The sequence below is a fragment of the Silicimonas algicola genome (assembly GCF_003148765.1).
GTDB classification, from domain to species: domain Bacteria; phylum Pseudomonadota; class Alphaproteobacteria; order Rhodobacterales; family Rhodobacteraceae; genus Silicimonas; species Silicimonas algicola.
This window is the reverse complement of the sequence record NZ_QGGV01000001.1, coordinates 115,344-170,023: the sequence shown is the minus strand read 5'-3', so window position 1 is coordinate 170,023 and position 54,680 is coordinate 115,344. Positions and strand designations below refer to the sequence as shown.

General features: G+C 66.0%; 57 protein-coding genes and 1 pseudogene (1 of these 58 only partly in view). 29 read left to right on the top strand and 29 right to left on the bottom strand.

Features of this window, described 5'->3' with window-relative positions; all coding sequences use genetic code 11:
* Window positions 1-182: 182 nt before the first annotated feature.
* Complete coding sequence (locus tag C8D95_RS00790) at window positions 183-545, bottom strand: hypothetical protein (protein WP_109757253.1); 363 nt, start codon at window positions 543-545, stop codon at window positions 183-185.
* Between the two features lie 104 nt (window positions 546-649).
* Here C8D95_RS00790 and C8D95_RS00785 point away from each other — a divergent pair, with 104 nt between their 5' ends.
* The 4 genes from C8D95_RS00785 (at window position 650) to C8D95_RS00770 (ending at window position 3,897) form a co-directional block, all read left to right on the top strand.
* Window positions 650-1,177, top strand: coding sequence for a GNAT family N-acetyltransferase (locus tag C8D95_RS00785; protein WP_346243132.1), 528 nt, complete (start codon window positions 650-652; stop codon window positions 1,175-1,177).
* Window positions 1,178-1,265: 88 nt separating this feature from the next.
* On the top strand, window positions 1,266-1,856 hold the full coding sequence (locus C8D95_RS00780) for an ATP-dependent Clp protease proteolytic subunit (protein WP_109757251.1): 591 nt from the start codon (window positions 1,266-1,268) through the stop codon (window positions 1,854-1,856).
* Window positions 1,856-2,572 (top strand): NYN domain-containing protein, encoded by a 717-nt coding sequence (locus tag C8D95_RS00775; RefSeq protein WP_109757250.1) that lies wholly within the window; start codon window positions 1,856-1,858, stop codon window positions 2,570-2,572. Before C8D95_RS00780 ends, C8D95_RS00775 begins: the two co-directional genes overlap by 1 nt.
* Window positions 2,573-2,616: 44 nt before the next feature.
* Window positions 2,617-3,897: a tetratricopeptide repeat protein gene (locus C8D95_RS00770; RefSeq protein ID WP_109757249.1), complete on the top strand. Its 1,281-nt coding sequence runs from the start codon at window positions 2,617-2,619 to the stop codon at window positions 3,895-3,897.
* A gap of 11 nt (window positions 3,898-3,908) precedes the next feature.
* Here the strand turns inward: C8D95_RS00770 and C8D95_RS00765 are convergent, their stop codons facing one another.
* Window positions 3,909-4,538: a TetR/AcrR family transcriptional regulator gene (locus C8D95_RS00765; protein ID WP_109757248.1), complete on the bottom strand. Its 630-nt coding sequence runs from the start codon at window positions 4,536-4,538 to the stop codon at window positions 3,909-3,911.
* Window positions 4,539-4,675: 137 nt separating this feature from the next.
* Between C8D95_RS00765 and mbfA the strand changes: the two genes are divergently transcribed.
* A complete protein-coding gene (gene mbfA, locus C8D95_RS00760; protein WP_109757247.1) occupies window positions 4,676-5,653 on the top strand; it encodes an iron exporter MbfA in 978 nt (325 codons plus the stop codon).
* Here mbfA and C8D95_RS00755 read toward each other — a convergent pair whose 3' ends face one another.
* The gene (locus C8D95_RS00755; protein WP_126918472.1) at window positions 5,654-6,010 is read right to left on the bottom strand and encodes a hypothetical protein; all 357 of its coding nucleotides are present in this window, start codon (window positions 6,008-6,010) and stop codon (window positions 5,654-5,656) included.
* A gap of 222 nt (window positions 6,011-6,232) precedes the next feature.
* On the opposite strand from C8D95_RS00755, the gene C8D95_RS00750 reads away from it, so the two are divergent.
* Window positions 6,233-6,832, top strand: coding sequence for a pentapeptide repeat-containing protein (locus C8D95_RS00750; protein ID WP_109757245.1), 600 nt, complete (start codon window positions 6,233-6,235; stop codon window positions 6,830-6,832).
* Between the two features lie 3 nt (window positions 6,833-6,835).
* Here C8D95_RS00750 and C8D95_RS00745 read toward each other — a convergent pair whose 3' ends face one another.
* From C8D95_RS00745 to miaB, 3 genes are all read right to left on the bottom strand, one after another.
* Window positions 6,836-7,858, bottom strand: a complete 1,023-nt coding sequence (locus C8D95_RS00745; protein ID WP_420902651.1) for a PhoH family protein — start codon at window positions 7,856-7,858, stop codon at window positions 6,836-6,838.
* A 160-nt stretch (window positions 7,859-8,018) separates the two neighbouring features.
* A complete protein-coding gene (locus tag C8D95_RS00740) occupies window positions 8,019-8,228 on the bottom strand; it encodes a hypothetical protein (RefSeq protein ID WP_126918471.1) in 210 nt (69 codons plus the stop codon).
* Between the two features lie 109 nt (window positions 8,229-8,337).
* Window positions 8,338-9,642 (bottom strand): tRNA (N6-isopentenyl adenosine(37)-C2)-methylthiotransferase MiaB, encoded by a 1,305-nt coding sequence (gene miaB / locus C8D95_RS00735; RefSeq protein ID WP_109757242.1) that lies wholly within the window; start codon window positions 9,640-9,642, stop codon window positions 8,338-8,340.
* 117 nt (window positions 9,643-9,759) lie between these two features.
* Between miaB and C8D95_RS00730 the strand changes: the two genes are divergently transcribed.
* On the top strand, window positions 9,760-10,623 hold the full coding sequence (locus C8D95_RS00730; protein WP_109757241.1) for a hypothetical protein: 864 nt from the start codon (window positions 9,760-9,762) through the stop codon (window positions 10,621-10,623).
* Between the two features lie 42 nt (window positions 10,624-10,665).
* Here C8D95_RS00730 and C8D95_RS00725 read toward each other — a convergent pair whose 3' ends face one another.
* Both C8D95_RS00725 and C8D95_RS00720 read right to left on the bottom strand, forming a co-directional pair.
* A complete protein-coding gene (locus C8D95_RS00725; protein WP_126918470.1) occupies window positions 10,666-11,277 on the bottom strand; it encodes a hypothetical protein in 612 nt (203 codons plus the stop codon).
* A 44-nt stretch (window positions 11,278-11,321) separates the two neighbouring features.
* The gene (locus C8D95_RS00720) at window positions 11,322-12,308 is read right to left on the bottom strand and encodes a 2-hydroxyacid dehydrogenase (protein WP_109757239.1); all 987 of its coding nucleotides are present in this window, start codon (window positions 12,306-12,308) and stop codon (window positions 11,322-11,324) included.
* A gap of 114 nt (window positions 12,309-12,422) precedes the next feature.
* Here C8D95_RS00720 and C8D95_RS00715 point away from each other — a divergent pair, with 114 nt between their 5' ends.
* The 3 genes from C8D95_RS00715 (at window position 12,423) to C8D95_RS00705 (ending at window position 14,783) form a co-directional block, all read left to right on the top strand.
* Window positions 12,423-12,911: an SH3 domain-containing protein gene (locus tag C8D95_RS00715; protein WP_241239873.1), complete on the top strand. Its 489-nt coding sequence runs from the start codon at window positions 12,423-12,425 to the stop codon at window positions 12,909-12,911.
* 71 nt (window positions 12,912-12,982) lie between these two features.
* Window positions 12,983-13,369, top strand: a complete 387-nt coding sequence (locus C8D95_RS00710) for a VOC family protein (protein WP_109757237.1) — start codon at window positions 12,983-12,985, stop codon at window positions 13,367-13,369.
* A gap of 46 nt (window positions 13,370-13,415) precedes the next feature.
* A complete protein-coding gene (locus C8D95_RS00705) occupies window positions 13,416-14,783 on the top strand; it encodes an MATE family efflux transporter (protein ID WP_109757236.1) in 1,368 nt (455 codons plus the stop codon).
* Here the strand turns inward: C8D95_RS00705 and ptsP are convergent.
* The 3 genes from ptsP to choW all read right to left on the bottom strand — a co-directional run bounded on the left by ptsP (window position 14,780) and on the right by choW (window position 19,029).
* On the bottom strand, window positions 14,780-17,038 hold the full coding sequence (gene ptsP, locus C8D95_RS00700; RefSeq protein WP_109757235.1) for a phosphoenolpyruvate--protein phosphotransferase: 2,259 nt from the start codon (window positions 17,036-17,038) through the stop codon (window positions 14,780-14,782). The two genes, C8D95_RS00705 and ptsP, sit on opposite strands and share 4 nt — an antisense overlap.
* A 129-nt stretch (window positions 17,039-17,167) precedes the next feature.
* A complete protein-coding gene (gene choV / locus C8D95_RS00695; RefSeq protein WP_109757234.1) occupies window positions 17,168-18,199 on the bottom strand; it encodes a choline ABC transporter ATP-binding protein in 1,032 nt (343 codons plus the stop codon).
* Entirely contained in the window at window positions 18,196-19,029 is an 834-nt protein-coding gene (gene choW, locus C8D95_RS00690) for a choline ABC transporter permease subunit (RefSeq protein WP_109757233.1), read from the bottom strand. Before choW ends, choV begins: the two co-directional genes overlap by 4 nt.
* 176 nt (window positions 19,030-19,205) lie before the next feature.
* Here choW and C8D95_RS00685 point away from each other — a divergent pair, with 176 nt between their 5' ends.
* Both C8D95_RS00685 and C8D95_RS00680 read left to right on the top strand, forming a co-directional pair.
* Complete coding sequence (locus C8D95_RS00685) at window positions 19,206-20,324, top strand: heme-binding protein (protein WP_206508405.1); 1,119 nt, start codon at window positions 19,206-19,208, stop codon at window positions 20,322-20,324.
* A 104-nt stretch (window positions 20,325-20,428) separates the two neighbouring features.
* Window positions 20,429-21,058, top strand: coding sequence for a glutathione S-transferase family protein (locus C8D95_RS00680; protein ID WP_109757231.1), 630 nt, complete (start codon window positions 20,429-20,431; stop codon window positions 21,056-21,058).
* 64 nt (window positions 21,059-21,122) lie between these two features.
* Here the strand turns inward: C8D95_RS00680 and C8D95_RS00675 are convergent, their stop codons facing one another.
* Complete coding sequence (locus C8D95_RS00675) at window positions 21,123-22,046, bottom strand: choline ABC transporter substrate-binding protein (protein ID WP_109757230.1); 924 nt, start codon at window positions 22,044-22,046, stop codon at window positions 21,123-21,125.
* A gap of 80 nt (window positions 22,047-22,126) precedes the next feature.
* Here C8D95_RS00675 and betI point away from each other — a divergent pair, with 80 nt between their 5' ends.
* Genes betI through betA form a run of 3 tightly spaced genes read left to right on the top strand, consistent with a single transcriptional unit; the run spans window position 22,127 to window position 25,880 of the window.
* Entirely contained in the window at window positions 22,127-22,705 is a 579-nt protein-coding gene (gene betI / locus C8D95_RS00670) for a choline-binding transcriptional repressor BetI (RefSeq protein ID WP_109757229.1), read from the top strand.
* A complete protein-coding gene (gene betC, locus C8D95_RS00665; RefSeq protein WP_109757228.1) occupies window positions 22,702-24,210 on the top strand; it encodes a choline-sulfatase in 1,509 nt (502 codons plus the stop codon). Before betI ends, betC begins: the two co-directional genes overlap by 4 nt.
* A gap of 26 nt (window positions 24,211-24,236) precedes the next feature.
* Window positions 24,237-25,880: a choline dehydrogenase gene (gene betA / locus C8D95_RS00660; protein WP_109757912.1), complete on the top strand. Its 1,644-nt coding sequence runs from the start codon at window positions 24,237-24,239 to the stop codon at window positions 25,878-25,880.
* Between the two features lie 90 nt (window positions 25,881-25,970).
* Here the strand turns inward: betA and C8D95_RS00655 are convergent, their stop codons facing one another.
* Window positions 25,971-27,209: an aspartate kinase gene (locus tag C8D95_RS00655; protein WP_109757227.1), complete on the bottom strand. Its 1,239-nt coding sequence runs from the start codon at window positions 27,207-27,209 to the stop codon at window positions 25,971-25,973.
* 295 nt (window positions 27,210-27,504) lie between these two features.
* Between C8D95_RS00655 and C8D95_RS00650 the strand changes: the two genes are divergently transcribed.
* On the top strand, window positions 27,505-28,173 hold the full coding sequence (locus C8D95_RS00650; RefSeq protein ID WP_126918469.1) for a hypothetical protein: 669 nt from the start codon (window positions 27,505-27,507) through the stop codon (window positions 28,171-28,173).
* Between the two features lie 71 nt (window positions 28,174-28,244).
* On the opposite strand, the pseudogene C8D95_RS00645 reads toward C8D95_RS00650, so the two are convergent.
* The 3 genes and pseudogenes from C8D95_RS00645 to C8D95_RS00635 form a co-directional block, all read right to left on the bottom strand.
* A pseudogene (locus tag C8D95_RS00645) lies at window positions 28,245-28,574 on the bottom strand (GSU2403 family nucleotidyltransferase fold protein); the annotation flags it as partial.
* Window positions 28,575-28,721: 147 nt separating this feature from the next.
* Window positions 28,722-29,414 carry an NAD-dependent deacylase gene (locus C8D95_RS00640; protein ID WP_109757225.1) on the bottom strand — a complete coding sequence of 231 codons (693 nt, stop codon included), beginning with the start codon at window positions 29,412-29,414 and terminating at the stop codon, window positions 28,722-28,724.
* A gap of 7 nt (window positions 29,415-29,421) precedes the next feature.
* Window positions 29,422-29,727 carry a hypothetical protein gene (locus C8D95_RS00635; RefSeq protein WP_109757224.1) on the bottom strand — a complete coding sequence of 102 codons (306 nt, stop codon included), beginning with the start codon at window positions 29,725-29,727 and terminating at the stop codon, window positions 29,422-29,424.
* A gap of 140 nt (window positions 29,728-29,867) precedes the next feature.
* Between C8D95_RS00635 and C8D95_RS00630 the strand changes: the two genes are divergently transcribed.
* From C8D95_RS00630 to C8D95_RS00615, 4 genes are all read left to right on the top strand, one after another.
* Window positions 29,868-30,473 (top strand): DUF6778 family protein, encoded by a 606-nt coding sequence (locus C8D95_RS00630; RefSeq protein WP_109757223.1) that lies wholly within the window; start codon window positions 29,868-29,870, stop codon window positions 30,471-30,473.
* A 62-nt stretch (window positions 30,474-30,535) separates the two neighbouring features.
* Window positions 30,536-31,225 (top strand): aminoacyl-tRNA hydrolase, encoded by a 690-nt coding sequence (gene pth / locus C8D95_RS00625; protein ID WP_109757222.1) that lies wholly within the window; start codon window positions 30,536-30,538, stop codon window positions 31,223-31,225.
* Entirely contained in the window at window positions 31,222-32,232 is a 1,011-nt protein-coding gene (locus C8D95_RS00620) for a DUF2332 domain-containing protein (RefSeq protein WP_109757221.1), read from the top strand. Before pth ends, C8D95_RS00620 begins: the two co-directional genes overlap by 4 nt.
* Window positions 32,233-32,277: 45 nt before the next feature.
* Entirely contained in the window at window positions 32,278-32,652 is a 375-nt protein-coding gene (locus C8D95_RS00615; RefSeq protein WP_109757220.1) for a DUF2237 family protein, read from the top strand.
* Here the strand turns inward: C8D95_RS00615 and C8D95_RS00610 are convergent.
* The 8 genes from C8D95_RS00610 to C8D95_RS00570 all read right to left on the bottom strand — a co-directional run bounded on the left by C8D95_RS00610 (window position 32,634) and on the right by C8D95_RS00570 (window position 36,981).
* Complete coding sequence (locus C8D95_RS00610) at window positions 32,634-33,137, bottom strand: helix-turn-helix transcriptional regulator (protein ID WP_109757911.1); 504 nt, start codon at window positions 33,135-33,137, stop codon at window positions 32,634-32,636. The two genes, C8D95_RS00615 and C8D95_RS00610, sit on opposite strands and share 19 nt — an antisense overlap.
* A gap of 27 nt (window positions 33,138-33,164) precedes the next feature.
* Entirely contained in the window at window positions 33,165-33,623 is a 459-nt protein-coding gene (locus C8D95_RS21875) for a hypothetical protein (RefSeq protein WP_109757219.1), read from the bottom strand.
* Between the two features lie 82 nt (window positions 33,624-33,705).
* Window positions 33,706-34,170, bottom strand: coding sequence for a PepSY domain-containing protein (locus C8D95_RS21870; RefSeq protein ID WP_164721553.1), 465 nt, complete (start codon window positions 34,168-34,170; stop codon window positions 33,706-33,708).
* 228 nt (window positions 34,171-34,398) lie between these two features.
* Window positions 34,399-34,971 (bottom strand): F0F1 ATP synthase subunit B, encoded by a 573-nt coding sequence (locus tag C8D95_RS00590; protein ID WP_109757216.1) that lies wholly within the window; start codon window positions 34,969-34,971, stop codon window positions 34,399-34,401.
* 4 nt (window positions 34,972-34,975) lie between these two features.
* A complete protein-coding gene (locus tag C8D95_RS00585; protein ID WP_109757215.1) occupies window positions 34,976-35,530 on the bottom strand; it encodes a F0F1 ATP synthase subunit B' in 555 nt (184 codons plus the stop codon).
* Window positions 35,531-35,605: 75 nt separating this feature from the next.
* The gene (locus tag C8D95_RS00580) at window positions 35,606-35,842 is read right to left on the bottom strand and encodes a F0F1 ATP synthase subunit C (RefSeq protein ID WP_109757214.1); all 237 of its coding nucleotides are present in this window, start codon (window positions 35,840-35,842) and stop codon (window positions 35,606-35,608) included.
* A 52-nt stretch (window positions 35,843-35,894) separates the two neighbouring features.
* Entirely contained in the window at window positions 35,895-36,656 is a 762-nt protein-coding gene (locus C8D95_RS00575) for a F0F1 ATP synthase subunit A (protein WP_282957619.1), read from the bottom strand.
* 1 nt (window position 36,657) lies between these two features.
* The gene (locus tag C8D95_RS00570) at window positions 36,658-36,981 is read right to left on the bottom strand and encodes an AtpZ/AtpI family protein (RefSeq protein WP_109757213.1); all 324 of its coding nucleotides are present in this window, start codon (window positions 36,979-36,981) and stop codon (window positions 36,658-36,660) included.
* 234 nt (window positions 36,982-37,215) lie between these two features.
* Here C8D95_RS00570 and C8D95_RS00565 point away from each other — a divergent pair, with 234 nt between their 5' ends.
* Window positions 37,216-37,578, top strand: coding sequence for an ArsR/SmtB family transcription factor (locus tag C8D95_RS00565; RefSeq protein ID WP_109757212.1), 363 nt, complete (start codon window positions 37,216-37,218; stop codon window positions 37,576-37,578).
* Here C8D95_RS00565 and C8D95_RS00560 read toward each other — a convergent pair.
* On the bottom strand, window positions 37,553-38,431 hold the full coding sequence (locus C8D95_RS00560) for a LysR family transcriptional regulator (RefSeq protein WP_109757909.1): 879 nt from the start codon (window positions 38,429-38,431) through the stop codon (window positions 37,553-37,555). The genes C8D95_RS00565 and C8D95_RS00560 overlap by 26 nt on opposite strands.
* A 145-nt stretch (window positions 38,432-38,576) precedes the next feature.
* Between C8D95_RS00560 and C8D95_RS00555 the strand changes: the two genes are divergently transcribed.
* Window positions 38,577-39,416 (top strand): universal stress protein, encoded by an 840-nt coding sequence (locus C8D95_RS00555; RefSeq protein WP_109757211.1) that lies wholly within the window; start codon window positions 38,577-38,579, stop codon window positions 39,414-39,416.
* On the opposite strand, the gene C8D95_RS21865 is transcribed toward C8D95_RS00555, so the two are convergent.
* Window positions 39,410-40,102, bottom strand: a complete 693-nt coding sequence (locus C8D95_RS21865) for an SIMPL domain-containing protein (protein WP_164721552.1) — start codon at window positions 40,100-40,102, stop codon at window positions 39,410-39,412. The genes C8D95_RS00555 and C8D95_RS21865 overlap by 7 nt on opposite strands.
* 90 nt (window positions 40,103-40,192) lie before the next feature.
* On the opposite strand from C8D95_RS21865, the gene C8D95_RS21860 reads away from it, so the two are divergent.
* Window positions 40,193-43,129 (top strand): hypothetical protein, encoded by a 2,937-nt coding sequence (locus tag C8D95_RS21860; protein WP_170121465.1) that lies wholly within the window; start codon window positions 40,193-40,195, stop codon window positions 43,127-43,129.
* A 153-nt stretch (window positions 43,130-43,282) separates the two neighbouring features.
* Here C8D95_RS21860 and hppD read toward each other — a convergent pair whose 3' ends face one another.
* A complete protein-coding gene (hppD, locus tag C8D95_RS00540) occupies window positions 43,283-44,386 on the bottom strand; it encodes a 4-hydroxyphenylpyruvate dioxygenase (RefSeq protein ID WP_109757208.1) in 1,104 nt (367 codons plus the stop codon).
* A gap of 132 nt (window positions 44,387-44,518) precedes the next feature.
* Between hppD and C8D95_RS00535 the strand changes: the two genes are divergently transcribed.
* From C8D95_RS00535 to rlmH, 6 genes are all read left to right on the top strand, one after another.
* Complete coding sequence (locus C8D95_RS00535; protein ID WP_109757207.1) at window positions 44,519-44,980, top strand: Lrp/AsnC family transcriptional regulator; 462 nt, start codon at window positions 44,519-44,521, stop codon at window positions 44,978-44,980.
* Window positions 44,981-44,990: 10 nt separating this feature from the next.
* A complete protein-coding gene (locus C8D95_RS00530; protein ID WP_109757206.1) occupies window positions 44,991-46,991 on the top strand; it encodes a cation:proton antiporter domain-containing protein in 2,001 nt (666 codons plus the stop codon).
* A 107-nt stretch (window positions 46,992-47,098) separates the two neighbouring features.
* Window positions 47,099-48,877, top strand: a complete 1,779-nt coding sequence (locus C8D95_RS00525; protein ID WP_109757205.1) for an autotransporter assembly complex protein TamA — start codon at window positions 47,099-47,101, stop codon at window positions 48,875-48,877.
* Entirely contained in the window at window positions 48,877-53,028 is a 4,152-nt protein-coding gene (locus tag C8D95_RS00520; RefSeq protein WP_109757204.1) for a translocation/assembly module TamB domain-containing protein, read from the top strand. Before C8D95_RS00525 ends, C8D95_RS00520 begins: the two co-directional genes overlap by 1 nt.
* Window positions 53,029-53,285: 257 nt before the next feature.
* The gene (rsfS, locus tag C8D95_RS00515; RefSeq protein WP_109757908.1) at window positions 53,286-53,648 is read left to right on the top strand and encodes a ribosome silencing factor; all 363 of its coding nucleotides are present in this window, start codon (window positions 53,286-53,288) and stop codon (window positions 53,646-53,648) included.
* A gap of 10 nt (window positions 53,649-53,658) precedes the next feature.
* Window positions 53,659-54,126, top strand: a complete 468-nt coding sequence (rlmH, locus tag C8D95_RS00510) for a 23S rRNA (pseudouridine(1915)-N(3))-methyltransferase RlmH (protein WP_109757203.1) — start codon at window positions 53,659-53,661, stop codon at window positions 54,124-54,126.
* Window positions 54,127-54,129: 3 nt separating this feature from the next.
* Here rlmH and C8D95_RS00505 read toward each other — a convergent pair whose 3' ends face one another.
* Together C8D95_RS00505 and C8D95_RS00500 are read right to left on the bottom strand one after the other, a co-directional pair.
* A complete protein-coding gene (locus C8D95_RS00505; protein ID WP_109757202.1) occupies window positions 54,130-54,525 on the bottom strand; it encodes a response regulator in 396 nt (131 codons plus the stop codon).
* A gap of 122 nt (window positions 54,526-54,647) precedes the next feature.
* A protein-coding gene (locus C8D95_RS00500; protein WP_109757201.1) for an alpha-D-glucose phosphate-specific phosphoglucomutase crosses the window boundary here: on the bottom strand, window positions 54,648-54,680 show its 3' portion. The gene runs 1,599 nt beyond the window's last position; only the last 33 of its 1,632 coding nucleotides appear in the window; the start codon falls outside the window, past its right edge; its stop codon occupies window positions 54,648-54,650.

Below are 54,680 nucleotides of genomic sequence, written 5' to 3'. Positions count from 1 at the left end.
GCGCCCCTCCGCACAGAAGCGGTGGAACCGCAGGCCGAAAGCCGCGCTCGGCGGTGAACCGCGCGAATTCGACTGGGTCCCGGACTGGCAAAGCGAATGCGGATGCCTCAAGTCGAACCCGTGCGACGGGTCCGGAGGGTTCGAAAAATCCCCCTCCCCGGCCTTCCGGGCCCCGAGCACCTTCAGCCGCAGAACACCCTGAGGATCGTCCCGCTCCGGGCACCGAAAACGACGTTCGTTCGATCCGGAAGGTATTCCTGCGTCACCACGTCGGTGTCGGAATAGACCCGGAACTTCGGTCCCGTCGGAAAGGTGGTCGCCGCGACAGGCTGGCCGACATAAGGGCGGTACTCAGGCGCATCGCACAACTCGACGCCCCCGAGGCTGCCCAGGGGATCGTTCGCTCCGCCTCCCGCACCCGGAAGGTTTCCCCCGCCGCTCGAGAATCCCCCGTCATCGCCGGGACCGTTGTCATAGGCTGGAGTGCCGGCGCAGGCAGTCAGGAGGAGGGCGAAGAAAAGGCCGGTAACGGCATGTCGGGTCATCTGGGGTATCCTCGAACGGGTCGTGTTGATTTCGCCTTTCCGGTCGCGCAGGGTCAAGCGGAGTCCAATGACCGCACGGAAATGCGAACGAATGCGCGCAGCCCATGACGCAAGGCGCCGAAACCCGAAGCGACGAGACATGCTTCTTGGCTGATCTAACGCTACGCCCGGCAAGGCCAAGTGATCGCGATGCGATCTGGTCGATGCTCGAGCCGGTGTTCCGCGCGGGAGACACCTATGCCATCGACCGCGACATTCCCCGGGAGGAGGCGCTGGCCTACTGGCTGTCCGAACACGCTTTTGTCGCCGAGGCGGACGGCATTGCCATCGGCACATATTACATCCGTCGAAATTATAAGGGCGGCGGAAGCCATGTGTGCAACTGCGGCTACATCACTGCGCGACACGCCGAGGGTCGAGGCGTCGCACGGGCGATGCTGACGCATTCTCTTGACGAGGCCCGGCGGATCGGCTTCGAGGCGATGCAATTCAACTTCGTCCTCGCCTCCAACATCCGCGCCGTCGAGACTTGGACCAAGGCCGGTTTCCAGACAATTGGACGCGTCCCGCACGCCTTCCTGATGCCAGAGGGCGAGAAGGTCGACGCCCTCATCCTCCACCGCTTCCTCTGAAGTTACGTATTCTCAATGTACCCTTGCCATTCCGGAGCCGAGATCCGACATTCCCCACAACCCGAAACAACGAGCGGAGCCAGCCCCGATGGCCAACGACGACAAGAAAAAGAACGACGACAAGCCCGAGCTCGGCGGCAAGGCAGCGGATCTGTTCTTCAAGTCCAGAAACGTCCTCATCACGGGTGAGATCAACGACAAGCTGGCTCACAAGATCACCACGCAGCTCATCGCTCTGTCCGAGGATTCCGACGCGCCGATCAACCTCTTCATCTCGTCGCCCGGCGGCCACGTCGAATCCGGCGACATGGTCCACGACATGATCCAGTTCATCAAGCCGACGGTCCGCACCGTCGGTTCGGGTTGGGTCGCTTCGGCAGGCGCTCTGATCTTTGTCGGCGCCAAGAAAGAGAACCGCTTCTGCCTGCCGAACACGCGCTTCCTTCTGCACGAACCGCGCGGCGGGATCGGCGGGACGGCGTCCGACATGTGGATCCAGGCCGAACAGATCCGCATCATGCGGGAACGCTTCCACAAGATCTTTGCCGAAGCGACCGGTCAAACGGCCGAGAAGATTGCCAACGATACCGAACGCGACTTCTGGCTGAACACCGACGAGGCGATCGCCTATGGGCTTCTGGGCAAGGTCATCCGGACCGCCGCCGAATTGCCCAAGTAATGGTCGACCGCGACCGCCCTCTCTACGCCGTCCTGATCGATGCGGACAACATTCCGGCAAGGTTTGCGGGGGCGATCCTGAAGGAAATAACCTCCTTCGGCGAACCTGCGCTGCGCCGGGTGTACGGGGACTGGTCCTCCGGGCGCCTGAACAACTGGACGAAGGCCGTGCGTGATCTCGGCCTCGTCGCCCACCAGGAAACCGCGAATACCGTGGGCAAGAACGCGTCCGACATCGGTCTCGTGATCGACGCGATGGACATTCTTCACACCGGGCGCTTCGATGGAATCGTTCTGGTCTCTTCGGACAGCGACTTCACCGCGCTCGCCAACCGCGCGCGTGAGCAAGGGATCGATGTCATCGGCATCGGAGAGGCGAAGGCTCCGGAAAGCCTGCGTAATGTCTGCAACCGGTTCATCCTGCTCGAAAACATCATCGATGAGCCAGCGCCGGTCGAAAAGGGCACCGATGCAAGCGTGTCCACGAAGCAGAACCCCACGCAGGCCATTCCGCTGATCCTGAAGGCGATGGACAAGATCAACGCCGACGACGAGTGGTACGCACTCGGCCAACTCGGCCAGTACGTCACACGCGACAACCCCGACTTCGACCCACGCACCTACGGCAAGCGCAAACTGTCGGACCTGGTCGAAGGGCTTGCGCGCTTCGAGACACGGAAGATCGGCAACCAGCTCCACGTCCGACGGGTGGACTGAAGGCGGCGCCATGACCGGCGAGGCGTCGCGGAAATGGACTGACGATGAGCCTCGCGGATGGATACGGAAACACCCTGACGACCCGGTCGGCTGAGGCACGCGATCACTACGAGTCCGCGGTCACCCTCTTTCTCGGCGCAAACCGCGAAGGTCTCGCCGCTTTCTCGCACTGTGTCGCTGCCGACCCGCAATTCGCCCTTGGCCACGTTGGTCTGGCGAGGGCGCTGATGTCGGCGGGGCGCACGTCCGACGCCAAAGACGCACTGAAGACGGCCGAGTCTCTGGCCTTCGACGTCACGAGCCGGGAACGCGACCATATCGCGGCGACCGGGCTTGTCTTCTCGGGCCAGTCCGCGAAGGCGCGTCAGGCGATCCGTGCTCATCTTTCCGATCATCCCCGAGACGTTCTGCTGGCCCAGATGTGCGCCAGCGTCTTCGGCCTGATCGCCTTTTCCGGCGAGGCCGGACACGAAGCGTCGCTTCTGGCCTTCACCGAGTCCCTGCTGCCTCATTACGGCGAAGACTGGTGGATGATGGCAACCCACGCGGTCTCGCTCTGCGAGACAGGTCAAATCGCCGCGTCTGAAGTTCTGATGGCAAGGTCCCTCGCCCTGAACCCTCGCAATGCAAACGGCGCGCATTTCAAGTCGCACGCGCTCTACGAGCGCGGCGAGACGACGGCGGGGCGGCAATACCTCACCACCTGGGTCCAAGACTACGACGACCGGGGCGTTCTTCATGGCCACCTCAATTGGCACCTCGCTCTTTGGGCCCTGCATGACGGAGACGAGGGCGCCATGTGGGCCATCCTGGACGGAAGCGTCGGTCCGGGTGCCTCCAAGGGTCTGCCTATCAACATCCTGACCGATACCGTCGCGATCCTTCACCGCGCCGAGATCGCAGGCTACGCTGTCGATCCCCGGCGGTGGACTGCTGCCAGCGAATACGCCGCGCAGTATTTCCCGAACCCTGGCCAAAGCTTCGCCGACCTCCACGCTGCCATCGCTCACGCGATGTCCGGCAAGGGCGACCGCCTCGCGCGCCTGGCCGAAAGCTCCAGCGGCTATGCGGGCGACCTCCTTGCGCCCGTCTCGCTGGCGTTCGGTCACATTGCTCGTGGCCGGTGGAGCGACGCTCTCGACGCGCTTGTTCCGGTTCTGCCCGTGGCAGAGCGCTTCGGGGGCAGTCGCGCGCAGCGGGACCTGGTCGAACTGGCTTACGTTAACGTCCTGATGAAACTGGGTCTGGTCGAGGAGGCGCGCCGGACCCTGAAAACCCGCCGCCCTGTCCTCTCCGATGCCCCGCCCGTCTCAGGGCTCACATAGCTCTTCGACGCTTATCCGCGCGGCGCCACGCCATACTTGCAGAGGAACATGTCAACGGCGCTGAGCACCACGCGGTCGATCTCTTCGTCCGTCGGACGCTCACGCAGACCCAGAACCATCGGCAAGTGAAGGCCGGCCTTGCAAAGCTCGGCGAACTGGTCGGCCGCAAGGTCGAGATCGTCGATCCGCAACGTGCCGGCCTCTACGCCCTTGCGCAGGAAATCCTTGAGGATCTCGCGTACCTGCGCCGGACCCGACGCATAGAAATCGCGACCGATCTCGGGAAACCGCTGGCTTTCGCCAACCACGATGCGGTGAACCTGAAGACCCACGTCCGACACGAAGAATCGCACCATGCGACCCGCGGCGTCGGCCAGCCCCTCGGCGAAATCGCCGCTGCAACAGATCCGTGCGGCAGCATCCTCGGATTGCGCCTTGCATTCGCACTTTGCGACTTCGAGGAATAGCAGCCGCTTGTCAGGGAAATAGCTGTAAAGCGTCGCCTTCGATACGCCGGCCTCGCGGACGATATCGTCGACGCTGGCGCCTTCGAATCCGTCACGCAAGAAAACCGTCCGCGCGCCGCCCAGGACCTGATCCCACTTGCGGCCCTGTTTCAAAGTCGTGTCGGGAGCGTTCATGGCGTCCTCATCCTGCCTTCCCGAAATATAAACTGTCCGGTTCAGTTTTTACAAGTTCCGCACACGCAGGCGTCATCGCGCTCTTGCCCATCGCCACAGCTTCTCTACATTGGAACCATTCTAAGAAAGACATCATCATGATCCCGGGCATCGCCAGCCGCCGCCGCTTCTCCGACCTCTCAGAGCAGGAAGTGCTGGCCCTCGCCATTTCGTCCGAAGAGGACGACTCGCGGATCTACCGCACCTATGCCGAACGCCTTCGCGCAGAGTTTCCGGCCTCGGCGGCGATCTTCGACGGCATGGCGGTCGAAGAGGACACGCACCGCCAGCGCCTGATCGAGTTGCATCGCAAGCGCTTCGGTGAAACGATTCCCCTTATACGGCGTGAGCATGTCTCGGGTTACTACGCCCGCAGACCCGTCTGGCTGATCGAGAACCTCGGCATAGAGCGCATCCGCGAAGAGGCCGAAACGATGGAGCGCGACGCCGAGCGCTTCTATCGCACGGCCGCCGCCCGCACGACGGATGCGGAAACGCGAAAGCTCCTCGGCGACCTCGCGGCCGCCGAAGCCGGCCACTCCGCCAAGGCCGACGCGTTGGTGGAAACCCATCTCGACGAGGGCGCACGCGAGGATGAAGGCCGGGCGGCGCATCGTCAATTCGTGCTGACCTGGGTGCAGCCCGGGCTCGCGGGTCTTATGGATGGCTCGGTCTCGACCCTCGCGCCGATCTTTGCGACCGCCTTCGCCACGCAGGATCCCTGGACGACCTTTCTCGTGGGTCTGGCGGCGAGTGTGGGGGCGGGCATCTCCATGGGGTTCACCGAGGCCGCTTCCGACGACGGCGCAATTTCGGGCCGCGGGTCGCCGGTCAAGCGCGGGATAGCGTCCGGGGTAATGACCGCTCTCGGCGGGCTCGGCCACGCGTTGCCTTACCTCATCCCGCATTTCTGGACCGCAACGATGATTGCGTTCGTCGTCGTCTTCATCGAGCTTTGGGCCATCGCCTGGATCCAGAACCGTTACATGGAAACACCGTTCTTCCGCGCCGCCTTTCAGGTGGTGCTCGGCGGCGCGCTGGTGCTGGCGGCGGGCATTCTCATTGGATCCGGTTGATCACTCCACGACGACCCTGCCGAAGGCCTCCTTCGGCGGCACGGCCTGATCGCGGACATAGATTTCGTAGACGCCCGTCCGCATCGGGTGGAAGCTGAAGCGCGCCGAACCAGCGTCGTCGCACTCGATGGCGCGGAAGCTCAGGCCCTGAGTGTAGAATTCGATATCGACGCCACCGACAGACAGCACCCGGATGTGTGCGTTCTCTAGAAGCTTGGTTGCTTCGAAGTGGAGGCCGGTTTCGGACGTCAGCTTTTCGGGGCAGACGACGTTGAAGCGATAGTAGCCGCCGTTCGCGAGCGTGAACTCCTCGGGCGAGAGCACTGGCGTTCCGTCCTCGCCATGGGTGATCTCCATGAATATGTCCTCTGGGGCACCTGATCCAACGCGGCCCGATTCCTGCTGCGCCGTCGCGGCGGATGCCGCCAGACAGAGAATCGCAGCCGCTGTCCTGAAGGTGAAAGCCATGCGTGATCTCCTCCATTTGCGTAGTTCAAACTGTCCGGTTCCGGCGGCCGACTGACAATTGGGACCAAAGTGGCGGCAGACGGAGGACCCGACCGTGGACATAGTCGGTGCATGAGACGTCTGCTTCCGGTCGCATGCCTGCTCTTCGCCCTTCCGGTACTTGCAGCCGAGACGGGGGCGGTCGAACGCCTCCTTGCCGAAAACCAGTGCCGCGACTGCGACCTGCGCGAGGCCGATCTAGCAGGCGCGAACCTGAAAGACGCCTATCTGACCTATGCCGTCTTCGACGGAGCCGATCTGACCGGCGCGGACATGAGCGACACCTTCATGCCCTTCGTCCGGTTCGAAGGGGCCGACATGACGGGAATCATCTTTGACGGAGCCAACGCACGGCAGGCAATCCTGACCGGTGCGACGTTGCGAGGTGCCTCGTTGAAGGCGGCGGCCCTGCCGCAAGCCTCCTTGACAGAAGCGGACCTGACGGAGGCTGATTTGACCTCCGCCGTCCTGTCAGGCGCCAACCTGGGTCGCGCCAACCTGACAGGCGCGGTCTTGCGCGGTGCCGATCTGTCCGGCGCGGTGTTGTCGGGAGCCGACCTGACAGACGCCGATCTGACAGACGCGGCTATGCGGGCAGCCGGTCTGAAGGATGTGACGTTCTGCCGGACAATCATGCCGGACGCTTCGACCCGCAGCGACGGCTGTCCCTGAGCCTCAGCCGACAGGGGCCTCGCGGTCGTAGGCCTCGATGATCTTCGCCACCAGCGGATGCCGCACCACGTCCTTCGCCGTGAAGTAATTGAAGGAAATCCGCTCGATGCCGGTCAACAGCCTTTCGGCGTCGGACAGTCCCGAGGTTACGCCGCGAGGCAGATCGACCTGCGTGCGGTCACCGGTGATGACCATTCGGCTGCCTTCCCCGAGACGGGTCAGGAACATCTTCATCTGCATCTGCGTCGCGTTCTGCGCCTCGTCGAGGACGACGAAGGCGTTGGACAGCGTGCGTCCGCGCATGAAGGCCAGGGGTGCGATCTCGATCCGCTTCTCCTCGATCAGCTTCTGTAGCTGCTTGCCGGGAAGGAAGTCGTTCAGAGCGTCGTAAAGGGGCTGCATGTAGGGGTCGATCTTGTCCTTCATGTCACCCGGCAGAAAGCCCAGACGCTCCCCCGCTTCGACGGCGGGGCGGGACAGGACGATGCGGTCGACGTGTCCACCCATGAACATGTTCACGCCCACGGCCACGGCGAGATAGGTCTTGCCCGTGCCCGCAGGTCCGATTCCGAAGGCCATCTCGTTGGCGAACAACTCGCGCACGTAGGATTTCTGCGCCTCGGTCCGGGGTTCGACCGTCTTCTTGCGTGTCTTGATCTCGACCCGACCGCCCTTGAAGAGCTCCATCTGGCCCGCAGGCTCGGCGTCAGGCGCAACCCGGGCGCCGCCCATCCGGATCTCGGCGTCGATGTCCCCGGTCGTCAGCTCGCGCCCCGCTTCCAGACGTTCGTACAAGGCCTGAAGGACTTCGGCCGCCCGTCCGATCGCTCCAGCCTCGCCGAAGACAGCAAGCTGATTTCCCTGATGGACGATCTGAACCGACAGCGCTTCCTCGATCTGGACGAGGTTGCGGTTGAGCTCACCGAAGAGCTCGATCAACAGCCGGTTGTCTGGAAATTCAAGCCGCGTCTCGAGGACGTCGGCTGGCGTGGCGGGGACGTGCGGGGTCAGGACGCCTATGACCAAATATCGGATCTCCGAGTCGATGCCTCTGTGTGCCAATGCTGCATATGCAAGCATGGGTCTGCAAGGATATCTCGGTCAGTGCTGTGAAAGTTCCACGACATGTTGCGGGGAACTGCCCGCACATTGGTTCATCTCATCCGATGACCGCCTGAAAACCGCGCTAGTACTGCGCCACTTCCCGCGAGCTCAACTCGACCTCGGCACGGTCAGAGAAGGCGACCAAGCTTCCGCCGATCAGGGCCATGACCGCCAAGCACAGTCCCACCAAGCCACCAAGCAGCACCGTCCAGTCGATGGTCACGTTTCCGTCTTCGGATCGGGCAAAGTCCTCGATAACTTTCGAAGTCCTCGCGATAAGCCGGTTCACCATTATTTTCTCCAACGTCCGGGGCATCCCGTCCTCTAGGGAAATGATGCACGGATGAAGCGCCAATAAGGCCCCTCGACGGTCACTCTGTGTCGCCGGTTTCCGGTCGTGCTCAAATCTCGCCTTTGAGAGAGTTACTGTTCGATGACACGATACGCACCGGCAGGATGTCGCCGCGTTCGACGCCGGTCGTCTGCACATGAACTGCATGAAGATATTCGGACTTTCCGACCATCTGCCCCGCCATTCGACCCGGCTTCTCGAAGAGAACGCGCACTGTCCGGCCGACCATGGCGTCCTGTGCCGCCCTCTGCTGGCGTCCAATCAGCGCCTGAAGCGTCTGCAATCTCTCGTCCTTGACGTCTTCTGCCACCTGCACGCGCTCTGCCGCCGGCGTACCGGGGCGGGACGAATACTTGAAGGTGTACGCCTGCCCGTAGCCGACGCTCTCGACCAGGCCGAGCGTGTCGGCAAAATCGGCATCCGTCTCGCCCGGGAAGCCCACAATGAAATCTCCGGACAGCATGATGTCCGGCCGTGCCTCCCGGATGCGAGTGACCAACCGAAGATAGTCGTCGGCCGTGTGCTTGCGGTTCATCGCTTTCAGTACGCGGTCAGACCCTGACTGCACCGGCAGGTGCAGGTAGGGCATTAGCTTCTCCACCTCGGCGTGGGCCGCGATGAGGGCGTCGTCCATGTCGTTCGGATGGCTGGTGGTGAAGCGGATCCGGTGCAGCCCGTCAATCCGGGCCAGATCGCGGATCAGACCAGCCAGGCCTGCCTCGTGACCATGATAGGCGTTTACGTTCTGACCGAGGAGCGTGATCTCGCGCACGCCTCGTTCAACCAGATCCCTCGCCTCCAACAGGACGCGGTCCGCGGCGCGCGAGACTTCTATGCCCCGGGTGTAGGGCACGACGCAGAAGGCACAGAACTTGTCGCAGCCCTCCTGCACCGTGAGGAAGGCCGTCGGACCGCGCTGCGATTTCGGCCGCGCTCCCAGACGGTCGAACTTGTCGTCCTCGGGGAAGTCGGTGTCGAGTGCCTTGCGACCGCGACCGGCGCGCGCCTCGAGCTCGGGAAGCCGGTGGTAGCTCTGCGGCCCCACGACCAGGTCCACGAGCGGCTGTCGCGCCATGATCTCAGCGCCCTCGGCTTGCGCAACGCAACCTGCAACGCCGATCTTCAGGTCGGGCTTGGCTTCCTTCAGCGGGCGCAGGCGGCCCAGTTCCGAATAGACCTTCTCGGCGGCCTTCTCGCGGATGTGGCAAGTGTTCAGAAGGATCATGTCGGCGTCGGCGGCGGTGTCCGTGGGGATATATCCCTGACCAGCAAGCGCTTCGGCCATGCGTTCGCTGTCGTAGACGTTCATCTGGCAGCCGTAGGTCTTGATGAACAGCTTCTTCGGCTCGGACATGGAGACCCCTTTCCGTCAGGCCAAGCGTCCTACACGCCGCCCGGCTTCTTGCCAAGGGCGGCGACCGCATGACACAAAGTCGGCGCGACGGGGCAAGCGGTGGTGGTGGGGGAGAAGATGCGCTTTTCGGGCCTCGACGCCCTGATGAGAGATGACGCCATCCAAAAGGCCAAAGGCCCGGTCGCTGTCGTCATCGCCGAGGATGAGGTCGAAGTCGCCGCGACGCTGCGCCACCACGCGGGTCAAGGATTTCGCACCTTGATCCTCCTTGCGCCTTCGGAGCTGACCGTCGAGGCCGATGCCCAGGCACTGGCGATCCGGGTCGATTATCCGACCATGAAGCTCGGTGCGACGGTCGAGGCTGTGAACGCTATCGTGCGGGGTCTGCCCGAAAAGACGTGGTTCTTTTACTGCTACAACGCCGAGTTCCTGTTCTTCCCGTTCTGCGAGACCCGTGCCGTGGGCGAGATGCTGGCCTTCCACGCCGAGGAACGGCGGTTTTCGATGCTGACCTATGTCATCGATCTCTACGCCGCCGATCTGAGGCGCGCGGACGACGCCGTCTCGCTGGCGGACGCGCACCTCGACAGGTCCGGCTACTACGCTCTGGCGCGCCAACGGGACGACGGCCTGAAAGACCGGCAGCTCGATTTTTATGGCGGACTGCGCTGGCGGTTCGAAGAGCACATCGACGAAAGCCGCCGCCGCATCGACAGGATCGCGCTGGTGCGGACGAGGAAGGACATAGCGCTTCGGCCCGATCACACCTGGTCGGACGAAGAGCTGAACACCTACTCCTGCCCCTGGCATCACAACCTGACGGCGGCCATCGTATCTTTCCGGACGGCGAAGGCGTTGCGCCTCAACCCCGCCAGCCGCTTCGACATCGACACCTTCCGCTGGCATAACTCGGCGCCCTTCCAATGGCGCTCGCAGCAGCTTCTGGACCTGGGTCTGATGGAGCCCGGACAGTGGTTCTGACGATTGACGGCACCGCGCCGGCCGCAGCGAGGCACCACTCGCTTACCGGCCGATTGCTGCCTCGAACCGATCCACCGGAAACACGGGGGCGAGGATGGAGCGAAGCTCGTGGCGGCGCGGGTGGCCGGGGTTTGCGAGCGTAAAGCACACGAAGTCCTCGACCAGCGCCGCCTGTTGCTCGAACCCGTAGGCCCAAAAGTCCTCGGTGCCCGGAGGGGCGTAATAGGGGTCGGCGATACGCCAGCTCTCGGCTACGGCGCGGGCGGCCGAATAGCCGGTCTCGGCCCGGTTCTGCCACTGCCAGACATGGGTCAGCTCGTGCGCGAAGATGAGAGCGTGGGGAATACGCAGCGCACGAGGCCAGGTCATCGCCATGTCGCCGGAGTAGAGACCGCCCTCGAAGTGAACGCGGTCGCGAAAGGCGAAGGCCTGAGGAGGCTGCGCGCCGCGCGGCTGGGGCGTGCGGACGCAGGCCTTGTCGGTCGCCTTGACCTCGACGAAGCCTCTTGCAACCGTCGGATGGGCCGGGGTTATGCCCAGCCCAAGCGCGACGCGCACCCGCGAGGTATCGAGAGAGGGACCGAAAAGGTCCTTGGCGAAGCGTGTCTCGTCCTCGGTCATGGGGCGCGCGCAACCGGCGGTCAGAACGATCATACAAAGTGCGACGAGACGTACGGCTGCGCGCAACGGGATCAGCCCTAAAGCATCGCCGGGACGACGAGGTCGGGCGGCCGGTGGCCGTCGTCGAATGTCTTGATGTTGATGATGACGCGCTCGCCCATTTCCAGCCGGCCCTCCACGGTGGCCGATCCCATGTGCGGCAGGAGGACGACGTTCGGCAACTCGCGCAGCCTCGGATTGAACTCGGTCCCGTGTTCGAAGACGTCGAGGCCTGCCCCCGCGATTTCGCCCGCCCGCAGCATCCGGGTAAGCGCATTTTCGTCGATCACCTCGCCCCGGGATGTGTTCACGATGACGGCGGTCGGCTTCATCAGCTTGAGGCGTCGGGCGTTCAGCAGATGAAAAGTCGACGGCGTGTGCGGGCAGTTGATCGAGACGATATCGACGCGCGATACCATCTGGTCCAGGCTCTCCCACCAGCTCGCTCCCAGGTCCAATTCCACCTCGGGCCGAAGACGGCGGCGGTTGTGATAATGAACCTCCATGCCAAAGGCGACGGCGCGGCGGGCCACAGCCTGACCGATGCGGCCCATGCCCAGAATGCCCAGCCTGCGTCCTCGCAGGCGCCCGCCCAGAAACGCCGTCGGAGCCCAGCCATCCCAATCGCCTTTCTGCATCACGGCCATGCCTTCCGGCAGGCGACGTGTGACAGACAGGATCAGCGCCATCGTCATGTCCGCCGTGTCCTCGGTGACGACTCCGGGCGTGTTCGAGACGAGGATGCCGCGCTGGCGCGCGGTGGTGACGTCGATGTGGTCGACACCCGCGCCGAAGTTCGCGATGAGCTTCAGCCGATCGCCCGCCTGCGACAGGAGCGCGGCATCGAGGGGGTCGGTCAGCGTCGGCACCAGGACATCGGCCTCACGCATCGCCGAGGCCAGCGCCTCGCGCGGCATCGGCCGGTCCTCAGATCGCAGGGTGACATCGAAAAGTTCGGCCATGCGCCGTTCGACCGCTTCTGGCAGGCGTCGCGTGACGACCACACTCAGGCGCTTGTCGGGCATATGGACGGCTCCTCGTGTCTTTCCTTGTCCGGCGCTTGCTGGCAAAGTGTCAAGGAACCGAACTCGGCACAAGACGCCTTTCCGGGGTGCGCCGAAACGAGCAGGTGAACGACGATCCGCAAGGCAGCCGCCCTCTTTCTGTGCGCCCTCCTGTGTCTGCCTGCGGCGGCCGAGGAGCGCGGCAAGGTCACGAACCTGCCGATGCCGCGGTTCGTCTCGCTGAAGGCCGACGAAGGCAACGCGCGGCGCGGACCATCGCTGAGCCATCGCATCGACTGGGTCTTTACCCGGCGGAACATGCCCCTTGTGGTGACCGGCGAGCACGGGCACTGGCGACGGGTCGAAGATCGTGACGGCCAGGGCGGATGGATGCACTATTCGCTTCTGTCTGGCGTGCGGCACGTCATCGTCGAGGACGACCTCGTGGCGCTTCGGATCAAGCCCGATCCCACCGCGCAAATCGACGCGCGTGCCGAGGCCGGCGTGATTGCGCGGCTGGGGGCCTGCACTCTGGACTGGTGCCGGATCGTTGCCGGAAGCAGCAAGGGTTGGGTCGCGAAGACCTCGATATGGGGCGTAGCGCCGGAAGAAATCCGCGACTGAATTTTAGCTTGACCTCAAGTTGACTTGAGGCCCTAGGAATTCCTCCTGTCACTCAGATCAGGAGCCTTCTCATGACTGCCGCACGTCTCGAACACCTCAACGTCACCGTCTCGGATCCCGCCACGACCGCCGCATGGCTCGGTCGCGTCTTCGGCTGGCGCGTGCGCTGGCAGGGCCCGGGCATGACGACGGGCCGCACGATCCATTGCGGAACCGACGACGCGTATGTCGCCCTCTTCAGCTTTTCCGAACCACCGCGCGACCCTAATGACGAGAGCTATCGCACCAAGGGCGGCCTCAACCACTGGGCCGTCGTCGTGGACGACCTGGATGCGACCGAGACGCGCGTGCGCGCCGAGGGGTTCGAGCCGCACAACCACGCGAGCTATGAACCGGGACGCCGCTTCTACTTCCGCGACACTGACGGGATCGAGATCGAGGTCGTTGAATACGCCTGACCGATTTCGTTTGCCTAGCGCGGCGCGGCGAGGCTAAAGGGCGGCCATGCAGCAGGACAGCCCTCACGCGCCGCCGGCCCGCGCCGGCGAACAGATCCGCGCCCTTCTGGGGCTCGGCCTTCCGCTCGTGGGCAGCCACCTGGCGCAGATGGCGATCGTCACGACCGACACGCTGATGATGGGATGGTACGACATCCCGTCCCTCGCCGCACTCTCGCTGTCCGGGCCGATCTGGTTCAACGTCTTCGTTCTGGGCTCGGGTTTCGGATGGGCGGTGATGCCGATGATCGCCTCGGCCCTGTCGCAGGGCGACGGCCGGCAGGTGCGACGCATCACCCGAATGGGGCTGTGGCTCTCGGCGCTCTGGGGGCTGATCGTCACGCCCTTCTTCATCTTCGCCGAGTCGATCTTTCTGGCCATCGGCCAGGACCCGGAGGTCTCGCGCCTGGCCGGCATCTACATGGTCTGGCTTGGGCTCGCCATGACGCCGGCACTGCTGGTCAACGTGTTGAAGAGCTATCTCTCGGCGCTCGAACTGACGCGCGCGATCCTTTTCATCACGATCCTCGGCGCAGTTCTGAATTTCGTCTTCGACTGGCTGCTGATCTTCGGCAACCTCGGCTTTCCCGAGCTCGGGATTTCGGGGGCGGGAATCGCGTCTCTGCTCGGCAACCTGATCGCCTTCGGTCTTCTGGCCGTCTACGCCGGGCGGGCTCGGCCAAGCCACCAGCTGTTCAGGAACATCCACCGCATCGACCGCGAGTACTTCGCCCGCGTGTTTCGACTGGGTTGGCCGATCGGGCTGACCACCTTCGCCGAGGTGGGTCTCTTCGCCGCCGCCACCACGATGATGGGGTGGGTCGGAACGATCCAACTCGCCGCCCACGGTATCGCGCTTCAGATCGCCAGCCTGACGTTCATGGTTCACATGGGCCTGAGCCAGGCAATCACCGTGCGCGGCGGCCGTTACTGGGGCGTGGGCGACCGCGACACGCTGAGAGTGGCGAGCCTTGCCGCCATGGGCATGTCCCTGACCTTTGCAGGGCTGACCATCATCATCTTTCTCACGATCCCCGGCTCTCTCGTCGGCCTGTTCGTCGATCCTGCCGATCCGCAGCGGCCAGCCATCCTCGCCGCGGGGGCAAGCCTTCTGGCAGTGGCCGCCCTGTTCCAACTCGTCGACTCCGGGCAGGTGATGGCCCTTGGGATGCTGCGCGGCGTTCAGGACACCCGCGTGCCGATGATCATGGCTGTCGTCAGCTACTGGGTCGTCGGGCTTCCCGTCAGCTACGTGATGGGCTTCACCTTCGGCCTCGGGGGGACAGGCATCTGGCTCGGCCTCACCGTCGGCCTTGCGGGTGCCTGCCTGATGATGCAGACGCGCTACTGGACGCGCTACACCCTGTCGGCCTAGGGGCCGACGGTCCGCAGCCACTCCATCACCGCACCACGAACGGACTGATCACCGCTTTCGCGGGCCGCGTCGATGACACGTCGCGCATCCGACAAGTCGACGCGCCGGATCAGATGCTTGACCGGACCGATGGAGGCAGGCCGCATCGACAGCGAGCGAAGGCCCATGGCGGTCAGGGCAAGCGCCTCGATAGGCCGCCCGGCATCTTCGCCACAGAAGCTGACAGGCGTGCCGGTCGCGTTGCAGCGCTCTACTATCTGCTGGAGGAAAGTCAAATAACTGACGTTCAGACTGTCGTAACGGCGGCGCACGCGCTCGTTCTCGCGGTCGGCGGCGAAGAAGAACTGCTTCAGGTCGTTGCCACCGATCGAGATGAAGTCACACATCTCGAAGAACTGACGCGGCGCGAACGCGATCGACGGCGTCTCGAGCATGGCGCCGATCTCGAGCTTCTCGGGCAGAGGATGACCCAGCTTCCGCTCGCGCTCGACCTCGTCAAGAAGGTGCTGGCGCGCCATGCGAAACTCGTCGAACTGGGCGATGAACGGGAACATCACCGTCAACGGTCGTCCGTTCGCGGCGCGCAGCAGCGCCTGAAGCTGCATCCGCATGACTCCGACCTTGTCGAGCCCGACGCGGATCGCGCGCCAGCCAAGCGCCGGGTTCGGCTCTTCCTCGCGCTTCATGTAGGGAAGGACCTTGTCCGAGCCGATGTCGAGCGTGCGGAACACGACGCGCTTGCCCTGTGCCGCGTCGAGAACCCGGGAATAGATCGCGGCCAATTCGGACCGCTTCGGCACCTTGTTCCGGGCGAGAAACTGAAGTTCGGTGCGGAACAGGCCCACGCCGTCGGCCCCAGAGCCTTCGAGCGAGGGAAGCTCGGCGATCAGCCCGGCGTTCATGTGGAGCGACACGACGGTGCCGCACTTGGCCTCGGCCGGAAGACCGCGCAGGCCCGCATAGCGCTCCTGCGCCTGCGCCTGCATGGCGATCTTGTCGCGGAAGGCCGAAACGACGCCCGCGTCGGGCCGCAGGTGAACGATCCCCTGGTCGCCGTCGACCATGATGTGATCGCCGTTCAGCGCCTCCTGCGTGATACGCCCTTCGGTGTGGACGATCAGGGGGATCGCCCAGGCCCGGGCGACGATGGCGGCATGGCTGCCCACCGACCCCTGTTCAAGGATGATGCCCCTCAGCTTGCCGCGGCCATAGTCCAGAAGCTCGGCCGGACCGATGTTGCGGGCGACGAGGATCGGATCCTCGGGAATGCCCGCGCCGGTGTCCCTGCCCTGCCCGGTCAGGATGCGCAAAAGCCGGTTCGAGAGGTCGTCGAGGTCCTGAAGGCGCTCGCGCATGTAGTGGTCGGCCGCCTCTCCCAACCGGCGGCGCGCGGAGGACTGTTCCTTCTCGACGGCAGCCTCGGCCGATAGACCGGCGGCGATGTCCTCTTCCATGCGTTTCAGCCAGGACCGCGAGTGGGCGAACATGCGATAGACCTCGAGAACCTCTCGCTGGTCCTTGTCGACGGGATCCTCACCCACGGATTCGAGCATGTCGTCGACGGAAAGACGCAGAGTCTCGATGGCTGCGTGCAGGCGCGTCATCTCGGCTTCGGGGTCGTCGGCGACGGGGTTCGTGACCACGACACGCGGTTCGTGAAGGTAGACGTGTCCCTCGGCGACGCCTTCCTGGCCGATACCGCCCCGGAACATGACGGGCGTCGTGTGCAGCGCGCGCAGCGCCTCGCCTTCGCCGACGAAAGCGCCGAGTTCGGTCATCTCGGCCAGCACCATCGCCACGACCTCGAGGGCGTAGACCTCGTCTTCGGAAAAGGCGCGAGCCTCGCGCGACTGGACTACGAGAACCCCCAGCTTGGTGCCCAGCCGCTGTATCGGGACACCGCAAAAGGACGAGAAGACCTCCTCCCCGGTCTCGGGCATGTAGCGGAAGCCGCGCTCGGCCGGAGCATCGGCGGAATTGACCACGCGCCCGTCGCGGGCGACGCGACCGACAAGACCCTCGCCCAATTTCATCCGCGTCTTGTGAACGGCTTCGGACTTCAGGCCTTCGGTGGCGCAGAGTTCAAGCGTCTTGGGATCGCGGAACAGGTAGATCGAGCAGACTTCGGTCCGCATCGAGGTGGCGATCAGTTCGACGATATGATCCAGCCTAGCCTGACCCGCCGTGTCTTCGGCCAGCGTGTCCCGCAGGCGCCTGAGAAGCTTCCGGCTTTCGGTGTCGGTCTGCTCTGCCATAGCCTGCCGTGACTCCCCGGGACGTGCCCCGGCCCGGTCCGAATAGACCACAACTGGGTTCGGGGTGGAAACGGAAAACCCGAAGCGGGCATCGTCGTTCCCGACCTGCCCGCGCCTTCGGCTAAGTGGTCAGCCCGATGGCAGAAAACGAGCGAGAACGCTCTCGCGCGAGATTTGACCGATACACTGTCCGTCCTCGACCACGGCCACCGGCGCTCCGGTCTCCAGAACGGCACGGATCACGTCGTCGATCTCATCGTCGGCCCCGATGGTGCCTTGCGCAGCGGACCCGGCAGGCTCCATCACGTCACGTGCGCAGAGCACGCCGAGAGGGTTCATGTGGCGCACGAATTCGGCGACATAGTCGTTGGCGGGGTGCTGATAGATCTCGCGGGGCGTGCCCCACTGGACGATCCGGCCGCCTTCCATGATCGCGATGCGATCTCCCAGCTTGAAGGCCTCGTCGAGGTCGTGGCTGACGAAGATGATGGTCCGGTGCAGTTTGCCCTGCAATTCCAGCAATTCATCCTGAAGCCGGGTGCGGATCAGCGGGTCGAGCGCTGAGAAGGGTTCGTCCATCAGAAGGATCGGCGCTTCGGTCACGAAGGCACGGGCGAGACCGACGCGTTGCTGCATCCCGCCCGACAGCTCGCCGACCCTGCGTTCCGCCCAATCGGAGAGGCCGACGAGAGCGAGTTGCTCGTCCACCCGCCCGCGACGCTCCTTGCTTGTCTCGCCGCCAAGCTCGAGCCCCAAGCCCACGTTGTCGCGTACCGTCCGCCAGGGAAGAAGGCCGAACTGCTGAAACACCATCGCGATCCGCCGAAGCCGCATGTGGCGCAACGTGGCGGCATCGGCGTGGGTGATGTCGACCTGCGCGTCCCCATCCTCGACAATCACCCGACCGCGAACCACCGGGTTCAGCCCGTTGACCGCGCGGAGCAGCGTCGACTTGCCTGACCCGGACAAGCCCATGAGGACGAGGATTTCGCCCTTTCCGACCGTCAAGGAGCAGTCGTGGACGCCCAGGACCTGCCCCGTGCGCTGCTGGATCTCGGACCGGCCGAGGCCTTCGTCCATCAGAGGCATCGCAAGGTCGGGCTTGTCTCCGAAGACAATCGAGACGTTGTCGAAGGTGACGGCGGATGTCCCGGCGCTCATCGCTTCCGCACCTCCAGCATGACGCGGAGGACGGTGGCGAGAGCCACGATGACGAAACCCGACTCGAAACCAAGGTCGGGCTGCATCCGGTTCAGCCCGTTCAGGACCGGCTGACCGAGGCCTCCGGCGCCGACGAGCGTCGCGATCACGACCATCGACAGCGACAGCATGATCGTCTGGTTCAGGCCGACCATGATCTGGGGAAAGGCGGACGGCATTTCGACCTTCCAGAGACGTTGCATGGGTGTCGCGCCGAAAGCCGTCGCGGCCTCGGTCAGCGCGGCAGGCACGGTCGAAATGCCGAGGTAGGTCAGCCGGATCGGCGCGGGGATCGCGAAGATCACCGTCGCGATCAAGCCCGGCACCTGGCCCAGGCCGAAGAAGATGACGGCCGGGATCAGGTAAACGAAGGTCGGCAGCGTCTGCATCAGGTCAAGGACGGGCTCGAGGACGCCATAGACCCACTGGCGACGGGCGGCGAGGATGCCTATGGGAATGCCTACCCCCATGCAGACGATGCAGGAGACGAGGATCAGCGTCAGCGTCTCGATCGTGCGGTCCCAATAGCCCTGGTTGACGATGAACAGCATGCCGAGGCCGACGATCACGCATTTCTTCCAACTGCGTTGAAGCAGGTAGGTCAGCGCCACGAACACCAGCGTGACGATCAGCGGCCCCAGGCTCTCCAAAGCGAAGGCCACGCTTTCTATCAGCCCGTCCAAGGCCCTTTCTGCCACGTCGAACACGCCCTGGGCGTTTCGCTGAAGCCAGTCGACGATCGCTTCGGCCCATCTGCCGATTGGAAGCTTCCAGTCCGTCACCCAGTCCATCGTCGTGAAAACACAGCCTCCGCACGTGAACGCGCCGGGAAAGCCCCGGCCCCTGCCCCATTTCAAGGCCCACTCTGTGCTAGCTTGCAGCCCGGGTCCAAGCCCTTTTCCCGGACCCTTGGCCATAATTTTCAGGCCTGAGACATTTCGACGAAAGGACTTTTCCCATGTTGGACATGAACAGGAACACCGTTTACGAGAACCGAAAGATCCGGTTCGCGAGCATGAACGACGAGGCTCTCGGGCCTCTGAAGCAACTTCCGGGGGTCTGGGCGAACGTCCGACCCGAATTCCGGATGAACAGCAACTTCCGGGGTGTTGGGACGCTTGAAGGCGCCGCCGCCAGCCCCTTCGACGGACGCGGCTGGAACCTGATCGCCCTGCCCTTCGCGCAGCAGGGCCAGTTCCGCAACTACCGGCTTCTGATGAACCAGTACAACGAAGTGCTGACCTTCACGAAGGTCGACGAGGCCGTGCCCAACCGGGGCATCACCAACGAAGGCATGACCGCGCAGGCGGACCAGAAGGTCGCTGCGCTGGACTATGAGCAGACCATCGCACAGATCGCGGCCGACGACATCGGCGACAGCGACGTGGCAGGCCCGCCCGAGTTGCCCATTCACCACGAGCCAGGCTTCTTCCTTCACATGAAGGAGCAGCGTATCGACGGTATCGACATCGGACGGCTCGCCACGATCCCGCACGGCAACGCGGCCACGGCTCTTGGCACCTCGCGCGTGTTCGACGGCCCGCCCGAGATTCCCGTGATGAGTGCCTTTCCTGAAGGCGTGGTTGTCGGCGACATCAGCGAGGCGGTCGATGCCGCCACCGACGAGACGGCGTATCTCTTTCCCTACCGCGCCTTCTCGCAGGACCCGTTCAAGGGCGTCCTCTCCGGCACACCCTTCCCTGGCTTTTCTCCAGCGGATCCGACGGCACTGCTGCGGCTCGGCTTGCCGGCGAACGTTGTGCGCACGACGGAGCTGTCGCTCGACACCAGCCTCAAGGAAGCGGGTATCGTGAACATCCCGTTCATCGAGAGGCAGGCCGACGCCAACTTCATGCGCTCGATCTTCTGGATCATGGAGCTGGACGAGGAAGGGCTGGATGGCAAGCCGAAGCTCGTCCTCGCCTATGCGCAGTTCATTTTCCTCGACTTCTTCCCACGCCGTGACGGTGTCGAGGGTCTGATCCGCTGGCCGCACATCTCGATCAACATGATGGAAAAGATCTCGGAACCGCCGGGCGTGGTGACCGATGACATGAAGATCGCCTACGCCCTGCCGGAGACATAAGGCAGACGAACGAGGCGAGAAAGCGCGCGGGACTCTCCCACCCGCGCGCTTTCCATTTCCGGGCTCTCGTATACTCTCGCGATCGACGGACAGGGAGCAAGACGATGACGGACCTCGCCTTCTACACCAACCCAATGTCTCGAGGGCGGATCGCGCGATGGATGCTCGAGGAGACAGGCTGCGCTTACGACACCCACATCGTCGAATTCGGCGCATCCATGCATGGTGACACCTACAAGGCCGTCAACCCGATGGCCAAGGTTCCCGCGATCCGGCATCGCGGCGTCATCGTCACCGAGGCGGCCGCCATTTGCGCCTACCTCGCCGACGCTTTCCCCGAAGCGGGCCTGGCGCCAGACGTGTCCTCCCCGGACCGGGGCCCCTATTACCGCTGGCTTTTCTTCGGCGCGGGCCCGGTCGAGCATGCCGTCGTCAACGAGAGTTTCGGTTGGAAGACTTCTGATCCGATGGAGCGAGGACGCACGGGTTACGGCAGCCTCGGACGGGTGTGCCGGACGCTTGACGCGCATCTTTCGGACGGACGCACCTGGCTTCTCGGCGACACATTCACCGCGGCGGACGTGTATCTCGGCGCGCAGATCGCCTGGGGGCTCCAGTTCAAGACGATCCCCGAGAAGCCCAGCTTCACGTCCTATGCCGGCCGCCTCGTCTCCCGGCCCGCCGCGATCCGGGCGAGGGAGAAGGACGAGGCGTTGATGAAAAAGGCGACCTGATCAGGCCGCCTCACGTCTTTTCAGTTACGTCGGCGGTGCGGGGGCAGGGCCCCCGCGTTCTCTCTCAAATCCCCAACGCCCCTTTCACGGCATCCAGACCCTCGGCGCCGTCCTTCGTCGTGACGCCGGCGAGCCAGCCATCGAGCGTGCCGGGGTTCGCCTTCAGCCATTCGGTCGCCGCCGCTTCGGGGTCCTTCCCGTCGTCGAGGATAGCGCCCATGATCTCGTTCTCCATCTGGAGCGAGAACTCGAGGTTGTTCAGCAGCGTGCCGAGGTTAGGACACTCGGCGGCAAAGCCCGCCGACGTGTTTGTATAGACCGTGGCGCCGCCCAGGTTAGGGCCGAACCAGTCGTCGCCGCCTTCGAGATAGGTCAGGTCGAAATTGGCGTTCATAGGATGCGGTTCCCAGCCCAGGAACACGACCGGCTCGCTGCGACCGTCAGCACGCGCCACCTGCGCGAGCATTCCCTGCTCGGAGCTTTCCACGACCTCGAAGCCGGACAGCCCAAAGGCGTCCTGCTCAACCATGTCCATGATGAGGCGGTTGCCGTCATTGCCCGGCTCGATGCCATAGATCTTGCCTTCGAGAGCGTCCCTGTTCGCCGCGATGTCGGCGAAGGAGGTGATCCCGAGATCGGCCGCGGCCTTGTTTACGGCAAGCGTGTACTTCGCGCCCTCCAGGTTCGCGCGCACCGTGTCGACCGTGCCTGCGTCGCGATACTTGGCGATATCGGCTTCCATCGTGGGCATCCAGTTGCCGAGGAAGACATCGACATCCTTCTCGGCGAGCGAGGCATAGGTGACCGGCACCGACAGCACCTTCGTCTCGGTGTCGTAGCCCAGTGCCTCGAGCACGACCGAGGTTGCGGCGGTGGTGGCGGTGATGTCGGTCCAGCCCACGTCCGAGAAGGTGACGGTATCGCAATCGGCTAGGGCGGGGGCCGCACTCACGATGGCAAGCGCGGACAAGGCGGATTTGAGTCGCATCTTCTGGCTCCCTGTTTTATTGACTGACCAGTCAATCAAGAATACTTGCGGTCCTTGATGGACCTTGTGCAAAGGTAAACATGCCAAAGCTTGGAATGGAACCGGTAAGACGGGCCGCTCTCATCGACGCGGCCATCGCCGAGATCGGGGCGGCCGGGTCGCTCGACGTGACCGTTGGCGGGATCGCGAGGCGCGCAGGCGTCTCGTCGGGCCTCGCGCATCATTACTTCGGCGGCAAGGACGACATCCTGCTGGCTGCGATGCGCCATGTCCTGAAGGTCTATTCGGAAGAAGTCCGATCCCGCCTCGTCGCCGCCTCGGGACCTGCGGCCCGCGTCGAGGCCGTCATCCGCGCCAGTTTCGCGCCTTCGAATTTCCAGCCCGACACAGTGGCTGCCTGGGTCAACTTCTACCTCCTGGCGCTGTCCTCCGAGGACGCAGCGCGTCTTCTGCGCGTCTATCGCCGCCGCTTGCGGTCGAACCTCGTCCACGCCCTGCGCCAGCTTGGAGCGCAAGACCCCCTGGGTTCGGCCATACGGATCGGTGCGCTGATCGACGGCCTCTACCTCCGCCACAGCCTCGCCGATACGCCGGACGGCGCAGCGGCGACCCGCGCCGCGCTGTCGGCCCTCGCTCTCGAACTGAAAGGTGCCGCATGAGCCGTCCAAACATCCTGATCCTCATGGTCGACCAGTTGAACGGCACGCTCTGGCCCGACGGTCCTGCCGAATGGCTGCACGCGCCACACCTCAAAGCACTGGCCGAGCGATCGGTACGCTTCCGCAACGCCTATACCGGCAGCCCGCTCTGTGCCCCGGCGCGGGCCAGCTTCATGTCGGGCCTCCTGCCGTCCCGGACCCGCGTCTACGACAACGCAGCCGAGTTCGGCTCGGATATCCCGACCTACGCCCACCACCTGCGCCGTGCCGGCTACGCCACCTGCCTCTCGGGCAAGATGCACTTCGTTGGTCCCGACCAGCTGCACGGCTTCGAGGAACGGCTGACCACCGACATCTACCCGGCCGACTTCGGCTGGACCCCCGACTACCGCAAGCCGGGAGAACGGATCGACTGGTGGTATCACAACATGGGTTCGGTCACAGGCGCCGGGGTCGCCGAGATCACCAACCAAATGGAGTATGACGACGAAGTCGCCTTCAACGCCGAGCAGAAGCTTTACGACCTGTCGCGGGGCCACGACGAACGGCCCTGGTGCCTGACAGTCAGCTTCACTCACCCGCACGACCCCTATGTCGCGCGGCGCAAGTTCTGGGACCTCTACGAGGACTGCGCGCACCTGATGCCGGAGGTCGGCCCGCTCTCCTATGAGGAGCATGACCCCCACGCGCGACGCATCCTCGACGCGAATGACTGGCACAACTACGACGTGACCGAGGAGGACGTGCGCCGCTCCCGCCGCGCCTACTTCGCCAACATCAGCTACCTGGACGAGAAGATCGGTGCGATCCTCGACGTGCTGAAACGGACACGTCAGGAGGCCATCGTGGTCTTCGTTTCGGACCACGGCGACATGCTGGGAGAGCGCGGGCTGTGGTACAAGATGAACTTCTTCGAGGGATCATCGCGCGTGCCCCTGATGGTTGCCGCCCCGGATCTTCAGCCCGGGCTGGTGGACACACCCGTCTCGACCATCGACGTCACGCCCACGCTCTGCGATCTGGCCGGAGTCGACATGGCCGAGGTCGCGCCCTGGGTGGCGGGCGAAAGCCTGGTGCCGCTGGCGCAAGGCACGCCCCGCGAAACTCCGGTCGCCGTCGAGTATGCTGCGGAAGCCTCGATCGCGCCGATGGTCTGTCTCGTGCAGGGCGGATGGAAGTACACCGCCTGCCCCGCCGACCCCGAGCAGCTCTTCCATCTCGCGGAAGACCCCCACGAGCTTTCAGACCTCGTCGCCGATCCGGCCCATGCCGCGACGCTTGACCGCTTTCGCCACATGGCAGCCGACAGGTGGGATCTTCCCCGCTTCGACGAAGAGGTGCGAGAGAGCCAGGCAAGGCGCCTGGTGACCTACGATGCGCTCAGGAACGGAGCCTACTACCCCTGGGACTTCCAGCCGCTTCAGAAGGCGTCGGAACGCTACATGCGCAACCACATGGACCTCAACATCCTTGAGACCGGCCAGCGGTTCCCGAGGGGCGAATGACCGGCAGCATCGGAACCCTTCCGTCGATGGAGGCCGACTATGTCATCGTCGGCGCAGGCTCGGCGGGCTGTGCGCTGGCCTACCGGCTGACCGAGGCGGGCCGGTCGGTGATCGTGGTCGAACATGGTGGCTCGGATGCGGGTCCGCTGATCCAGATGCCCGGCGCGCTGTCCTACCCGATGAACATGCCGCGCTACAATTGGGGGTACGAGACCGAGCCCGAGCCTGGTCTGGGCGGCCGCCGTCTGGCCGCACCGCGAGGCAAGGTCATCGGCGGGTCGTCCTCGATCAACGGGATGGTCTATGTCAGGGGCCATGCCCGCGACTTCGACACCTGGGCGCAGCTCGGCGCGACCGGCTGGTCCCATGCGGATGTCCTGCCCTACTTCAAGCGGATGGAGACGTGGCACGGACCCGACGCCTCGGACGTTCGCGGCACGGATGGGCCCATCCATGTGACGCGCGGGCGACGCGCCAACCCGCTCTACCATGCCTTCGTCGAGGCCGGGCGACAGGCAGGCTATGAGCTGACCGGCGACTACAACGGTGAGAAGCAGGAAGGCTTCGGCCCGATGGAGCAGACGGTCTGGAAGGGCCGGCGCTGGTCGGCGGCGACGGCCTACCTGAAACCGGCGCTCAGACGCGCGAACTGCACGCTGGTGCGGGGGCTCGCCTCTCGCGTGACGATCGAGGAGGGTCGCGCGACCGGTGTCGACCTGACGCAATCTGCCGTGACCCATGTACGTGCGCGGGCCGAGGTGATCGTGTCCGCCTCGGCCTTCAATTCACCCAAGCTTCTCATGCTGTCGGGGATCGGGCCAGGGGCGCACCTGGCGGAACACGGCATCGACGTCTTGGCCGACCGCCCCGGTGTGGGCACGAACCTCCAGGACCATCTCGAGGTGTACTTCCAGGTCGCCGCCAGCCAGCCCGTGACGCTTTTCCGATACTGGAACCTCCTCGGGAAGGCCTACGTCGGCGCACGTTGGCTGCTCACGCGGACCGGACCCGGAGCCTCGAACAACTTCGAAAGCGCGGGCTTCATCCGCTCGCGGGCGGGCGTGGAATACCCGGACATCCAGTTCCATTTCCTTCCCCTGGCCGTGCGCTACGACGGCAAGTTCGTCGCCGACGGCCACGGCTTTCAGGCCCACGTCGGGCCGATGCGCTCGCCATCGCGCGGCTCGGTCACGCTCAGGTCGGGCGATCCGGCCGACGCGCCGGTGCTGCGGTTCAACTACATGTCGACCGAGCAGGACCGCATCGACTTCCGCCAGGCGATCCGGCTGACGCGCGAGATCTTCGGTCAGCCTGCCTTCGCGCCCTACACAAGGCACGAGCTTCGCCCGGGCGCCGAAGTCGTGTCGGACGAGGCGATCGACGCCTTCGTCCGGGACCATGCCGAGAGCGCCTATCACCCCTGCGGCACCTGTCGGATGGGTTCGGCAGGGGACAAAAGCGCCGTGGTCGACGCCGAGGCGCGGGTGATCGGTGTCGATGGTCTGCGCGTCGCGGACACCTCGATCTTCCCCCGCATCACCAACGGCAATCTGAACGCGCCTGCGATGATGGTGGGCGAGAAGGTGGCGGATCACATCCTGGGACAGCGCCTGCCACCGGACGACCGCGCGCCCTGGATCAATCCGGCGTGGAGCGTCTCGCAAAGGTAGTGCCCGCAGGCGTCTTCTTCTGTCGCGAAATACTCCGGGGAGAGCGAGGGGCAGAGCCCCTCGCCAGGTTCGGCGCCGAAGGCGGCGAAATCAGGCGGCGCGGTCGAGACCGAAGGTGTCGTGCAGCGCCTGCACGGCCAACTCCATGTACTTCCGGTCGATCAGGACCGAGATCTTGATCTCGGACGTCGTGATGACCTTGATGTTGATCCCCTCGTCGCGGAGAGCCTTGAACATCTGGGCAGCGACGCCGGCATGGCTACGCATCCCGATGCCGACGACAGACACCTTGGCCACATCTTCGTCGGTGACGAGTTCGGAATAGTTCACCTCGTCCGACGCCTTGACCTTCTCCATCGCCGCCCTTGCGCGGGCGACCTGGTTGACGGGCAACGAGAAGGTCATGTCGGTGCGACCCTCCTCGGAGATGTTCTGGACGATCATGTCCACGTTCACCCCGGCCTCCGACAGCGGTCCGAAGATCGCGGCGGCGATGCCGGGGCGGTCGGCGACCGAGAGAAGCGTCATCTTCGCCTCGTCGCGGCTGAAGGCGACTCCGGCGACCACGTTCGATTCCATGATATCCTCCTCGGCACAGACCAGAGTGCCGGCGCTTTCATTGTTGTCCTCGAAACTCGACAGGACCCGCAGCTTCACGTTGTAGCGCATGGCGAGTTCGACCGAGCGGGTCTGGAGCACCTTGGCACCAAGCGAGGCCAGTTCCAGCATTTCCTCGAAGGCGATCTTGTCGAGCTTGCGGGCCTTGGAGGTGATGCGCGGATCGGTCGTGTAGACCCCGTCCACGTCGGTGTAGATGTCGCAGCGCTCTGCTCCGAAGGCGGCGGCGAAGGCGACGGCGGTGGTGTCCGAACCGCCGCGGCCGAGGGTGGTGATCCTGCCCTCGGGCGAGACGCCCTGGAAGCCCGCGACGACGGCGACCTTCATTCCCTGGGCGAAACGGGCGTTGATGTTGTCGGTCGGGATCTCCTCGATCCTCGCCTGGCTGTGGGCGCTGGTCGTCTTCAGCGGCACCTGCCAGCCCTGCCAGGATCGCGCTGGCACGTCCATTTCCTGAAGCGTCAGCGCCATCAAGCCGGCGGTCACCTGCTCTCCCGACGAGACCACGGCGTCGTATTCCCGGGCGTCGTAGAGCTTGGACGTCTCCTCGACCCAGCCCACCAGCTCGTTGGTCTTGCCGGACATGGCGGAGACGATGACGATGACGTCGTAGCCGTTGGCGACCTCGCGGCCGACGCGCTTGGCGGCACGGCGGATACGGTCGAGCGTGGCGACGGAGGTGCCGCCGAATTTCATCACGAGAAGTGGCATGGGACGGCCCGGGCTTCGTTCGCGCGCCTGTTACGGGATCGTCCGGGGCGGGGCAAGGGGCGGAACGCGTTAAGGCGGCGTTCGAACGGGGGTGTTGCGGAGACCAGGCGGCAGCGTTAACGCCTTGTTTTGCGGGGTTTGGTGGGGAAAGGCGTGTTCTGTATCGCGTCGGTATCGCGTCGGTGGATGGAGCGGTATCGGCGGCAGGCAGCGGCGCGGAGGCTGCGTGCGGCAAGGAAGATTGACGGGGCGTTAAGAAATACCTCGTCAGACCTATTTCACGGTATGCTTCGGCATGGACCGTTTTGCGCCGACCACCAACGACTACGGATTGTTGGCGATGCCCTTGGAGGAAGCCGCCTCCGCGTTCACGGCGTTATGGGCGGACGTGCCCCATGTCATGTCCCGGTCCGATCTTCAGGGGAGTTCGGGAGAAGTCTTTCTCCACCTTGAACCTCTGAGCATGGCGCTGGACCGCGCTCTTCTCGTTGCAAACGGGAACATGTGGACCAGTTACTTCGCCAATGGCCTGATTGGATCGGACGTATTCCTGCCAGTGTCCCGGATGGCGGCGGCGCGCGGATGTACGGGCGTACGGGTCGCAAGGTCGTCCACCGCGACCATCTTCGCGTCCTATGAGGGTCCGGAGCGTGGCGGGAGGATCAACAATCATCGGCGATCCATCTATGTCGCCCGTGAAGGAGGCTGGAAATTCGGGTCCGCCGGGGATCCCTACCCATTCGAGGACGTGTCCCTCTACGAGGCAAAACGCGTCCGCGATCGGTTTACGCCCGCTCATCTGGATGATCTTCTTGCGGGCTTGGGCGCACCCTTGGGTCCACTCCCGGACGCCCCGAAGCTCGAAGCCGTGATGTTCGTCCACCATGACCGAGCGCCGCAACTCAGGCGTTGGACATATTCGGAGGTGCAGGCCGGACTGCCATGGAAGAGGGACGAGCCTTAGAAAGGCTTCCATTCCTTGAAAAGGGTTTCAACGAGCCGCTAATGCTTTGCATGCAGGCCATCGAAGGGTCATCACATCGCGCTCAGGATCTTCCCCGTATCGGGCATACGCTTGAGCGAGTTCGCTATATGCTCGCGCCAGCGTGGTCCCGCCTCCATCGCAGTATCGTAAGCCAGTGAAAGATCGTCGGGCCTGTCCTCGGCCATCGCCTCGACCAGAAAAGCCGCCTGCTCGCGGTCCTTCGACGCCTTGAGACTGCCCGCGCCGTCACGCCGACGGTCGGCGATGATAAGCTTGTGGATGGCATATCTCTCGGGCCGAGGCACCTGCACGAGAACGCCGGACCTGTAGATTGCCGCAGCGTGGATCGGTTCGGCGATCAGGAAGTTGAGGTAGTTCAGCCCTTAAATACCTAACAAAAATTTATATTGTTAGGTATGCCAAGGCGGAAGGCTCTGGCGGCTGCGCAGCACTACTGTAACTCTTGAGCAGAGCCAAACTGCAATGGTAACTTTGAGCTACACTCTGCCATTCGCCTCAGCCCACCCTCACCGCTCCCTCAGCACCCGCGCCACCCAGGCCGGGACCGTCTCGGTGGCCGGGCCCAGGATCACCTCGTCGAACTGGCCTGCGACCTGGGATGGCTCGAGGTTGATCTCGACGGTCCGCGCGCCCCTCGCCCTCGCCTCGGCGACGAAACCGGCTGCGGGATAGACGGTGCCGGAGGTGCCGATGGCGACGAAGAGGTCGGCGGTGCGGAGGTGGCCCGCGATCCGGGGCAAGTGGTGGGGAACCTCGCCGAACCAGACGACGTCCGGGCGGGTCTCGGGCCGGCCGCAGTCGGGGCATTGGTCGTTAAGCGACATGACGAGCGGCGCGGGCCAGCGCGCATCGCAGGCGGCGCAGCGGGCGACGCCGTGCGCACCGTGCATGTGGAGGGCGTCGGAGCCTGCCGCCTCGTGCAGGCTGTCGACGTTCTGGGTGACGAGGGTGACTTCGCCGCGCGTGTACTCCGACTGGAGCCGGGCGAGGGCCAGGTGCGCCGCGTTCGGCTGCGCGCCCCGGGCGTTGGCGCGGCGCATGTTGTAGAAGTCGATGACCTTCTGCGGGTCGCGGGCGAAGCCCTCGGGCGTCGCCACCTCGGACAGGTCGTACCTGGTCCAGACGCCGCCCTTGTCGCGGAAGGTGCCGAGGCCGCTTTCGGCCGAGACGCCCGCGCCGGTCAGGATGAGGATCTTCATTCCCGGATCACCGGGTGCAGTAGACCTGCGCGGTGTTGCCGAAGTTGCGGTAGCGCTCCCAGAACGACTCGTCCGAGCGGCGGTCCGACGTCCGTACGCGCTGCGCCCGGTCAGGGTTGGCGAAGAAGCTGGCGGCGAGGCGCTGGTCCGACGGCGTCAGGGTAATGTCCGCCGCATCCTGGATGCAGCCGCAGAGGCTGCGCTGGTTGTTGCCACGCTGAGATTTCAGACAGGCGTTTTCGATGGCCCCTGCGAGGGCCGGTTCGGCCGTCGCGAGGACGATGGCCATGACTGCTACGCTTCTCAACTTCATGCTCTCCTCCGTTACCCTTGACTGTACCTCGGCGCGTTCTGTTGCGCGCGCGCCACTGCGCTTGCACTAGATGTGGCATTGAAAACCAAATTCTGCGAATGTCGCGCCGCAGGCAAGACAAAAGCAGAATGAGGCACGAGATGAAGCGTCGGTCGGCGTTCCTTGGGTTGGCACTGGCGGTGCTGGCGGGGTGTTCGGGCAACTGGCAGGTAGCCTACGATCAGGGGATCGACCCCTTGGTGTCGCGGGGATGGCGGGTCGCCGACGTGATCGTCGTCGTCCCGGACAGCCTCAAAGCGTCGGAATCAAACACATATGCGCCAAGCGGCGACATCGTCTGGCACGGCGAGCCTTTCGGTGACCGCAAGGCGCAGGTCGCGGCCCTGATGAAGGAAGGGATCCTCGGGGGGGCCCGCGAACTGTCGGGCGATCGTCCGGTCTACATCACCGCGGTCGTGCGCCGGTTTCATGGCGTGACGCCTGCCGCTGTCGCGCGTGCGCCGGGTGCGGTCCACAACATCGACTTCGATCTTCAGGTGATCGACGCGCGCACGCGCGCGCCTCTGACCGAGACGCAGCCCGTGTCGGCCGACCTTGAGGCGCACGTCGGCGCGGCGGCGATCACCGCGGCGATCGAGGGCGAGACGCAGCGCGTCCGGCTGGTCCGGCACATCGCGGCGGTGACGCGAGGCTGGCTGGGACTCGGTCCGGACCAGCGCCGCAGCTTCGCAGGGTTCGGGCGCTGACGGCGGACGTTGCCGCCAAGGGGCCCGAGGGCTAGGTTCGCCGTCAGAAAGGACCTTAGCCCATGCAGCTTTTCGTCGGCCTCGGAAACCCGGGCGCGAAGTACGCGCGCAATCGCCACAACATCGGCTTCATGGCGGTGGACCGCATCGCGGGGGACCACGGTTTCGCGCCGTGGCGGGCGAAGTTCCAGGGACAGGTCAGCGAGGGACGGCTGGGCTCGGCGAAGGTCGTCCTGCTGAAGCCCGAGACGTTCATGAACAATTCGGGCCAGTCCGTGGGCGAGGCGATGCGGTTCTACAAGCTGACACCGGGCGACGTCACCGTCTTCCACGACGAGATCGACCTCGCGCCGGGAAAACTGCGCGTCAAGGAAGGTGGCGGTCACGCGGGACACAACGGCCTGCGGTCGCTTCACGCGCATCTCGGAGATGCGTATCGCCGGGTGCGGATGGGGGTCGGGCATCCGGGCCACAAGGATGCGGTGCCGGGCTACGTCCTGCGGGATTTTCCGAAAGCGGACGAGGACTGGCTGGACGACCTGCTGCGCGGCGTGTCCGACGGCGCGGCCGCGCTGGCCGAAGGTGACGCGGGGCGGTTCCAGAACGCGGTGGCGCTGCGTCTGAACCCGCCGCGGTCGTCGACGACCAAGGCCGAGGCGAAGGTGGCCGAGACGAAGGCGGAGGTGCCCGAGCCCTCGCCCGCCCAAGACGCCAAATCTCCGTTTCAGAGGCTGGTGGATCGCTTCCGATGACCGTCCGCGCGGCGTTCGGCGTCCAGTCGCGCGCCTGCGCCGCTCTCGGCTCGCCCTTCATGGAACGGCTGATGGCGCTTGCGGGCGCGCGGCTTGAGGCGGGGACATCTGTCGCGGATCGGGTCTTGGGGTGGCCGGGGAACCCTTCGCCCAGTGCGGACAGCGTGCCCTTGCGGCTGGCCGGCGGGCTGCACGCGCTGAAGCTGCAAGGGCTGGCCCTGGTCGAGGAATATCCGCCGCACGAGGTGTCGGACGACCGGCTGTGGTCCGCCGTCGAGGCCGCCTTCCGAAGCCACGAGGAGCACTTGCTGGAGTGGCTGGGCCAGGCGCCCCAGACGAACGAGGTGCGGCGCGCGGCGGCGATCCTGGCGGCTCTGGCGCTGGCTTGTGCGGGGTCGGACCAGCCGGTCGAGCTTGTCGAACTGGGGTGCAGCGGCGGGCTGAACCTGCGCTGCGACAGGTTCCGTCTGGACGCGCCGGGCGGCTCACTGGGCGATGCGGCGTCGACGGTCGTCCTCTCGCCCGAGTGGCGGGGCGGGCCTCCGCCGCTCGATCTGCCTCGCGTGGCGTCGCGGGTCGGCGTCGACGTGGCGCCTCTCGACCCCGCGTCGGAGGCCGGGCGTCTGCGGCTTCTTGCCTATCTCTGGCCCGATCAGACCGACCGCCTGACGCGGACGAGCGAGGCCATCGGGATCGCGCGCGAGACGCCTGCACGGTTCGTGCGCGCCGATGCGGGCGCCTGGCTGGAGGAGCATCTGGCCGCCCCGGACCGCGGTCTGCGGCGCATCGTCTATCACACCGTCGCATGGCAGTATTTTCCCGAGGACACGGCGGCGCGCGCACTTTCCGCGATGAAGGCCTCGTCGGCTCCGGTTGTTCGCATCGGGATGGAAACGGACGGTGCCGAGAACGGCGCCCGGCTCTGGCTGACACGGTATTCCGAAGACGAGACGGTCGAGCTGGGACGCGCCGACTTTCACGGCCGATGGATCGAGTGGCGGCGTTGAAGCCCGCGCCATGAGGACTAGCTGTGGCTCAAGGGGGCGCGCACCATGAAGAAAGACGAACCCATAAATGTTCTCGGCGAGACGCTGGAGCCCTGCTCGACCGAGCCAGTCACGGGCTTTTTCCGGGATGGCGCCTGCAACACCTGTCGCGAAGATTCAGGAAGCCATACCGTCTGCGCCGTGATGACGGCCGAGTTCCTGGCCTATTCGAAGTACGTCGGCAACGACCTGTCGACGCCCCGGCCCGAGTTCATGTTTCCCGGACTTAAACCCGGCGACCGCTGGTGCCTCTGCGCCTCGCGCTTCCTGCAGGCGGCGGACGAGGGCGCGGCGCCGCGGATCAATCTGGCCGCCACGCATACCAAGGCGTTGGACATCATCCCGCTGGACGTTCTGATGGATCACGCCAGCGAGGACTGAGCCGGCTCGTCCTCGATCAGGTCGTCGATGAAAAGGCTGAGAAGCTGTGGCCGGCCGCTGACGCCGGCCTTGCGGTAGATGGCGTTGGTCTGCGCCTTGATCGTGCCCTCGCTGACCCCGCGAAATCCGGCGATGTCCTGCGTCGAGAAGCCCTTGATCGCGAAAAGGGCGACGTCGCGCTCGGCGGCTGTCAGGCTCCAATCCTCGAAACGCTCGGCCAGAACGTCGCGGAAGGCGCTTCTTGCGCGGCGGAGGGCCTCCTCGGCGGCGACGGTGCGACGGCGCGATTGACGCAGGGCCAGCCAGCTTACGACGACGCCGATGACGAGGCCGAGTGCCGCGCCGATCTGGATCAGCTCGACGAAGGCCCAGTCGATCGGCCCTATCGGCAGCCCGAGGATCGAGATGAGGATGTCCGATACGAAGAAGGCGGCACAGGCCAGTTGGACCACGAGAACCGCGCCGAGGACGTATCGGTTGTTCACGCGCGACACTCCGCCCCGCGCGGGGTGTCAGTCCTCGCCGGAATTCGACGAGCCCGATCCGCTGTTGTCGTCGTCGCCGTCATCGTCGTCTGAATCGTCATCGTCGGAATCATCGTCGTTGCCGCCGGAATCGTCATCATCGGAATTGTCATCGTCATCGAAATCGTCGTCGTCATCGCCGCTTCCCTTGCCCGAGGAGCCGCCTGAGGCCGACCTGGATGAATCGCCGTCGCGCGAGCGATCGAAACGGATGTAGTCGCGCAGGATCAGCCCCGTGGCCGGGTTGACAACGATCTCGCGCTGGCGGTCTCCGGTTACGGCGACGAAGCGCATCCGGCCCAGCAGGGTCCGGCTGATCCTGATCTCGGCGTAACCCTCTTCGCGAAGTTCCGCGACGATCCGGGCGCGGACTTCGTCCGGCGAGGCCGCCGCGGGCGCCGTCATCGCAAGTGCGAGGTAGATCAGGACAAAAACACGTTTCAACATTTCAAGTCACCATTGGCGGGCCCTGCGTGAAAAGCAAGGCCCGCCGGGGAAGCCCGATCCGTGAGGATTCGGGGGCTGGGGTTCAGTCGTCGTCCGACTCGCCGTGGTCGTCGCCGTCGTCGTCGTCATCATCGTCGTCATCGCCGCCACCGGGGCCGCTGTTGTCATCGTCGTCGTCGTCGTCATCATCGTCGTCGTCACCGCCATGACGGCCGCTACGATCGTCGTCATCGTCATCGTCATCGTCGTCGCTCAGGAAGTCGCGGTCGCGCTCGCGCACCTGCACGCCGGTGCGGTCGCTTTCATCGGCGTCGGCCCGTTCCTGTTCCTGCTTCAGGATGGCGCCCGTCACGCGGTCGTAGATCACTTCCAGCTTCTGGCTGTCCTTGATCGCCTCGACCTTGACCTGCGTGGGGCCGCCCTGCACTTCGACGAAGGTGAAGCCCATGTCCTGGTAGCGCGCGACGACCTGGTCGGTGAAGGCGTCGGCGTGGGCCGCACCGACCCACAGGGCGGAGGCGGCGGCGGTGGCAAAAAGTCTGTTCATGTCTGGTTCCTCGTTTTCCGTTAGGCGACGCATCACGGCGCCGATGACCCAGTTGCCCCACAAAACCGGTCCCTCTCCATTCGCCACAGGTTGAGATGTGGGGCAATAAACCCAGGTGATGGGCCGATAAACTTCAGGGAAACGGGCATAAACTTGAGGTCTAGATCGCAGGCATGAAAAGGCCCGGCGCGGGGGCCGGGCCTTTTGCAGAGGTCGAGAGCGCTGGCGTCAGTGCAGCTTGGCCCGCACCACGCCGATTGCATCGTCGATCAGCGACGCGGCCTTGTCGGCGCTCATCTTCTGCTGGATGACCTCGCCCGCGGCCTTGACGGCGATTCGCGCGGCTTCGTCCCGGACCTGCTTGATCGCGGCGGCTTCGGCCGAGGCGATCTGGCCCTGGGCGGACTGGACGCGACGCTCGATCGATGCGGCCAGATCCTTCTTCGCCAGTTCCGCAGCCTCGGTGGCGTTGTCGCGGGCGGCGGCCACGATGCGGTCGGCCTGCTCCTGCACTTCGCGCTGCTTGCGCTCGTAGCTGGCCAGCAGGGTCTGCGCCTCGTCGCGGAGGGCGCGGGCTTCCTCAAGCTCGGACCGGATGCCGGCAGCGCGCTTGTCGAGGAGCTCGGCCAGACGGGACGGCACCTTGAAGTAGACGAGGACGCCGAGGAACAGCAGGAACGACACGAGGACGATGAAGTCGGTGTTGGCGAGCGAGTAGAATTCGCTGGAGAACACGTTCTTGGTGGCGGCGACGGCAGGGCTGGCCGTCAGGAGCGCCGCGAGCGTGAGAAGTCTCTTCATGGCGTCACCCCTTCACGTTGTTTGCGACGGCGGCATCGACCGACGCGTCATCCACGTCGACCCCGAGGGCGGCGACGACGGCGCGTGCGGTGTCGCGGGCGACCTCGTGGACGGCCTCTGCCGCACCTTCGCGGATCTCGGCGATGCGGGCCTCGCCTTCGGACGTGCGCGCGGCGATCTCGGCATCGGCCTTGACGATGGCTGCGTCGACGTCGTCCTGCATCTCGGCCTTGGCCTCGGCGGCGATGCGCCCGGCTTCGGTACGCGCGTCGGCGAGCGCCTTGTCGTAGGCGGCCTCGGCGGCAGCGGCCTTGCTCTTCAGCTCTTCGGCCGCGGCGATGTCGTTCGTGATGGTGCCCTGACGTTCGGCGAGAACGCTGGCGATGCGCGGCAGCGCCACGCGGGACAGCACGAAGTAGATGACGACAAGCGTCACCACCAACCAGAAGATCTGGTTGGCGAAGGTGCTGACGTCGAGTTGCGGCAGACCCGGTGCGGCCTCGGCGGCGTGCGAGCCAGTCTCGAGCGCGCCTTCGCCTACTAGTGTTTCCGTCGCCATGGCGACCTCCTCAGACCCTGTGACCAGCCGGGCGACCCCCTGGGCGGCCCGGCACGTAAGGATGGCGAGGCGCGCTTAGACGGCGAACATCAGCAGAAGCGCCACGAGGAACGAGAAGATCCCGAGAGCTTCGGCGAAGGCGATGCCGATGAAGAGCGTGGCGGTCTGGCCGGCGGCGGCCGACGGATTGCGCAGGGCACCGGCGAGGAAGTTGCCGGCGACGTGGCCCACACCGATGGCGGCCGCGCCCGAACCGATGGCGGCGAGGCCGGCACCGATGAATTGACCCATGTTTGCGATATCGCCTTCCATGTCGAATGCTCCTTACGTTGGAAGTGTGTCTGAAACTGTTGGTTGGCCCGACCTAGTGCGACGGATGCAGCGCATCCTTGAGGTAGACGCAGGTCAGGATGGTGAAGACGTAGGCCTGGATGAAGGCCACTAGGACCTCGAGGCCATAGATGGCGACCACGGCCAGGATCGACAGCGGCGCGATGGCGGCGACGGCGGCGAAGGTCGCGAAGACCTTGATGACCGCGTGCCCGGCCATCAGGTTGCCGGCAAGTCGGATCGAGTGGCTGAGAGGCCGCACGAAGTAGGAGATCAGCTCGATCACCGCGAGGATGGGCCGCAGCGCCAGGGGCGCGGACGAAACCCAGAAGAGACCGAGGAAGGCGGCGCCGTTCTTGACGAAGCCGATGATGGTGACGGCCAGGAAGACCGCGAGCGCCAGGACGGCGGTGACCGCAATGTGGCTTGTCGTGGTGAAGGCCATCGGCAGGAGGCCGAGGAAGTTCGCCATCACGATGAACATGAACAGCGTCATGATATAGGGGAAATACTTCAGGCCGTCCTTGCCGGCCACATCCTCGACCATCTTGTAGACGAAGCCGTAGGCAAGCTCGGCGATGGACTGGATGCGGGAGGGGATCAGCGCGCGGCCGCGGGTTCCGAGGATAAGCAGGGCCGCGATGCAAGCGACCGTGAGGGCCATCCAGAAGGTGACGTTGGTGATCGTGAAGGCGTTGACCGGGCCGTCGCCGAACAGCGGCTGCACGATGAACTGGTCCATCGGGTGGAACGAGAGGCTGCTGCCGCCTTCTGCGCCGTGAACTTCTTCCGCCACCTCAGTCCCCTTCCTTGTCGCCGGGTGCGCCCGGCGTGAATTCTCTCGCGCTGGCGAGCATGGTCTTCACCCCCGCCGCGAACCCCAGAAGCGTGAACACCACCAGAAACCACGGCAAAGTGCCGAAGAGGGTGTCCAGCCCGAATCCCACTCCGAAGCCGATCCCCAGCCCCGCCACCAGTTCGATCACCATGCGCCATGCCACGTTGAGCTGGCTGTAGTGTTCTTCCTGGTGCCGCTTCGCCGCGTCAGGGACGCGCTTACTGGCCAGTTTGGCTTCGAGGGCCTCCATCCGGGCCTTCCGATCCTGATCGGTCTCGGCCATGACGTCGTGTCCCCCATGAGAACTTGGGCGATGTCTAGAAAGAGGGTGGTCGCGAGTCAAGCTGACGCAGGACCAAGGGTTTTCTGCTGTAGTCCATTGAATCGCATCGGTAATCACCAGCAAAGGAGGGCGAGGTTCAAAAGGTCGCGGCTTGAAGCATATTCAACCGTATGGTTGAGGTTTCGGCGCCTGACCCATTGACGTAACGCCTCCTCAGGCGTCAGATCCCCCGCCATGCCCGCGCTCGACAGCATCTTCCACGCGCTTGCCGACCCGACCCGGCGCCGCATCCTGACCATGCTCCTCGAGGATGACATGGCGGTCACCGATGTGGCGGATCCCTTCGAGATGTCGCTGGCGGCGATTTCGAAGCACCTGGGCGTGCTGACGCGCGCCGGGCTCATCAGCCAGGAACGGCGAGGCCGACTGACCTGGTGCAAGCTGGAGCCGCAGGCGCTGAAGGACGCGAGCGTCTGGATGCAGGGCTTCGGTCAGTTCGAACCGGTCGACCTGGACGCCTTCGAGGATTTCCTGAAGCGCGAGTTTTCGGAGCCCGACAGCGAGGAGGACGTCACCACTCCTTCGCCTCTTCCTTGAGGAAGGCGAGGAAGGCCTGGACCTTGGTCGTGCGGTGCAGGTCGACGTGGGTCACGATCCATGACGGCGAGGTCCATTCGGGTCGGGGCGGAATGACCTGAACGAGGCCCGGCACGTCGCCTGCCTCCCACCCGGACAGAAAGCCCATGCCGACGCCTAGGCGGATCGCCTCGATCATCGGTCCGAAGTCGGAGGCGCGGAACACGATGCGCTCCGGCGGGACCGTCGTCACGAGCCATCGCAGGAACGGTGCGTTCGACGACAGGTTGTCCTGCGCCACGAAGTCATGGCCTGCGAGATCGTCGTCAGACGCGGGGCGGCCGCGCCGCTGGATGTAGCCCTCGGAGGCGTAGAGGGCGACCTCCTTGGCGAGGAAGGGCTGGACCACGTTGTCGGGGTTCTGGGGCTTGCGCCCCGCGCGGATGGCGACATGCGCCTCGCCGTATTCGAGACGGAGCAGCTTTTCGCCGGTGATGTAGCGGACCAGCACCTCGGGGTGACGTTCGCGGAACCGAACCAGAAGCTCGGTGATGCGCTTCGACAGCGCCGGAAGCGAGGTCACGACAAGCTCGCCCGAGACCGCATCGCCCTGCCCCCGGATGCGGTTCACGAGTTGCGAGAACTGGTCGTCCGTCGCCTGCGCGACCTGGAGGAGGTCACGTCCCGCCTCGGTCGCGCTGTAGCCGCGCGCGTGGCGCTGGAACAATTTCACGCCGAGGCGCGCCTCGAGCGAGTCGATATGGCGGATGACCGTAGCGTGGTGGACGCCGAGCGCATCGGCGGCGCCGCTGACCGTACCGAGACGGGCGACATTGAAGGCGGTGCGGATTTCGTCCCACGTTCCTAGTGACATGGATGGGTTATGGTGCACGATCGCGCGAAATGCGAGAGTCATCGCGCAGGACCCGCGCTTCCGGCGCGCCCGCCCGGCTTGATCCAGCGCAAGGCGCGCGCCCCGTCCGCCGGCGCAGGATCGGTCCAACGCATGGAGGTAAGCTATGAGCTACAAAACCCTCGTCACCGTGGTTCGCGAGCCAGAGCTCGACCGCAGCCATCTTGACGCCGCCCTCGCCTTTGCCGAGGCGCAGGACGCGCATCTGCACATCCTGAGCCTCGGGATCGAGCACATCCCGCCCGAGGCCTTCTATGGCGGCACCACGCCCATTGCCATCCAGGGCACCATCTCGGACGCCATCGAGGAGGCAACGGCTGCCGAAGCCTTCGCCAACGAGCAACTCAAGCGCTCGGGCGCGAGAGGAGAGGTCCAGCGCGTCGTCGCGCAGATGGGGGCCGTGTCCCAGATCGTGGCCCAGAACGCGCAGCTTGCCGACCTGGTGATCCTGTCGAAGCCCTATGGCGAAGGCCGCAGCGGCGAGGATGTCGCGGTGCTGGAGGCGGCGCTGTTCTCGACCCGGACGCCTGTCCTCGTCCTCCCGCAGGGCAAGACGATCGTCCCGGCGCCCAAGCGGGTGGTGGTGGCGTGGAACCAGTCCGGCGAGGCGCTGGCCGCGATCCGGGCCGCCCTTCCCCTGATGCGCGAGGCCGACAGTGTCGAAGTTCTGGTCATCGATCCGCCGCGTCATTCCGCCGGGACCGCAGACCCCGGTGCGCCCCTGGCCGAGATGCTGACCCGGCACGGGATCGAGGTCACCGTGTCCGTGGTGGCGCAGACGACGTCAAAGGTGTCGGATACCATCACGCGTCATGCCGCCGATCAGGGCGCGGACCTGGTCGTGATGGGAGCCTACGGCCACTCCCGCCTGCTGGAGGCGGTGCTGGGCGGGGCGACGCGCAACATGCTCGAGAACGCCGCCCTGCCCATGATCGTCGCTCACTGAGCGGCGATGGAGAACACCACGGTGACGGTCACGACGGTCTCGATCTCGCCCCGCGCGATCGGGACATCGGAGGCCGCCATCCGCATCTCGGCCTGGGGATAGGGGAACGGCATCGGAGGCATCGTCGCCTCGGAGATCGTGGTGACCTCGCCGAGGGTCACGCCGCCCGCCGCGGCCAGGCGTTCGGCCTTTGCGCGGGCGTCGGCGACGGCGGCGGTGCGGGCCTCGTCCTCGAGCGGGCGCGGCTCGGCCACGCTGAACGACAGCCCGTTGATCGTGTTCGCGCCGGTCGTGACGAGCGTGTCCAGAAGCGCGCCGAGCGCATCCAGATCGCGAACCCGTATCATCAGGTCGTTGTTGGCGATGTAGCCGGTGATGCGTGCGCCGTTCTGGTCGCTGTGATCCCACCTGGGCTGGAGGTTGAGCGAGGAGGTCTGCACGTCGCGGGGTTCGATCCCCGCTTCGGTGACGGCGACGAGGACGGCGGCGGCGGCTTCGCTGGCGGCGGACATGGCCTCGCCCGCGGTCGCTGCCTCGCGCATGACGCCAAGGTTGATGACCGCCATGTCGGGCTCGGCGGCGATGCGGCCTTCGCCGGTGACGACGATGGTGCGCGCCTCCTGCGCGGAGAGGGTCATGGGCAGGGCGGCAAGGCCCAAGGTCAGGATCAGGGTGGCTAGTCGCATGGGGAATCTCCGGAACGGGACAACTGTAGTGACAGAACCTAATCCTCGCGCCGCGTCGGCGCATCCCCGCAAATTGGCGGCGCTCCATACGTGACGACCCCACGGAGCCATGCTATCTCCTCGGTCATGACGAGCCGCTGGGGTTACGATCTTGATATGTCCGCCATCCGGCTCATGCGCCGGGACGGCAAGACGTGGCGAGAGATCGGGGCCGTCAAGATCGACGGGCCAGACATCGAAGACCGGCTTTTCGCCATGTCCGCGCACATGGACGACCCGTCCGATCCGGTGATGCTGTTCCTGCCGCGCGACCAGATCCTTTACATGGATGTCGACATCAGCAGCGAGGATGCGGTCGAGGTCGACATCCACCGCGCGCTGGACGGGCGGACGCCCTATGTCCTCGACGAACTCGAGATCGACTGGGAGATGACGGCCCCCGGACAGGCGCGCGTCGCGGCCATCGCTCTGGAAACGCTGGACGAGGCGGCCGCCTTCGCCGAGGCGCGCGGCCTGCGCATCGCGGGATACTCGTCTCTGGCGGCGCGGTCCGATTTCCCCCGGCCGCCGGACTTCGGCCGGCCGAACATGATGGATGACCTCGACGAGCCGGTCGCAGTGCCGGTGGTCGAGGACGAGGTCCCATCCGAGGCGGCCGCACCCGAGGAGGCTGTCGAGGCGGTTTCGAACGTGGCGATGGACGTGGCGCCCGAAAGCGTCGCGCCGGTCGTGGACGAACCCACGGCCGAAGTGCAAGTCAGCTACGTCTCGGTGGGGCCGGCTGAGATTCCGGCTGCGGTCGTCGAGGTCGGCGTTTCCGACGAGATTCCGCTGGACGAGACCACGGAGGACGCGGGCACCGTCGTCGACCAGGACGTGGTGCCGGAGACCGAGACGGTCACAGACGACGAACCGACTGCGACGGCGGATGACGGTCTCGAGGTCTCTGCCGATGCGGAGGCCAGCGACGAGCCTGACGCTGAAGAGGCGGCTGACGAACAGAGCGAGCCGGAGGAGGCTGACGACAGGGCTTCGTTGCCTGCGGACGTCGTCAGGTCGCGCCTGATCCTCGGAAATCTCGCCGAAGATGACGAGGCCGCGCCAGCCGAGGACGATGCGTCGGAACCCGTGGTTCCCCATAATTTCCATACGAAACGCGAGACGTCGCGGCCGCCTTCGACGCCGGTGTCGTTCTCGCCCGACGCGATCGGCGAACCCGTTCTCAAGGTCGACGATCCCAGGCCGGTGATGACTGTGAGGCCGCGCAGCCTGGCTCCGCTCCACCCCGGTGTGCCAGTCAACGGACCGAAGGTTCCGCCGCGCGTCCGGACCGATATCGCGGCGGGGACGATGCGCCGGCAGGTGGCGAGCCTGACGCCTCCGGCAGCCGCCTCGGTTCGTGCGGCACCGCGCGCAGGCGGTACGATCCGCACGCTGGCGGTGCTGGCCGTGGCGTTCATCCTCACCATCGGGATCGCCACGCTGGTATGGTCGCTGCTGCCCCTGCGGCCGAGCGAAGCGACAGTTCCGACGGTGCCGCGCCCGGTGGCGAACGATCTGGGGGCAGTCACGCAAGTCGAGCCGGAGCAGCAGGCGGCGGTGGTGCCGGAGCCAACCGAGGCGCCCATCGTGGACGCAGCTCCAACCGTGGCGGCGACCGATCCCTTGACGCCGACCGCGCCGGAAGAGCGGCCTGCGGGCACTGCGGCGGCAGTGCCGGATGCGGCGGTCGGGACCGACCAAACGGCCGCGCTGGCCCCTGCCCCGGCAGAAGACGCCGGGCCGTCCGTCGATACGGCGGCCGTCGCGGCGCCGGAGCCGGACTTGCCTGTGCCCTCGGTCGAGACGACCGTGGCGGAAGTGCCGTCGGTGGCGGTGGATGAGGCGGAACCGACTGAACTGGCAGCACTTTCCCGTCCCGTCACGGCGTCCGCGCCGAAGCTGACGAAGCTGCTCCGCTCGGGCGAGGGGCGTCCGCTATATGATCCGCAGCCGCCCTTCGCGGTGGCGCCTGACGGGTTGTCGGCGATCATGACGGCGGCGCCGTTTCCCGGACCGGACACCGACGAGGACATCGCCGAGACGACGAACGACATCTATATCGCCTCGATCGAGCCGAGCGATCTGGCGTTCGACGCCATTGCGCTTCCCGCTCCGGCCGGTCTGTCGGGCGACAGGATTCCGACTGTCGAGGCCGCGCCATCGCCGCCGGCAGAGCCTGAGGACGAGGTTGCGGCGCTGCCCGAGGCGGCGCAGGCCGACGCCGACGCCGGGCTCCGGGCGGCCATCGACGCGGCGACCGAACTTGCGTTGTCGGAGGCGGAACCGGCAGTTGCAGCGGAGGCAGAGACGGTCGAAGACCCCGGTCTTCCGGCGCTGACGGCCTTTGCGCAGGGGCTGCCGGAGCGGCTTCCCAAGGGTCGCCCGGGCGGGTTCGTGCAGGAGATAGAACGACAGCAATTCAATGGCTTGACCCGTTCGGAACTGGAAGGGCGCCGCCCGCCGGGGCGTCCGGAATCGGCGCAGGACGTGGCGGTGCGGGAGCAGGACGCGGGCACGGAGGCGAGCGCCTTGGCGGTGCCGACGTCGCTGTCGCCAAGGGGTCGCCCGGACGCGTTCGAGGCTGTGGTCAGCGCGGCGCTGGTGCGGCAGGAAGCGGCGCGGCTGACGGCGTCGCTGGACTTCGAGACGCCGAACACGAGCGACGCCATCGAGGCGGCGCTGGAGCAGGACATCGAGCCTGAGCCGAGGCCGCAGGACACGCCACGGCTGGCCATTCCGTCGAACGCCTCGGTGTCGCGGACCGCGACCATCGAGGATGCGATCCGGCTGAATTCCCTCAATCTTGTCGGGGTTTACGGAACTCCGGCTGACCGCAGGGCGCTGATCCGGCTGCCGTCGGGGAGGTATGTGAAGGTGAAGGTGGGTGACCGGTTCGACGGCGGGACCGTCGCGCAGATCACCGACACTCAACTTCATTACCGGAAGGGCAACCAGACGGTTTCTCTGAGCCTGCCGCGCGGCTGACACGCGCCCTTAACCCGGGTCGTGACGCGACGCACGGCGGTGCGGCGGACCGCCGGAACTCTTTCTTCGACGACGTCAGAAACAGGGCGATCCGTGAGAAACGGCCTGTCTGCAGAGCGTATGCAAGGCGTCGCAGCGGTCAAAGGACCGCGCTCACTCGGCAGCGACGTCGCCGTAGTCGCCCTTGGCCATCTCCTCGGCCTCGATCGACTCGAAGAGCGCCTTGAAGTTGCCCTCGCCGAAGCCGTCGTCGCCCTTGCGCTGGATGAACTCGAAGAAGATCGGGCCGATGACGGTCTTCGAGAAGATCTGGAGGAGGATCTTCGTCTCGCCGCCGTCGACCACGCCTTCGCCGTCGATGAGGATGCCATGGGTCTTCATGCGGTCGATGGGCTCTTCGTGGCCCTCGACGCGGGTCTTCGACAGCTCGTAGTAGGCGTCGGGAGGCCCGGGCATGAAGCGGACACCGCGCGAGGCGATCTCGTCCACCGAGTCGTAGATGTCGTGGGCGCCGACGGCGATGTGCTGGATGCCCTCGCCGTTGTACTTCTTGAGGTAGTTGACGATCTGGCCCGTCTCGCCGCGATCCTCGTTGATCGGGATGCGGATCTTGCCGCAGGGCGAGGTCAGCGCGCGGCTGAAGAGGCCGGTGAACTTGCCTTCGATGTCGAAGAAGCGGATTTCGCGGAAGTTGAACAGGTCCTGATAGAAGTGGAACCAGGTGTCCATGTTTCCCTTGAAGACGTTGTGAGTCAGGTGGTCGAGGTAGTGGAAGCCCACGCCTTCGGGGTTGGCCTTGGTCAGCCAGTCGAACTCGGCGTTGTAGGGCGAGGTGTCGTAGTAGTCCTCGACGAAGTAGATCAGGCTGCCGCCGATGCCCTTGATGGCGGGCACGTCCATGACCTTGCCGGGGCCGGTGTATTCCTCGGCGCCTTTCGCGAGGGCGTGCTTCAGGGCGTGCTCGGCGTCAACGACGCGCCAGCCCATCGAGGGGGCGCAGGGGCCGTGCTCGTCGATGAAGGCGGCGGCGTGGGTGCCGGGTTCGGCGTTGATGAGGTAGCTGATGTCGCCTTGCTGCCAAAGCTCGACATTTTTCGAGCGGTGCCTCGCGGCGAGGGTGAAGCCCATGCGCCCGAAGAGGTCGCGGAGAACCTGCGGGTCGGGATGGGCGAACTCGACGAACTCGAATCCGTCGGTGCCGGCGGGGTTCTTGTCGGTGATGGTGGATCGGGGGGCGTCGTGCGGGAAGGGTCCCATGGCGGTCACTCCTGTTCGCTGTTGCCTATAATGTAGGCTGAACGGTGCGCGGAAACCGCGCATTCTGGCCTTTGTGACACATCTATATGCGCGAAAATTGCATTTCATGGTCACGTTACGCATGATGACCGCATGGCCAGTCTTGACGACACCGACTACAGGCTGCTGACGGCGCTTCAGCGCGACGCACATCTGACGTCGGAAAAGCTGGGCGAGGCGCTGAACCTTTCGGCGAGCCAGGTCGGGCGGCGGCGTCAGCGGCTGGAGGCCGAGGGGTATATCGAAGGGTATCGCGCGCGGCTTGCCCCCTTGAAGCTGGGGCTTCACGTGCAGGCTTTCGTGTCGGTGCAGATGGCGACCCATGCGCCCGACCAGGTGAAGACCTTCGTGCGCATCGTGGAGACGCGCCCCGAGGTCACGAGCGCGTGGACATTGACCGGCGAGGCCGATTATCTTCTTCGCGTGTACTGCGAGGATCTCGCGGCGCTCAACATCCTGATCCACCAGGTCCTGCTTCCGCATCCGGCCGTGGCGCGTGTCCAGAGCCAGATCGTGATGGACCAATTGAAGGCAGACGGCCCTCTGCCGCTGTAGCGAGGACGACATGGAAGGCTTTCTCTTCGAAGCCGCCGTCTATCTTCTGGCGGCCGTGATCGCGGTGCCCCTGTCGGTGCGGCTGGGGCTGGGATCGGTGTTGGGATACCTGCTGGCCGGCATCGTCATCGGGCCGATCCTGGGTTATGCGGGCCAGGCCGAGGACCTTCAGCACTTCGCGGAATTCGGCGTCGTGCTGATGCTGTTCCTGATCGGGCTCGAGCTGACGCCGCGGGCGCTTTGGGACATGCGGCACCGGCTGATCGGTCTGGGTGGGGCGCAGATCGTGCTGACCGCCGGGCTGGTGACGGGCATCTGCTGGTGGGGCTTTTCCTATCCATGGCAGACGGCCCTGGCGATCGGAATGATCCTGTCGCTGTCGTCGACCGCCATCGTGCTTCAGACGCTGAACGAAAAGCGGCTGATGCAGACGCCGGGCGGGCGGTCCACGTTCTCGGTCCTTCTGACGCAGGACATCGCGGTGATCCCGATGCTGGCGGTGCTGCCGCTTCTGGCGGTGGGATCGGGGATGGCGTTCAGCCCGGACGGCTCGATCCAGCGGCCGGGGGACGACGCGGCGGCCAGGCATGGAGCCGAAGGTGCGGGCGGGGCGGAACAGACGGCCGAGGCGGCGAAGGCCTTCATCGAGTCGCTGCCCGCCTGGGGCGTCACGCTGGCGACCTTCGGCGCGGTCGCGGTGGTGATCCTGTTCGGGATGTATGCGACGCGGCCTCTGTTCCGCTTCGTCCACTGGGCGCGGCTGCGGGAGCTTTATACCGCCTTCGCCCTGCTCCTGGTCCTCGGCATCGCCTTCATGATGCAGCTTGTCGGTCTGTCGCCCGCGTTGGGGACGTTCCTTGCGGGCGTGGTGCTGGCCAACTCGGAATTCCGGCACGAGCTGGAAAGCGACATCGAGCCGTTCAAGGGCCTGCTGCTGGGGCTGTTCTTCATCACCGTGGGGGCGGGGATCAACTTCGGGCTCTTGTGGCGGGATCCGTTGCAGATCGTGCTGCTGACGCTTCTGTTGATGCTGACGAAGGGGCTGGTGCTGTGGCTTCTGGCGGTCGTGTTCCGGCTGAAGGGGCGGAACCGCTGGCTGTTCACCCTGGGGCTGGCGCAGGCGGGCGAGTTCGGCTTCGTGCTGGTGTCGTTCTCGTCGCAACTGGGGGTGCTGTCGGCCAGCCAGAGCGGGCGGATCCTGCTGGTGGTCGCGCTGTCGATGCTGCTGACGCCCTTGTTCTTCATCGCCTACGAGCGGCTTCAGCACCGGATGGCGGGCGACGGCGTGGACCCGCGCGAGCCCGACACCATCGACGAGCAGCAGAAGGTCATCATCGCGGGGACCGGGCGGTTCGGGCAGATCGTCAACCGGCTGATCATGCTGGCAGGGATGCGGGCGGTCGTGCTGGACAACAACCTCGAGGCCATCGACACGATGCGGCAGTTCGGGGTGAAGGGGTTCTTCGGCGACCCGACGCGGCCCGAGCTTCTGCACGCGGCGGGGCTGAAGGACGCGCGCGTGCTGGTGGTGGCGCTGGACGACAAGGAGGCGGCGCTGCGGCTGGTGCGCTATGCCCGGCAGCAGAGGCCGGACCTGCACATCGTGGCGCGGGCGCACGACCGGGTTCATGTCTACGAGCTGGTCCAGGCGGGCGCCGACAAGCAGGTGCGCGAATTGTTCGACAGCAGTCTGCGGGCGGGGCGATACGTGCTGGAGGAGATGGGGCTGACCGACATGGAGGCTGCGCGGATCGAGCACTTCTTCTTCCGCAAGGACCGCGAGGCGCTGCGTGAGCTGGCGGCGCTTTGGAAGCCCGGCGTGCCGGTGAGCAAGAACCCGGCCTATGTCGCGCGGTCGCGCGAGCTGAACTCGGAGCTGGAGGCGGCGCTGGTGGAGCATCTGGATCAGGCGCAGGGGCCGGTGAGCGAGATGGATATGCGGCCCCGGATGCGGCCCTTCTCGACAGCGGCCGCGCAGCCTGCAGAGACCGAACAGGGGGCCGCCACCTAGGCGGCGGACCGGCGACAGTTCACCGAAACGTGGGGTCGCGCCCTGTCCCTTCGGCGGCGGGGACTATATCATCGGGTCGGGCAGGGTCAAAACCGGGAGGAGCGGCAGTGACGGCGAAACGGGTCTTGGGCGCGGTTCTTGCGCTCTGCACCTTCTCCACCGGCGCTCTCGGGTTCGAGATCAGGTTCCAGACTCCCGATACGGGGGACTCGTTGCGCGACGCGCTTTACGCGTCGTCGCTGACGGCCGCCGAGAAGGAGGAAGGGACGAACGATCCGCAGGACATCCTGGCTGCCGCGCAGGCGGATTATGCGCGGCTTCTGGGCGTGCTTTACGACAGGGGCCGCTATTCCGGCGTCATCTCGATCCTGCTCGACGGGCGCGAGGCTGCGGCGATCCCGCCGCTGTCGGCACCGCGGGCGGTGCAGGAGGTGACGATCCGCGTCGAGCCGGGCCCCGTGTTCCGCTTCGGCCGGGCCGAGATCGGTCCGCTGGCGCCGGGCACCGAGATCCCGGAGGAATATCGCAGGGGCGAGGTCGCGGGCGCCGCGGCCATTCGCGCCGCAGCCGAGGCCGCCGTGGAAGCATGGCGGTCGAACGGCAACGCCAAGGCGCGGGTTTCGGACGAGAGGATCGTCGCGCGGCACGCTCAGACGCAACTGGACGCGAGCCTGCGACTGACGCCGGGCCCCGTCCTGAGCTTCGGTCCGGTCCGCGTCAGGGGCAACGACGACACAAAGACGGCGCGCATCCTGAAGATCGCGGGACTGGAGGAAGGCCGGCGCTATGACCCAGAGGAGATCGACCGCGCGGTGACGCGGCTTCGGCGCACCGGCACCTTCAGCAGCGTCACCGTCGAGGAGGCCGAGGCGATAGGGCCGGGCAACACCCTGCCCCTGACCATCGGCGTCGTCGAGCAGACGCCGCGCCGCTTCGGCTTCGGCGCCGAGTACGGCTCGGTCGAGGGCGGGCGACTGTCGGCCTTCTGGCTGCACCGCAACTTCCTGGGCGGCGCCGAGCGGTTCCGCGTGGACGGCGAGGTGTCGGGCATCACCGGCGAGACCGGCGGCATCGACTACAGCCTCGGCGTCCGCTACGAGCGGCCAGCCACGCCGAAGGCCGACATCGACCTTTTCGCAGCCTTCTCGTTCGAGTCGCTGGACGAGCCCGATTTCACCTCGGACACGACTGAGTTCACTTTGGGCTTCACGCGCTATGCGACCGACGAGCTGACCGTCGAGGCGGGGCTCGGCTATCTTTACTCCGAGATCGTGGACGACTTCGGGCCGGAGACCTTCAGTCTCATCACCCTGCCGCTTGCCGCTGAGTACGACGCGCGGGACGTGCCCTTGAACCCGACCGAGGGGCTCTATGCCGACCTGACGGTGACGCCGTTCCTGGGTCTGGCGGGAACCACCGACGGAGCGCAGATGACCTTCGACGGGCGCGGCTATCGCGCGCTGGGCGGCACGATCTTCGCGGGGCGGTTGCAACTAGGCGCGCTGGCCGGGCCGAGCCTTGAAGACAGCCCGGCGATCTATCGCTTCTATTCCGGCGGGGGCGGCACGGTGCGGGGCCAGGATTACCAGTCGCTTGGCGTCGATACGGGCGGCGCCTTCACCGGCGGGCGCAGTTTCGTCGGTCTGTCGGCCGAGGCGCGGGTCAATGCGGGCGAAAACTTCCAGGTCGTGCCCTTCGTCGACTGGGGCTACATCGGCGAGGAAAGCTTTGCCGACTTCTCGGGCGAGAGCCACGCCGGTGCTGGTCTGGGCGTGCGGTACGTGACGGGCATCGGACCCATTCGGCTGGACGTCGCGACGCCGATCGCGGGCGATACGGAGTCGGCCAACTTTCAAATCTATGTCGGCATCGGGCAGGCGTTCTGATGCGGCGCGGTCTTCTTCTTGCCCTTGCGCTGAGCGTCGCGCTGCCCGCCGCCGCGCAGGTCACGGACGCGCCCGCCGACGAGGAGCCCGGCTTCTTCGACCGCCTGTTCAGCAGCGACGACTCTCCCGACGACGAGGCGCAGGGCGGGTTCCTCGAGCGGCTGATCGAGGACAACCTGTCCGGCGCGGGCCGGCAGGTCAGCATCACGGGTTTCGAGGGCGCGCTTGGCGGGCGGGCGACGATAGAGAGCCTGACCATCGCCGACGATGAGGGCGTGTGGCTGACCATCACCGACGCGGTTCTGGACTGGAACCGGAGCGCGCTGTTTGGGGGGCAGCTTGAAGTCTCGCAACTGACGGCGGACGAGATCCTGCTGCCTCGACTGCCTTCGGTGCCCGAGAGCGATGCGCCGACGCCCGAGGCCTCGGGGTTCAGCCTGCCGGAGCTGCCGGTCAGCATCGAGATCGGCCAGATCGCCGCCGCGCGGGTGGCCATCGGCGCTCCGGTGTTCGGGGCCGAGGCGGAGGTGTCGCTGGAGGGCGCCGTGAGCCTCGCGGACGGCGAAGGCGAAGCGACGCTTGCGGTCGAACGGTTGGACGGGCGCGGGGCCCTGACGCTGGAGGCGGCTTACGCCAACGAGACGGGCGTGCTGGCGCTGGATCTGGCGCTGGAGGAGGCGCTGGACGGTATCTTCGCCAATCTTGTCGATCTGCCGGGCCGGCCTTCGGTCGAGTTCGGCGTGGTCGGCGAAGGACCGGTGGACGCCTTCGCCGCCGACATTCGCCTGGCGACTGACGGGGCCGAACGGCTGACCGGGCAGATCGCGACAGCGGGCGGCGAGGCCGAGGGCGAGAGGCGCTTTACCGTCGACATCGGCGGCGACATCGCTCCGGTCTTCGCGCCGGACTATCGCCCGTTCTTTGGCGATGCGGTGGCGTTGCAGGCGGAGGTCACGCGCTTTCCGGATGGGCGCACGCTGCTTGAAGGGCTCGACCTGTCAGCGGGTGCGCTGACTCTGGAGGGCCGTGCGCTGATCGGCGCGGATGGGCTGCCGGTCGAGATCGCGGTCGAGGGTGCGATTGCGTCGGCAGACGGGACGCCCGTGCTGCTGCCCCTGCCGGGACCCGAGACGCGGGTGGACCGGGTGGATCTTGAGGTCTCTTACGACGCGGCGCAGAGCGAGGACTGGCAGGGCGCCTTCCGCATCGCCGGGCTGGATCGGCCGGGCTTCAAGGCAGAGGCGCTGGAACTGGACGGCACGGGACGGATCGCGCAGGGCGAGGACGGCGGGGTCACGGCGAACCTCGACTTCGCGGCGCGGCGGCTGGATTTCGGCAATCCCGACGCCGAGGCGGCACTGGGCGAGGAGGTCACGGGTGCTGCGCGGATCGAATGGGCCAAGGGCGGCGACCTGCGGGTGTCGGACCTGACGGTGACGGGCGAGAGCTATGGTCTGTCGGGCGACGCGGTGGTGTCGTTTCCCGAGGAGGGCGGGCCGGTCGCGACGGGCTCGGCCCGCGTCGAGGCGCAACGGCTGGCGGCGTTCTCGGGCCTTGCGGGGCGGCCGCTTTCGGGGGCAGCGGAGATTCAGGCAGACTTCACGGCCGAGCCGCTGTCGGGGACGTTCGACGTGGATCTTGAGGGGTCCTCGACCGACCTTGCCGTGGGACAGGAGATCGCGGACCGCATCCTGGACGGCGAGACGGACTTGAGCCTGCGCGCCGTGCGCAGCGAAGAGGGCATCGTCCTGACGCTGCGACGGATCGAGAGTGCCGAGGCGCGGGTGACGGGACGGGCCGAGTTGCGGTCTGGCGGCTCGCAGCTTTCGCTAGAGGCGCGGCTCGAGGATGCGTCGACGGTGCTGGAGGAATTGTCAGGGCCGGCGGTGCTGACCATCGAGGGCACCGAGGACGAGGAGCGCGACTGGGCGATCAACGCGACGCTCGACGGGCGCGATCTGGATGCGACGGTGGGCGGCCGGCTGACGGATTTGTACGAGGCGCCACGCTTCGACGGACGGATCGAAGCGTCGTCGCCCGACGTGAGCGCCTTCGCGGGCGTGGCGGGACTGCCGATCCGGGGGGCGCTGACGCTGGACGCCGAGGGCGGGCTGGCGTTCGACCTGTCGGACTTCGCGCTGACCGCGCAGGCGACGGGCGACGGCTTCGGCATCGGGCAGGCTCAGGCCGACCGGGTGTTCGCGGGCGCGTCCTCGGCGCGGGTCGAGGTGGCGGGCAGTCTGGAGCGGATCGCGTTCGATGTGTTCGAGGTGGCGACGCCGGTGCTGACGGCTTCGGGTGAGGGCGTCCTGACCGATGCGGCGACGGCGCCCCGGTTCGAGGGGCGGATCGAGGCCGCATCGCCCGACGTCTCGGCTTTCCGCGAGCTTGTAGGGATGCCGATCTCGGGCGCGGCGACTGTGGATGCCGAGGGCGTGCTGGCGTTCGACCTGTCGGAGTTCGACCTGCGGGCGGAGGTCGAGACGCAGGATCTTGGCATCGGCCAGCCTGATGTGGACAGGCTGCTGTCGGGGCGCGCGACGGCGAGGGTCGATGCTGCGGGCAGCCGCGAGGCGGTGACGGTGCGGCTGTTCGAGGTGCGATCCGACGAGCTTACGGCATCTGCCAGCGGGCAGATCACCGAGGGCGACAGTCTTCTGTCGCTGGAGGCGCGGCTGGCGGACGTCTCGCGCTATGCGGGCGGCATCTCCGGTCCGCTGTCGGTGACGGGACAGGTCTCGCGCAGCGGGACCGGACCCTTCACCGTCAATCTGGAGGCTGACGGGCCGGGCGGATCATCGGCAAGTGTCGAGGGCACGCTCGCCTCCGACGCCTCGACCGCCGACCTGGCGCTGCGGGGATCGCTGCCGCTTGGGCTGCTCGATCGTTTCCTTGGGGCGCAGAACCTGACGGGCACCGGCGGTTTCGACCTTCGACTGAACGGACCGCTGGCCCTGTCGAGCCTGACGGGTCAGGTGACGACGGCCAATGCGCGGCTTGTGTTGCCGAGGCTGAACCTGACGCTGGAGGATCTGACGCTGAACGCTCAGATCAACGGCGCCCAAGCCCAGATTTCGGCCACCGCGGCGGTCGCGGACGGCGGACGGGTGACGCTGGAGGGCTCCGTGGCTCTCGTCGCGCCCTACCCGGCCGACCTGACGCTGGTCCTGTCGAGCGTCGCGCTGTCGGACCCAAGGCTTTACGAGACGACGGCGGACGGGCGTATCACGATCACCGGTCCCCTCGCGGGGGGCGCGCGGATCGCCGGCTCCATCGAGCTGGGCGAGACGAACATCCGCATCCCCGCCTCGGGCTTCGGAGGCGCGGGCGCCATCCCCGAGATCATTCACATCGCGGAGCCGCCGCCCGTGCGACGGACGCGGGCGCGTGCCGGTCTTCTGGGGGAAAACGGCGGCGGCAACGGCGACGGTGGCGGCTCGGGTGCGGGCGGACCGGTCTATCCGCTGGACATCACGATCTCGGCGCCGAACCGCGTGTTCATCCGAGGACGGGGGCTGGAAAGCGAATTCGGCGGCAGCCTGCGCCTGACCGGGACAACGGCCGACGTCGTTCCCCTCGGGTCGTTCGAACTGATCCGGGGCCGGCTGGACATCCTCGGCAAGCGGCTGGAGCTGGAGGAAGCGCGCGTGACGATCCAGGGTTCGTTCGAGCCCTACCTCGACCTGCGCGCCTCGACCACCGCCGAGGATTACCGCGTGAACGTGCTGGTCACCGGTCCGGCAGGCGATCCCGACATCGCCTTCACCTCAAACCCCGATCTGCCCGAGGAGGAAGTGCTGTCGCGGCTTCTCTTCGGCCGCGGGCTGGAGACGCTGAGTCCGTTTCAGGCAGCGCAACTGGCGCTGGCCGTCCGCACGCTGGCCGGTCAGGGAGGCGAGGGCGTGGTCAGCCGGGTTCGCGAGCAATCGGGGCTGGACGACCTGGACATCGTGACGGGAGAGGACGGCAACACCGCGGTGCGGGCGGGGGCATATCTGTCGGACAATCTCTATACCGACGTGACCGTCGACAGCGAGGGCGAGACCGAGGTCAATCTGAACCTGGACCTCACGCCATCCGTGACGGTGAAGGGCGGATTCTCGAACGACGGCGAGACGAGCCTCGGCGTCTTCTTCGAGCGTGACTATTAAGCCACGGCATCGCGGAGGGCCAAGTCGCTTTTCCAACGTCGTTATTCGGCGCGGACGTCGAATTTCCGGGCAATCCGCTGGCCGACGGGGCGGATCCGCGCATGGTCGGGGCGGCATGTTGGAATCGCCACATTGCGATGTTACATTGGAACCGGCGGGCCCCGGCGCCGTTTTTCCGTGGTGAAACGTAGGAGGACGATGTCCTGTCCCAGGTTCAAGACGCGGCCAGCGTGGCCGCCGGAACGGCCGGTCCTGTGATGACCGGCACCCTTTCGAGCGACGAACTGCTCGTCCACATCCTCGCAACGCTGGAAGACCTCAAGGCCGAGGAGATCGTCAAGATCGACCTTCGCGGCAAATCGAGCATGGCCGACTGGATGGTTATCGCGACGGGCCGGTCTTCCCGGCAGGTCTCCTCGATCGCGGATGCCGTGGTCGACAGGCTGAAGCAGGATCACGGGCGGCTGTCCAAGATCGAGGGCAAGGAAACCGGCGACTGGGTGCTGATCGACGCGGGCGACGTGATCGTCCACGTCTTCCGCCCCGAGGTGCGCGAGTTCTATCAGCTGGAAAAGATGTGGCTGTCGCCGAAAGAGGCAGCGGCGACCGGCCGGGCCTGACCCCAGGGTTATGCGCGTCAAGATCGCGGCGGCCGGCCGTCTGAGGGCCGGCGCCGAGGCCGACATGGTCTCGGACTATCTCACGCGGTTCGACCGAACCGGGCGCGCGCTGGGGCTCGGTCCCGCAACCATCCACGAAATCGAAGCGAAGAAGGGCGGCATGGTGGCCGAGGCCGACCTGCTTGGCCGCGCGGTTCAGGGCGCCGATGTCGTCGTGGCGCTGGACGAACGCGGCCGGGTGATGACCTCGCCCGAGTTCGCGGCGATGCTGGCGGACTGGCGCGACCAGGGGCGCGGCGAGGTCGCCTTCATCATCGGCGGCGCCGACGGCATTCATCCGGCGCTGCTGGAGGCCGCCGATGCGCGTTTGTCCTTCGGGATGATGGTCTGGCCGCACATGCTGGTGCGCGTGATGCTGTCCGAGCAGCTTTATCGGGCCGCCTCGATTCTGGCAGGCGCGCCCTACCACAGGGACTAGGCGTCAGGCGGCGTAGGTGTGTCGGGCCTGGAGAAGCTGTGCGCAGATGACCTCGACGGCAGGCCGTGCATAGGGCTTTTCGAGGCAGGGCTCGTGGAAGCCCATGGTGCGGACGATGGCGGCAGGCTCACGCGAGGTGACGACGCCCGGGATCCCCGCGCGCCGCAGCCAGCGCGACAGGTCATCGGATGGCAGGCCCAACAGCGAGGCACCGAAGATCACCGCGTCGACATGCGCCGCGTCGCCTCTGAGGGCGCGGAGCGCCATCGCGGGGACCACGGCGATGGCCGCGACCTCGTGGCCCAGATCTTCGAGAATGCATTCGATGTCGATGGCCGCGACGGTATCGTCCTCGGCCAAAAGGAAACGGAGTCTGTCGTCGGAACCGTGCAGTGTCATCGGTCGCCCCCAGGGTTCAGGGTTTGTCGGATCGTCCCACCACTGACCCAGCCATAGCAGATTCGCGTGACGGTTGCGCGACATTCGCGCGACAGGGCGGTGGACGTAGCGGAAAGCTGCCGTCAGGTCGTGACGTCGGGAGCGGTCCGGCCGGT

Coding starts and splice junctions, on each gene's coding strand:
- C8D95_RS00790 (WP_109757253.1), bottom strand. CDS start 545: ATGACCCGACATGCCGTTACCGGCCTTTTCTTCGCCCTCCTCCTGACT.
- C8D95_RS00785 (WP_346243132.1), top strand. CDS start 650: ATGACGCAAGGCGCCGAAACCCGAAGCGACGAGACATGCTTCTTGGCT.
- C8D95_RS00780 (WP_109757251.1), top strand. CDS start 1,266: ATGGCCAACGACGACAAGAAAAAGAACGACGACAAGCCCGAGCTCGGC.
- C8D95_RS00775 (WP_109757250.1), top strand. CDS start 1,856: ATGGTCGACCGCGACCGCCCTCTCTACGCCGTCCTGATCGATGCGGAC.
- C8D95_RS00770 (WP_109757249.1), top strand. CDS start 2,617: ATGAGCCTCGCGGATGGATACGGAAACACCCTGACGACCCGGTCGGCT.
- C8D95_RS00765 (WP_109757248.1), bottom strand. CDS start 4,538: ATGAACGCTCCCGACACGACTTTGAAACAGGGCCGCAAGTGGGATCAG.
- mbfA (WP_109757247.1), top strand. CDS start 4,676: ATGATCCCGGGCATCGCCAGCCGCCGCCGCTTCTCCGACCTCTCAGAG.
- C8D95_RS00755 (WP_126918472.1), bottom strand. CDS start 6,010: ATGGAGATCACCCATGGCGAGGACGGAACGCCAGTGCTCTCGCCCGAG.
- C8D95_RS00750 (WP_109757245.1), top strand. CDS start 6,233: ATGAGACGTCTGCTTCCGGTCGCATGCCTGCTCTTCGCCCTTCCGGTA.
- C8D95_RS00740 (WP_126918471.1), bottom strand. CDS start 8,228: ATGGTGAACCGGCTTATCGCGAGGACTTCGAAAGTTATCGAGGACTTT.
- miaB (WP_109757242.1), bottom strand. CDS start 9,642: ATGTCCGAGCCGAAGAAGCTGTTCATCAAGACCTACGGCTGCCAGATG.
- C8D95_RS00730 (WP_109757241.1), top strand. CDS start 9,760: ATGCGCTTTTCGGGCCTCGACGCCCTGATGAGAGATGACGCCATCCAA.
- C8D95_RS00725 (WP_126918470.1), bottom strand. CDS start 11,277: ATGATCGTTCTGACCGCCGGTTGCGCGCGCCCCATGACCGAGGACGAG.
- C8D95_RS00720 (WP_109757239.1), bottom strand. CDS start 12,308: ATGCCCGACAAGCGCCTGAGTGTGGTCGTCACGCGACGCCTGCCAGAA.
- C8D95_RS00710 (WP_109757237.1), top strand. CDS start 12,983: ATGACTGCCGCACGTCTCGAACACCTCAACGTCACCGTCTCGGATCCC.
- C8D95_RS00705 (WP_109757236.1), top strand. CDS start 13,416: ATGCAGCAGGACAGCCCTCACGCGCCGCCGGCCCGCGCCGGCGAACAG.
- ptsP (WP_109757235.1), bottom strand. CDS start 17,038: ATGGCAGAGCAGACCGACACCGAAAGCCGGAAGCTTCTCAGGCGCCTG.
- choV (WP_109757234.1), bottom strand. CDS start 18,199: ATGAGCGCCGGGACATCCGCCGTCACCTTCGACAACGTCTCGATTGTC.
- choW (WP_109757233.1), bottom strand. CDS start 19,029: ATGGACTGGGTGACGGACTGGAAGCTTCCAATCGGCAGATGGGCCGAA.
- C8D95_RS00685 (WP_206508405.1), top strand. CDS start 19,206: ATGAACAGGAACACCGTTTACGAGAACCGAAAGATCCGGTTCGCGAGC.
- C8D95_RS00680 (WP_109757231.1), top strand. CDS start 20,429: ATGACGGACCTCGCCTTCTACACCAACCCAATGTCTCGAGGGCGGATC.
- C8D95_RS00675 (WP_109757230.1), bottom strand. CDS start 22,046: ATGCGACTCAAATCCGCCTTGTCCGCGCTTGCCATCGTGAGTGCGGCC.
- betI (WP_109757229.1), top strand. CDS start 22,127: ATGCCAAAGCTTGGAATGGAACCGGTAAGACGGGCCGCTCTCATCGAC.
- betC (WP_109757228.1), top strand. CDS start 22,702: ATGAGCCGTCCAAACATCCTGATCCTCATGGTCGACCAGTTGAACGGC.
- betA (WP_109757912.1), top strand. CDS start 24,237: ATGGAGGCCGACTATGTCATCGTCGGCGCAGGCTCGGCGGGCTGTGCG.
- C8D95_RS00655 (WP_109757227.1), bottom strand. CDS start 27,209: ATGCCACTTCTCGTGATGAAATTCGGCGGCACCTCCGTCGCCACGCTC.
- C8D95_RS00650 (WP_126918469.1), top strand. CDS start 27,505: ATGGACCGTTTTGCGCCGACCACCAACGACTACGGATTGTTGGCGATG.
- C8D95_RS00640 (WP_109757225.1), bottom strand. CDS start 29,414: ATGAAGATCCTCATCCTGACCGGCGCGGGCGTCTCGGCCGAAAGCGGC.
- C8D95_RS00635 (WP_109757224.1), bottom strand. CDS start 29,727: ATGAAGTTGAGAAGCGTAGCAGTCATGGCCATCGTCCTCGCGACGGCC.
- C8D95_RS00630 (WP_109757223.1), top strand. CDS start 29,868: ATGAAGCGTCGGTCGGCGTTCCTTGGGTTGGCACTGGCGGTGCTGGCG.
- pth (WP_109757222.1), top strand. CDS start 30,536: ATGCAGCTTTTCGTCGGCCTCGGAAACCCGGGCGCGAAGTACGCGCGC.
- C8D95_RS00620 (WP_109757221.1), top strand. CDS start 31,222: ATGACCGTCCGCGCGGCGTTCGGCGTCCAGTCGCGCGCCTGCGCCGCT.
- C8D95_RS00615 (WP_109757220.1), top strand. CDS start 32,278: ATGAAGAAAGACGAACCCATAAATGTTCTCGGCGAGACGCTGGAGCCC.
- C8D95_RS21875 (WP_109757219.1), bottom strand. CDS start 33,623: ATGTTGAAACGTGTTTTTGTCCTGATCTACCTCGCACTTGCGATGACG.
- C8D95_RS21870 (WP_164721553.1), bottom strand. CDS start 34,170: ATGAACAGACTTTTTGCCACCGCCGCCGCCTCCGCCCTGTGGGTCGGT.
- C8D95_RS00590 (WP_109757216.1), bottom strand. CDS start 34,971: ATGAAGAGACTTCTCACGCTCGCGGCGCTCCTGACGGCCAGCCCTGCC.
- C8D95_RS00585 (WP_109757215.1), bottom strand. CDS start 35,530: ATGGCGACGGAAACACTAGTAGGCGAAGGCGCGCTCGAGACTGGCTCG.
- C8D95_RS00580 (WP_109757214.1), bottom strand. CDS start 35,842: ATGGAAGGCGATATCGCAAACATGGGTCAATTCATCGGTGCCGGCCTC.
- C8D95_RS00570 (WP_109757213.1), bottom strand. CDS start 36,981: ATGGCCGAGACCGATCAGGATCGGAAGGCCCGGATGGAGGCCCTCGAA.
- C8D95_RS00565 (WP_109757212.1), top strand. CDS start 37,216: ATGCCCGCGCTCGACAGCATCTTCCACGCGCTTGCCGACCCGACCCGG.
- C8D95_RS00560 (WP_109757909.1), bottom strand. CDS start 38,431: ATGTCACTAGGAACGTGGGACGAAATCCGCACCGCCTTCAATGTCGCC.
- C8D95_RS00555 (WP_109757211.1), top strand. CDS start 38,577: ATGAGCTACAAAACCCTCGTCACCGTGGTTCGCGAGCCAGAGCTCGAC.
- C8D95_RS21865 (WP_164721552.1), bottom strand. CDS start 40,102: ATGCGACTAGCCACCCTGATCCTGACCTTGGGCCTTGCCGCCCTGCCC.
- hppD (WP_109757208.1), bottom strand. CDS start 44,386: ATGGGACCCTTCCCGCACGACGCCCCCCGATCCACCATCACCGACAAG.
- C8D95_RS00535 (WP_109757207.1), top strand. CDS start 44,519: ATGGCCAGTCTTGACGACACCGACTACAGGCTGCTGACGGCGCTTCAG.
- C8D95_RS00530 (WP_109757206.1), top strand. CDS start 44,991: ATGGAAGGCTTTCTCTTCGAAGCCGCCGTCTATCTTCTGGCGGCCGTG.
- C8D95_RS00520 (WP_109757204.1), top strand. CDS start 48,877: ATGCGGCGCGGTCTTCTTCTTGCCCTTGCGCTGAGCGTCGCGCTGCCC.
- rsfS (WP_109757908.1), top strand. CDS start 53,286: ATGACCGGCACCCTTTCGAGCGACGAACTGCTCGTCCACATCCTCGCA.
- rlmH (WP_109757203.1), top strand. CDS start 53,659: ATGCGCGTCAAGATCGCGGCGGCCGGCCGTCTGAGGGCCGGCGCCGAG.
- C8D95_RS00505 (WP_109757202.1), bottom strand. CDS start 54,525: ATGACACTGCACGGTTCCGACGACAGACTCCGTTTCCTTTTGGCCGAG.